At 62.3% G+C, this 56,909-nt stretch carries 56 protein-coding genes (1 of these 56 running past the window's edge); 18 read left to right on the forward strand and 38 right to left on the reverse strand.

Annotated elements, in window-relative coordinates; translation table 11 throughout:
- Positions 1-217: 217 nt before the first annotated feature.
- The 7 genes from AMK05_RS15505 to AMK05_RS15535 all read right to left on the reverse strand — a co-directional run bounded on the left by AMK05_RS15505 (position 218) and on the right by AMK05_RS15535 (position 4,878).
- The gene (locus AMK05_RS15505; protein WP_064841397.1) at positions 218-574 is read right to left on the reverse strand and encodes a hypothetical protein; all 357 of its coding nucleotides are present in this window, start codon (positions 572-574) and stop codon (positions 218-220) included.
- Between the two features lie 142 nt (positions 575-716).
- The gene (locus tag AMK05_RS15510) at positions 717-1,022 is read right to left on the reverse strand and encodes a hypothetical protein (RefSeq protein WP_064839834.1); all 306 of its coding nucleotides are present in this window, start codon (positions 1,020-1,022) and stop codon (positions 717-719) included.
- A 153-nt stretch (positions 1,023-1,175) separates the two neighbouring features.
- A complete protein-coding gene (locus tag AMK05_RS15515; protein WP_064839837.1) occupies positions 1,176-1,598 on the reverse strand; it encodes a secondary thiamine-phosphate synthase enzyme YjbQ in 423 nt (140 codons plus the stop codon).
- Between the two features lie 70 nt (positions 1,599-1,668).
- Positions 1,669-2,022, reverse strand: coding sequence for a DUF1428 domain-containing protein (locus AMK05_RS15520; RefSeq protein ID WP_064839839.1), 354 nt, complete (start codon positions 2,020-2,022; stop codon positions 1,669-1,671).
- Between the two features lie 84 nt (positions 2,023-2,106).
- Entirely contained in the window at positions 2,107-2,706 is a 600-nt protein-coding gene (locus tag AMK05_RS15525) for a DUF922 domain-containing Zn-dependent protease (protein WP_064839841.1), read from the reverse strand.
- 74 nt (positions 2,707-2,780) lie between these two features.
- On the reverse strand, positions 2,781-4,001 hold the full coding sequence (locus tag AMK05_RS15530) for an MFS transporter (RefSeq protein ID WP_064839844.1): 1,221 nt from the start codon (positions 3,999-4,001) through the stop codon (positions 2,781-2,783).
- 157 nt (positions 4,002-4,158) lie between these two features.
- Positions 4,159-4,878: a Crp/Fnr family transcriptional regulator gene (locus tag AMK05_RS15535; RefSeq protein WP_064841398.1), complete on the reverse strand. Its 720-nt coding sequence runs from the start codon at positions 4,876-4,878 to the stop codon at positions 4,159-4,161.
- 129 nt (positions 4,879-5,007) lie between these two features.
- On the opposite strand from AMK05_RS15535, the gene AMK05_RS15540 reads away from it, so the two are divergent.
- The gene (locus tag AMK05_RS15540) at positions 5,008-5,253 is read left to right on the forward strand and encodes a DUF6894 family protein (protein ID WP_064839846.1); all 246 of its coding nucleotides are present in this window, start codon (positions 5,008-5,010) and stop codon (positions 5,251-5,253) included.
- A gap of 138 nt (positions 5,254-5,391) precedes the next feature.
- Here AMK05_RS15540 and AMK05_RS15545 read toward each other — a convergent pair whose 3' ends face one another.
- From AMK05_RS15545 to dnaG, 17 genes are all read right to left on the reverse strand, one after another.
- A complete protein-coding gene (locus AMK05_RS15545) occupies positions 5,392-5,625 on the reverse strand; it encodes a DUF6894 family protein (RefSeq protein WP_064839848.1) in 234 nt (77 codons plus the stop codon).
- Between the two features lie 69 nt (positions 5,626-5,694).
- Positions 5,695-6,093: a DUF427 domain-containing protein gene (locus AMK05_RS15550; RefSeq protein ID WP_064839849.1), complete on the reverse strand. Its 399-nt coding sequence runs from the start codon at positions 6,091-6,093 to the stop codon at positions 5,695-5,697.
- Between the two features lie 82 nt (positions 6,094-6,175).
- The gene (locus AMK05_RS15555) at positions 6,176-6,868 is read right to left on the reverse strand and encodes a B3/B4 domain-containing protein (RefSeq protein WP_064839851.1); all 693 of its coding nucleotides are present in this window, start codon (positions 6,866-6,868) and stop codon (positions 6,176-6,178) included.
- Between the two features lie 3 nt (positions 6,869-6,871).
- Complete coding sequence (locus tag AMK05_RS15560; RefSeq protein WP_064839853.1) at positions 6,872-7,771, reverse strand: DMT family transporter; 900 nt, start codon at positions 7,769-7,771, stop codon at positions 6,872-6,874.
- A 507-nt stretch (positions 7,772-8,278) separates the two neighbouring features.
- Entirely contained in the window at positions 8,279-9,085 is an 807-nt protein-coding gene (locus tag AMK05_RS15565; protein ID WP_064839855.1) for an AraC family transcriptional regulator, read from the reverse strand.
- Between the two features lie 57 nt (positions 9,086-9,142).
- Positions 9,143-9,934, reverse strand: coding sequence for an APH(3')-II family aminoglycoside O-phosphotransferase (locus AMK05_RS15570; protein WP_064839857.1), 792 nt, complete (start codon positions 9,932-9,934; stop codon positions 9,143-9,145).
- Positions 9,935-10,010: 76 nt separating this feature from the next.
- Positions 10,011-10,172 (reverse strand): hypothetical protein, encoded by a 162-nt coding sequence (locus tag AMK05_RS35265; protein ID WP_003593186.1) that lies wholly within the window; start codon positions 10,170-10,172, stop codon positions 10,011-10,013.
- A 91-nt stretch (positions 10,173-10,263) separates the two neighbouring features.
- Positions 10,264-11,361, reverse strand: coding sequence for a DUF930 domain-containing protein (locus AMK05_RS15575; protein WP_064839859.1), 1,098 nt, complete (start codon positions 11,359-11,361; stop codon positions 10,264-10,266).
- 36 nt (positions 11,362-11,397) lie between these two features.
- Positions 11,398-12,129 (reverse strand): DUF930 domain-containing protein, encoded by a 732-nt coding sequence (locus AMK05_RS15580; RefSeq protein ID WP_064839861.1) that lies wholly within the window; start codon positions 12,127-12,129, stop codon positions 11,398-11,400.
- Positions 12,130-12,301: 172 nt separating this feature from the next.
- Positions 12,302-12,595 (reverse strand): GYD domain-containing protein, encoded by a 294-nt coding sequence (locus AMK05_RS15585; protein ID WP_064839863.1) that lies wholly within the window; start codon positions 12,593-12,595, stop codon positions 12,302-12,304.
- A gap of 203 nt (positions 12,596-12,798) precedes the next feature.
- Positions 12,799-14,856: an RNA polymerase sigma factor RpoD gene (rpoD, locus tag AMK05_RS15590; protein WP_049736253.1), complete on the reverse strand. Its 2,058-nt coding sequence runs from the start codon at positions 14,854-14,856 to the stop codon at positions 12,799-12,801.
- 129 nt (positions 14,857-14,985) lie between these two features.
- Positions 14,986-15,153 (reverse strand): hypothetical protein, encoded by a 168-nt coding sequence (locus AMK05_RS35270; protein ID WP_171899793.1) that lies wholly within the window; start codon positions 15,151-15,153, stop codon positions 14,986-14,988.
- Positions 15,154-15,326: 173 nt separating this feature from the next.
- Positions 15,327-15,674: a GFA family protein gene (locus AMK05_RS15595; protein ID WP_064839865.1), complete on the reverse strand. Its 348-nt coding sequence runs from the start codon at positions 15,672-15,674 to the stop codon at positions 15,327-15,329.
- Between the two features lie 10 nt (positions 15,675-15,684).
- The gene (gene tdh / locus AMK05_RS15600; RefSeq protein ID WP_064839867.1) at positions 15,685-16,722 is read right to left on the reverse strand and encodes an L-threonine 3-dehydrogenase; all 1,038 of its coding nucleotides are present in this window, start codon (positions 16,720-16,722) and stop codon (positions 15,685-15,687) included.
- A 177-nt stretch (positions 16,723-16,899) separates the two neighbouring features.
- Positions 16,900-18,087 (reverse strand): glycine C-acetyltransferase, encoded by a 1,188-nt coding sequence (locus AMK05_RS15605; RefSeq protein WP_064839869.1) that lies wholly within the window; start codon positions 18,085-18,087, stop codon positions 16,900-16,902.
- Between the two features lie 97 nt (positions 18,088-18,184).
- A complete protein-coding gene (recQ, locus tag AMK05_RS15610) occupies positions 18,185-20,050 on the reverse strand; it encodes a DNA helicase RecQ (protein ID WP_064839871.1) in 1,866 nt (621 codons plus the stop codon).
- Entirely contained in the window at positions 20,050-22,056 is a 2,007-nt protein-coding gene (gene dnaG / locus AMK05_RS15615; RefSeq protein WP_064839873.1) for a DNA primase, read from the reverse strand. The genes recQ and dnaG overlap by 1 nt, the downstream gene beginning before the upstream one ends.
- A 672-nt stretch (positions 22,057-22,728) precedes the next feature.
- Here dnaG and AMK05_RS15620 point away from each other — a divergent pair.
- Positions 22,729-23,616: a hypothetical protein gene (locus AMK05_RS15620; protein ID WP_064839875.1), complete on the forward strand. Its 888-nt coding sequence runs from the start codon at positions 22,729-22,731 to the stop codon at positions 23,614-23,616.
- 110 nt (positions 23,617-23,726) lie between these two features.
- On the opposite strand, the gene AMK05_RS15625 is transcribed toward AMK05_RS15620, so the two are convergent.
- The gene (locus AMK05_RS15625) at positions 23,727-24,179 is read right to left on the reverse strand and encodes a GatB/YqeY domain-containing protein (RefSeq protein WP_049736298.1); all 453 of its coding nucleotides are present in this window, start codon (positions 24,177-24,179) and stop codon (positions 23,727-23,729) included.
- A 270-nt stretch (positions 24,180-24,449) separates the two neighbouring features.
- Between AMK05_RS15625 and carA the strand changes: the two genes are divergently transcribed.
- Positions 24,450-25,655, forward strand: a complete 1,206-nt coding sequence (gene carA, locus AMK05_RS15630) for a glutamine-hydrolyzing carbamoyl-phosphate synthase small subunit (RefSeq protein ID WP_064841399.1) — start codon at positions 24,450-24,452, stop codon at positions 25,653-25,655.
- A gap of 176 nt (positions 25,656-25,831) precedes the next feature.
- Here the strand turns inward: carA and AMK05_RS15635 are convergent, their stop codons facing one another.
- Positions 25,832-27,538 carry an adenylate/guanylate cyclase domain-containing protein gene (locus AMK05_RS15635; protein WP_064839877.1) on the reverse strand — a complete coding sequence of 569 codons (1,707 nt, stop codon included), beginning with the start codon at positions 27,536-27,538 and terminating at the stop codon, positions 25,832-25,834.
- Positions 27,539-27,862: 324 nt separating this feature from the next.
- Here AMK05_RS15635 and AMK05_RS15640 point away from each other — a divergent pair, with 324 nt between their 5' ends.
- Positions 27,863-28,183, forward strand: a complete 321-nt coding sequence (locus AMK05_RS15640) for an antibiotic biosynthesis monooxygenase family protein (protein ID WP_049736244.1) — start codon at positions 27,863-27,865, stop codon at positions 28,181-28,183.
- A 17-nt stretch (positions 28,184-28,200) separates the two neighbouring features.
- Here the strand turns inward: AMK05_RS15640 and AMK05_RS15645 are convergent, their stop codons facing one another.
- The 4 genes from AMK05_RS15645 to ypfJ form a co-directional block, all read right to left on the reverse strand.
- Positions 28,201-29,604 (reverse strand): MATE family efflux transporter, encoded by a 1,404-nt coding sequence (locus AMK05_RS15645; protein WP_064839880.1) that lies wholly within the window; start codon positions 29,602-29,604, stop codon positions 28,201-28,203.
- Between the two features lie 145 nt (positions 29,605-29,749).
- Positions 29,750-30,994, reverse strand: coding sequence for a TCR/Tet family MFS transporter (locus tag AMK05_RS15650; protein ID WP_064839882.1), 1,245 nt, complete (start codon positions 30,992-30,994; stop codon positions 29,750-29,752).
- Entirely contained in the window at positions 30,987-31,346 is a 360-nt protein-coding gene (locus tag AMK05_RS15655; RefSeq protein WP_064839884.1) for a hypothetical protein, read from the reverse strand. The genes AMK05_RS15650 and AMK05_RS15655 overlap by 8 nt, the downstream gene beginning before the upstream one ends.
- A 132-nt stretch (positions 31,347-31,478) precedes the next feature.
- Positions 31,479-32,399 (reverse strand): KPN_02809 family neutral zinc metallopeptidase, encoded by a 921-nt coding sequence (ypfJ, locus tag AMK05_RS15660; RefSeq protein WP_064839886.1) that lies wholly within the window; start codon positions 32,397-32,399, stop codon positions 31,479-31,481.
- Positions 32,400-32,678: 279 nt separating this feature from the next.
- On the opposite strand from ypfJ, the gene carB reads away from it, so the two are divergent.
- Positions 32,679-36,167 (forward strand): carbamoyl-phosphate synthase large subunit, encoded by a 3,489-nt coding sequence (carB, locus tag AMK05_RS15665; RefSeq protein WP_064839888.1) that lies wholly within the window; start codon positions 32,679-32,681, stop codon positions 36,165-36,167.
- 115 nt (positions 36,168-36,282) lie between these two features.
- Here carB and AMK05_RS15670 read toward each other — a convergent pair whose 3' ends face one another.
- Both AMK05_RS15670 and AMK05_RS15675 read right to left on the reverse strand, forming a co-directional pair.
- Positions 36,283-37,734, reverse strand: coding sequence for a UdgX family uracil-DNA binding protein (locus AMK05_RS15670; protein WP_064841400.1), 1,452 nt, complete (start codon positions 37,732-37,734; stop codon positions 36,283-36,285).
- Complete coding sequence (locus AMK05_RS15675) at positions 37,734-38,966, reverse strand: putative DNA modification/repair radical SAM protein (RefSeq protein WP_064839890.1); 1,233 nt, start codon at positions 38,964-38,966, stop codon at positions 37,734-37,736. Before AMK05_RS15675 ends, AMK05_RS15670 begins: the two co-directional genes overlap by 1 nt.
- Positions 38,967-39,230: 264 nt before the next feature.
- Between AMK05_RS15675 and greA the strand changes: the two genes are divergently transcribed.
- Together greA and AMK05_RS15685 are read left to right on the forward strand one after the other, a co-directional pair.
- Complete coding sequence (greA, locus tag AMK05_RS15680; RefSeq protein WP_049736238.1) at positions 39,231-39,707, forward strand: transcription elongation factor GreA; 477 nt, start codon at positions 39,231-39,233, stop codon at positions 39,705-39,707.
- A gap of 27 nt (positions 39,708-39,734) precedes the next feature.
- Positions 39,735-40,793, forward strand: a complete 1,059-nt coding sequence (locus AMK05_RS15685) for a glycosyltransferase family 4 protein (RefSeq protein ID WP_082935675.1) — start codon at positions 39,735-39,737, stop codon at positions 40,791-40,793.
- Between the two features lie 211 nt (positions 40,794-41,004).
- On the opposite strand, the gene AMK05_RS15690 is transcribed toward AMK05_RS15685, so the two are convergent.
- Positions 41,005-42,339, reverse strand: a complete 1,335-nt coding sequence (locus AMK05_RS15690; protein WP_064839895.1) for a dicarboxylate/amino acid:cation symporter — start codon at positions 42,337-42,339, stop codon at positions 41,005-41,007.
- 222 nt (positions 42,340-42,561) lie between these two features.
- On the opposite strand from AMK05_RS15690, the gene AMK05_RS15695 reads away from it, so the two are divergent.
- Together AMK05_RS15695 and AMK05_RS15700 are read left to right on the forward strand one after the other, a co-directional pair.
- Positions 42,562-44,433, forward strand: coding sequence for a sensor histidine kinase (locus AMK05_RS15695; protein WP_064839897.1), 1,872 nt, complete (start codon positions 42,562-42,564; stop codon positions 44,431-44,433).
- A gap of 4 nt (positions 44,434-44,437) precedes the next feature.
- On the forward strand, positions 44,438-45,787 hold the full coding sequence (locus AMK05_RS15700) for a sigma-54-dependent transcriptional regulator (protein WP_064839900.1): 1,350 nt from the start codon (positions 44,438-44,440) through the stop codon (positions 45,785-45,787).
- A gap of 6 nt (positions 45,788-45,793) precedes the next feature.
- Here the strand turns inward: AMK05_RS15700 and AMK05_RS15705 are convergent, their stop codons facing one another.
- Positions 45,794-46,261, reverse strand: coding sequence for an Lrp/AsnC family transcriptional regulator (locus AMK05_RS15705; RefSeq protein ID WP_003581087.1), 468 nt, complete (start codon positions 46,259-46,261; stop codon positions 45,794-45,796).
- Between the two features lie 231 nt (positions 46,262-46,492).
- Between AMK05_RS15705 and trxB the strand changes: the two genes are divergently transcribed.
- Positions 46,493-47,467, forward strand: a complete 975-nt coding sequence (gene trxB, locus AMK05_RS15710) for a thioredoxin-disulfide reductase (protein WP_064839902.1) — start codon at positions 46,493-46,495, stop codon at positions 47,465-47,467.
- A 22-nt stretch (positions 47,468-47,489) separates the two neighbouring features.
- Positions 47,490-48,386 (forward strand): LysR family transcriptional regulator VtlR, encoded by an 897-nt coding sequence (locus AMK05_RS15715; protein ID WP_003593139.1) that lies wholly within the window; start codon positions 47,490-47,492, stop codon positions 48,384-48,386.
- A gap of 26 nt (positions 48,387-48,412) precedes the next feature.
- Here the strand turns inward: AMK05_RS15715 and AMK05_RS34615 are convergent, their stop codons facing one another.
- A complete protein-coding gene (locus AMK05_RS34615; protein WP_143535260.1) occupies positions 48,413-48,841 on the reverse strand; it encodes a hypothetical protein in 429 nt (142 codons plus the stop codon).
- 97 nt (positions 48,842-48,938) lie between these two features.
- Here AMK05_RS34615 and AMK05_RS15720 point away from each other — a divergent pair, with 97 nt between their 5' ends.
- The 4 genes from AMK05_RS15720 to AMK05_RS15735 all read left to right on the forward strand — a co-directional run bounded on the left by AMK05_RS15720 (position 48,939) and on the right by AMK05_RS15735 (position 52,425).
- The gene (locus tag AMK05_RS15720) at positions 48,939-49,232 is read left to right on the forward strand and encodes an ArsR/SmtB family transcription factor (protein WP_049736231.1); all 294 of its coding nucleotides are present in this window, start codon (positions 48,939-48,941) and stop codon (positions 49,230-49,232) included.
- 1 nt (position 49,233) lies between these two features.
- The gene (locus AMK05_RS15725; RefSeq protein ID WP_064839904.1) at positions 49,234-50,400 is read left to right on the forward strand and encodes an MFS transporter; all 1,167 of its coding nucleotides are present in this window, start codon (positions 49,234-49,236) and stop codon (positions 50,398-50,400) included.
- Positions 50,401-50,425: 25 nt separating this feature from the next.
- Complete coding sequence (locus tag AMK05_RS15730) at positions 50,426-51,550, forward strand: alkene reductase (protein WP_064839906.1); 1,125 nt, start codon at positions 50,426-50,428, stop codon at positions 51,548-51,550.
- 74 nt (positions 51,551-51,624) lie between these two features.
- On the forward strand, positions 51,625-52,425 hold the full coding sequence (locus tag AMK05_RS15735; RefSeq protein WP_064839908.1) for an aminoglycoside phosphotransferase family protein: 801 nt from the start codon (positions 51,625-51,627) through the stop codon (positions 52,423-52,425).
- Here AMK05_RS15735 and AMK05_RS15740 read toward each other — a convergent pair.
- Positions 52,422-53,444 (reverse strand): NAD-dependent epimerase/dehydratase family protein, encoded by a 1,023-nt coding sequence (locus AMK05_RS15740; RefSeq protein ID WP_064839911.1) that lies wholly within the window; start codon positions 53,442-53,444, stop codon positions 52,422-52,424. The two genes, AMK05_RS15735 and AMK05_RS15740, sit on opposite strands and share 4 nt — an antisense overlap.
- A gap of 94 nt (positions 53,445-53,538) precedes the next feature.
- Here AMK05_RS15740 and AMK05_RS15745 point away from each other — a divergent pair, with 94 nt between their 5' ends.
- Both AMK05_RS15745 and AMK05_RS15750 read left to right on the forward strand, forming a co-directional pair.
- Positions 53,539-54,438 (forward strand): LysR family transcriptional regulator, encoded by a 900-nt coding sequence (locus AMK05_RS15745; RefSeq protein WP_064839913.1) that lies wholly within the window; start codon positions 53,539-53,541, stop codon positions 54,436-54,438.
- A 113-nt stretch (positions 54,439-54,551) separates the two neighbouring features.
- Entirely contained in the window at positions 54,552-55,064 is a 513-nt protein-coding gene (locus AMK05_RS15750; RefSeq protein ID WP_064839916.1) for a GrpB family protein, read from the forward strand.
- 2 nt (positions 55,065-55,066) lie between these two features.
- Here AMK05_RS15750 and AMK05_RS15755 read toward each other — a convergent pair whose 3' ends face one another.
- Positions 55,067-55,348: a DUF2188 domain-containing protein gene (locus AMK05_RS15755; RefSeq protein WP_064839918.1), complete on the reverse strand. Its 282-nt coding sequence runs from the start codon at positions 55,346-55,348 to the stop codon at positions 55,067-55,069.
- Between the two features lie 230 nt (positions 55,349-55,578).
- Between AMK05_RS15755 and AMK05_RS15760 the strand changes: the two genes are divergently transcribed.
- Entirely contained in the window at positions 55,579-56,676 is a 1,098-nt protein-coding gene (locus tag AMK05_RS15760; protein ID WP_064839921.1) for a calcium:proton antiporter, read from the forward strand.
- Between the two features lie 56 nt (positions 56,677-56,732).
- Here AMK05_RS15760 and AMK05_RS15765 read toward each other — a convergent pair whose 3' ends face one another.
- Positions 56,733-56,909, reverse strand: partial view of a hypothetical protein gene (locus AMK05_RS15765; RefSeq protein ID WP_064839923.1) — the final stretch only. It continues 684 nt past the right edge of the window; the window shows 177 of its 861 coding nt (coding positions 685-861); its start codon lies beyond the right edge, outside the window — the gene reads right to left on this strand; its stop codon occupies positions 56,733-56,735.

The following is a 56,909-nucleotide window of genomic DNA, read 5'->3' on the forward strand; positions in this document are numbered from 1 at the left end:
GGGTCTGCTGCGCGCAAAAATACCAAAAAACAAAACCGCCCTTGCCGATCCGGGGAGACTGGCAAAGGCGGTTCTGCAGCGCCGCACGTCTTTCAGACGTGCAAAGGACGCTGCAGCACTTTGAATTACTGCATAATTTTATCCTTAGATCGTTTCCGATCTAAGGAATTATGCAGTAGCCGCCGCATCGGGGAGACGGGCGGTATTCTAAATTATATCAGCGACGCAGGGCCGGGCAGCCGCGGACGTTGCCGAAGCTCATCTCGTCGGGGCCGCGGCGTGTCCAGCCCTGGACGATGACGCGGCGGGGCGTGATGTCGACGACGCGGGCGCGGCGGAAGCCGTAATCGCGGGCCATATCTTGGGCCAGACGCGGATCGCAGCCGCGCGGACGGCGGCCCTCGAAGCCCGGACGGTCGTAGCCCGGAGCCGGACGGCGATAATCCCGCGGCGCGTCACGGTCCTGATCGCCGATAATAATATTCAACTGCGCGGCGGCGGGCGCCACCGTGCCGGCAAGGGTGCCGGCGGTCAGCATGACGGCAAGACCCGCCTTTGCCAAAAACTGCATCATCGAAAAACCTTTCGTTTCAAAGTCGGTGCGGCCGAGCCGCCTGGGAATCACCCATACGGATTAGAGAAGAAGCGGCTGAAAGTGTCGCCGTCAAGGCAAAAGCGGCCGGCAGGCGCCGTGTCGGCGCCTGCCGGCGCAGTCCTCAGCGCCGGATCAGCGGGCAGCCGCGGACATTGGCGAAGACCATCCTGTCCCAGCCGCGATGGTCGCGGCCGGAAACGACGACGACGCGCGGCGACATGCGGGTGATCTGGGCTCTGCGCAGACCGAAATCGCGCGCCTTGCGCACGGCATGCATCGGCGAGCAGCCGCGAATCGGCCGGTGATATTGCGCCTCGACGACGAAATTCGTCTGCGGCCCAGCGGCTGCCGCGGTGGTGACCGTGGCCGGGACGGTGCAGAGGGCGAGCAATGCGGCAAGCGAGGCCTTGGCGAGGAAATGTGTCATGAGGCGTCTCCGTCGATTGGTCTTATTTCTACGCATGTCGTTATTGCGCGACATGCTTGGGTTCTCCCTTAGGGATTGCCTCGACAGTAAACGCTGCAAACTGAATGGCGTTCGAACCGACCATTCACTTCTCATTCACAAGGATTAATCCTTTCACGGGCCGAGATGCAGCACTATTTCCCGGCGGTGCGGCCGGTCGCGATGCTCGAAGAGATAGAGGCCCTGCCAGGTGCCGAGCATCAGCCGGCTGCGCGCGACGGGAATGCCGACAGAGACCTGTGTCAGCGCCGCCTTGATATGCGCCGGCATGTCATCCGGCCCTTCGGCCCGATGCACGACCCAGCCCATCGCAGGATCGGAGGCCGGCGGCACGAGGCGGCGGAAGAAGGAAAGAAGATCGGTTTGCACGTCGGGATCGGCATTTTCCTGGATCAGCAGCGAGCAGGAGGTGTGGCGCACGAAGACGGTGAGAAGCCCCTCCTCCCGTCCCGAAGCGCTGACGAAGGCGTCTGCCTGATCGGTGAATTCGTAAAGGCCCTGTCCGCGTGTGGAAAGGGTCAGGATCGTCTGTGGCAAGGCGCTCTCCCGTCTCGGAATCTGATTGCCGCGAGGTGGCGCGTCATAAGAGGCAAGTCAATGCTTGAGGTCAGAGTTTGATCAGCGTTTCGAAGCCGCCATAGATCATCCGCTTGCCGTCGAACGGCATCTGCCATTGGTCGCCCTCGAGCCTCGGATCCGCCATCACCTCGGCGTTGATATCGTCGCGCTCCTGCCGCGACCGGTAGACGATCCAGGCAAACACCACCACCTCATCCTCCTTCGCCTGCACGGCGCGGGGAAAGGAGGTCAGTTCGCCATAGGGCACATCGTCGCCGATGCATTCGACATATTCGAGCGCCCCATACTCCTTCCAGATCGAGCCGGCGAAGTTCGAGAATTTCTTGTAGGCCTCGATATTCTCCTTCGGCACCGCCACGATGAAACCGTCGACATAGGACATGACACCTTCTCCACATTCTCGCGCTGACGGGAGAGATAGGAGCGCGCCCGGGCAGGTCCAGGGATGCGGCGCCGGCAGCGGCAATCAAGGCCCATTGACCAGCTTGAGGATCAGCTGCTGGATATTGCCGCCGTCGCCCATTTCGATCTTGTCGAAGTCGCGGCCGCGCTGGCGTTGCCTGTCGGAAATCTCGCCGAGGCGGCGCGTCAGTTCAACGCGGATCTTCTTGCAATCCGGGTCGTCGGCAACAGTGAGGCCGACGCTCATCACCTCGATTTCCTTGACCATCTCCTTGATGGTCTCGCCATGCACCCGCTCATGCGCCTGCACGCCTGCGATAAAGCTCTCCCAGCTGCTGCCGGCGGCCGGCGGCAGCGCAGCCGAGGGTTTCGGCAGCGTATAGGTGATGATGAGCTTCGGCCGGTTGGTGGTGATGACGCAGGCATTGCCCTGCGTTTCGTATTTGCGGGTCCAGGTCAGCTTGAAGGTCGTATGCGCGATCACCCGGCCGGTGGGCCCGGCCTTCGGGCCCCGCGCCCCGATCGATTCGTAGAGCGCCGCACCGGTCGTTCCGGATATCGAATAGGGCCGCACCTCTTCCACCGCCTGCCAATCGGCCGATGCCACCGCCGGCGCCGAGGCGAAAACCGCCGCCAGCAGATAGGATAAAAAAGTTTTCGTCACGCGCCGCCCCGCCGAATAATGATTTGCGCGGACCCTAACGGGAGCCGCCGCTGGTTTCAACGCACAGACAGGCATCAGCCCTGCAGCGTCTTGACCTTGGTGAGATCGGGAAAGAGCCGCATCCACAGCAACACGACGATTACAGTGCCGAGTCCGCCGACAATGCCGGTGGCGACGGGGCCCAGCGCTGCCGCCATCATGCCGGATTCGAATTCGCCGAGCTGGTTCGAGGTGCCGATGAACAGCGAGTTGACGGCGCTGACACGGCCCCGCATTTCATCCGGCGTCAGCAGCTGCACCAGCGAGCTGCGCACGACGACGCTGACCGTATCCGACGCACCGACGACGAACAGGGCGGCGACGGAAAGCACGATATTGGTGGAGAGCGCAAAAACGATGGTGGCGAGGCCGAACACGGCGACGGCGGCGAGCATCTTGCGCCCGACATTGCTCTCGAGCGGCCGGCGGGCAAGCACGATCGACATGGCGAGCGCGCCGATCGCCGGCGCGGCGCGCAGGAAGCCCAGTCCCCACGGACCGGCATGCAGGATATCGCGGGCAAACATCGGCAGTAGCGCGGTGGCGCCGCCGAGCAGCACCGCGAAGAGATCGAGCGAGATGGTGCCGAGCATCACCGGCCGGCTGCGGATGAAGGAAACGCCGGCAAAGACCGAGGCGAGTGTCACCGGCTCGCGCTTGCCGGGCGCCCATTGCAGGCGGATCGAGATGACGTTGAAGCTGGCGGCGGCAAAAAACAGCGCCGACACGGCGAAAGGCGCCACCGGGTTCAGCCCGTAGAGCAGGCCGCCAAGCGAGGGGCCGATGATCAGCGCTGTCTGCATCAGCGAGGTGGAGGTGGCGACCGCCTTCTGCAGCATCGAGGCCGGCACGATATTCGGCAGCAGCGCCGCCATGGTCGGCCGCTCGAAGGCGACGACGGCGCCAAGCACGGTGACGGCGGCAAGGATGCCTGAAGGCGTCAGCCATTGCTGCCAGGTGGCAACCGCCAACACCAGCGCCGTCACCGCCTCGATCACCTGGCAGATGAGGCCGATGCGCCGCCGGTCGAAGCGGTCGGCGACATGGCCGACGACGAAGGTCAGCGCCGCCATCGGCAGGAACTGGCAGAGGCCGACGAGGCCGAGCGCAAAGGCGCTGTGCGTCTGGTCGTAGATCATCCAGCCCATGGCGATGCCGATCGACTGGAAGGCAAGCGAGGAAAAGACGCGGGAGGCAGCGAAGTTCAGATAGCCGGGGTGGCGAAGAACGCTCCGCGGGCCTTGGGATATGTCCATTGCGATGTCACCGGCCGGCGATGGGAGCGGCGGCCTTCAGGAGGTTTTCGTGAATGTCAAAACGGTGTTCTGCTTCGATGAGCGCTTTGTCAATTGCAACGCGCGGATATGATGTCGCGCCGGCCGGCATCGCGTGTCAGGCCTCGCGTATTGGGCATCAGCGCGGCTCCTTGACGATGTTCAGATAGGCTGGGTCGAATTCGGCGATTTCCTGCAGGCGCTCCCAGTCGACGATGGTGATCGTCCGGTTCTCCCAGGTGAAGACCCCCTCGCGCCTGAGCGCCTGCAGCGTCTTGTTGAGATGGACGACGGAAACGCCGAGCACGTCGGCCATCTCGATCTGCGTCAAGGGAAACTGGAAGCTTTCGCCCCGCGTCCGCTTGACGACCTGCAGCCGCACGAAAAGCTCGCAGACGAGATGGGCGATGTGGGCGCGTTTGGAGCGCCGGCCCATGGCGACGATCCACTCCCGGTGAATGGCGCCGTCCACCAGCGTATCGAGCCAAAGCAGCCGGGTCAGATGCGGCATGCGCTCGGTGATCGCCCTGAGATCGGCATGATCGGCAAAGACGACATGACAGTCCGACAGCGCGACGATACCGTGATCCATCTTCTTGACGGGAAAGGCGTGCAGGTCGACGAAATCGCCGGCGACATGCAGCGCGGTGATCTGGCGGCTGCCATCGGCCATCACCTTGTAGCGTGCCGCAAAACCATCGATGAGCAGCGTGCTGTAGGGCGGCCGGCTGCCTTCGGGGACGATATCCTCTCCGGCAAGGAAGTGCCTGTCCTTGACCAGGATCGAGCGGAGGAGATTTTCCTCTTCCGCCGATAGCACATCGCGCCTTCCGAGGTTGAGCAGCAGGGCTTCAATCACGGGCTTGTCCGCCGATAGCATAAGAGGTGATCATGACGATGCGACCTGTATTTTCTATAAGAATCAATGCCTAGCCTCGGGAACAATTGTCTTCATCTGTAATTTCCCCCTGTGACGACAGGAAAAAACATGGCTCGCTACTTTTTCGATCTGCATAACGGCGAAGGCCCGACACGTGACGAGCACGGCACCGAGCTCCGGTCGCGCGCGGATATTCCCAAAGAGGTGACCCGCATCCTGCTGGATGTGGCCCGTGACGAACTGCCGGCGGGCGATCGCGCCATCATCGCCGTCACCGTTCGAAACGAAAGCGGCGACCCGGTTACGGTTGCCAGCCTCGTCTTCAACAATGAATGGCTCGACGTCCTGCGATAGCGGCCGCCGCGATGCGGCTTTGGCTTTTTGTTTATGCATGTCGCAGCATGCATTAGGACCCGCCTTCATAGCCGGCAATTAAATTTGACATAGTCGCGCCGTTGCTCCGACTGGCAGAGAGGCGGCATGCCGGCACGGCTACTTGGGGATTTCCTCGAGAATCAGCCGGATTTCCGCAAGCGGCCGCCGGCTTTCGTCGAAGAGTTCCACCGACAGCATGTTCAGCGGTTCCGCCGGCAGGCCTTCGGCGGCCATCTCCGCAAGCACGCGCCGCGCCTCGGCTTTTGCGGCCTCGATGGAGGCGAATTCATATCCCGTCTCGGTCGCCCCGACGCCATCACGATCAAGGAGCTGAAAGTAGAATTTCGGCACGGCACATCCCCCGCTAGACCAATTCAACGATCCCGCAGGCAACATGTTCCACCGGAAGACGCAGCGTCGTCAGAAGGTGCCGGCCTCCGGCGAGGCCATTTCCTCGATGGCGTCGACGCGGTCGGGATAGAAGGCGAGATGGTCCTTGATGGTGCTGACGGCGGCATTCGGCGCTTCGTAGGTCCAGACCGCATTCTTCGAGCGCTCGCCGCCGGCAATGATGCTGTAATAGGCGGCGTCCCCCTTATAGGGGCAATGGCTGGCATGGTCGGTGCGCTGAAGCTGCGCCATGTCGACATCCCGACGCGGAATATACTGCACCGGCGGATAGGAGGCCTCGCGCAGCGTCAGCGCATCGTGGCTATCGGCAATCACCTTGCCGCCGAGCGTGACGACGACGCGGCAGGGATTGTGCTCGATGGTGATCGGATGGTCGGGCCCGGGGATCTTGATCGATCGGTCTGACATGCGCTTCGCCTCCAGGAAATATCGATGCCGTGGAGATAGGGCGGGCATGCGGCCGGCCCAAGACCTTACCTGCTGACAGGCGTTAGAATTCGAAACCAGGCGACGCCGGGCTCAGCATCGCCGTTTTCGGCGTCGCCGGCCAGTGAGCTCCAAGCGCATCCGCGAGTGTTGCGATCAGCCTGGCGATATCCTCGCCGGCGGAAGCATGCAGGGCCTCGGCAACGATCAGCACCGAGCGCGTCGTCTGCCGTACTGCCGAAAGTCCGCTCTGCCGGTTCGTCCAGCGCCGCGCATGCGCCCGCTCTGCGCCGTCTGCAAAGATCACCTCGTCCGGGTCCGGATGCTCGATTTCGCCGCCGAAGGTCAGATAGGTCTCGTGGCCACCGGCCCGCCGGACTTCGAGATCGCCTATGATTTTTTCGGTGTCGAAGATGGCGATCGAAATGGCGAAGGCGAGCGAAATCGCATTGCAGAGATCGACGAGCGGATGCAGGCGCGGCAGGCCATGGTCCTGGCGGAAGCGGCGCAGCAGCGCTTCGGAGGCGGAGCGATATTGCGTCGGCTTCAGCCCCATGCGGGAAAAGCCGCGCCGCCACGCCTGGATTTCGGGAAACTCGCTCTCCTGCGCTGCGGCCAGCCGGGCCTCGGCAATAGCGCTGAAGTGCGCAATCGCCGTCTCGACCGCGGCATCCGGATGGATCGCGTCCACATGAAGCGCCCCGGCGCGAAGCTCCGGAAACGCTTGCCATATCGCATCGGCATGACGGAACTGCATGGCCTATCTCCCTCCGGATATAGTCATCGCCGCCCGGCTGCCGGCAGCAGCAAGCCCGAGCGCGGCCGCCAAGACGCAGGCGATGCCGGCGACCTGGTTGAGCCCGATCGGTTCGCCGAGGATCAGGAAAGCCAGCATGACGGCGGAAACCGGGGCGACCGCGGTAAAGAGCGCGGCCTCCGTGCCGCTCACCCTCGCCGCCCCCGCATACCAGAGCAGGAAGCCGGCGACCGTCGGCACCAGCGCATAATAGGCGACGGCAACGGCGGCGCGTGGGGATATATCCCGTGCGAAAGGCACCTCGAACACCGCCGGGATGACGGCGACGACAAAGCCGATCCCGGCCATCAGCGTCGACTGGGCAAGCGGCGGAATGTCCGTCTTCAGCCTCTTGTTCAGCAGGATGAACAGCCCCTCGCAGATAACGGCGCAGAAGATCAGCCCATTGCCGGCGAGCGACCCGCCGGCCGCACCGGGCGTGACGGCGATCGAAAGCACGCCCGCCGTCGCCAGCGCCACGGCAACAAGCAAAGCAGGCTTCGGCCTTTCGCGAAGCAGCAGAATGGAAATGGCAGCCGACACCACCGGCAGCGTGCCGATAACCACGCCGGCATCGGCCGCAGAGGTCAGGCCGAGGCCGGAAATCAGCAGCGTCGTATAACCAACGCTGCCGGCGCCGGCCTGAATGACGAGGATCAGCCGGTCATGCCGGGAAAGCTTCGGCAGCCGCACGCCGGTCGCGCGCATCAGCACCAGCAAGACGGTAAAAGCCAGCGCGAAGCGCAATGCCGTGGCGGTAAACGGCGGCAGACCGGAGGCGATGAGCTTGCTGGCGATGACGGTGCTTCCGACCGTCAGCATGGCCAGCGCCAGATAGAGATAACCTTGAACCTGCCTCGACATTCGGCGCCTCCTGTTGGACGCGCCGAGAAAACAGCAGGGAGTTCTCGCGGTCTTGAACGAAATTGCAGGGTATAAACAAAGAACCAAAGCGCGGCGGGTGGGTCGGCTCTCACGGCTGCGGGGCACAAGGATGATGCCGGAGAGAGGGTGCGGCATCCTCCAATCTCCCTCATCCTGAGGCGCGCAGGCCAAAGGCCGGAGCCTCGAAGGACACGCTCGGCGCTGCGCCTTGCATCCATCAACCGCCAGCGCACCCGCCTCGTCCTTCGAGGCCCCTGCGGGGCACCTCAGGATGAGGCTCTCTTGGGCGTCGAGCCCAAATCCTCTCCTGTTTTCGATGAAGGTGAGGAGCAGCCATTTCGCCCGCTTATCAGAAGCACGGCACCCACGATCAGCCCTTATCCTGAGGTGTGCAGGCCGCAGGCCGGAGCCTCGAAGGACGAGGGCGGGTGGCTGGCCTGGGTCATGGATCGGATTCCGCCCGCGTGACGAAGCGACCGGCACCGCTCAGAGAAAGGCGCCGGCATAGAGCCGCGGAGAAAGACCGTATTTGCGGACGAAGACGCGTGTCATGTGGCTCTGGTCGGCAAAGCCGCTGGCGAAGGCCGCCTCCGCAAGCGGCATGCCCTGAGCGATCAGCCGCCGGGCGATATGGATGCGGGCCTGGACGAGATAGGCATGCGGCGTCAGTCCCGTCGCCCGGGCAAAACCGCGCAGCACCTGGAAGCGGCTGAGCTTGCTTTCCCGCGAGAGATCGGCGAGCGAGACGGCGGCAAGCGGATCGTCGTCGATCAGATCCCGGGCCGCGCGGATCGACGCCGGCACCGGCGGCCGCTCGTCGCTGCCGCCGCGCTCACGCATGACATCGGCGACAAGCTGCAGCAGCAGTTGCTCGCGCAGCATCCTATCCGTCTTGGCCTCGGTCACCGCGCCAAACAACGTTTCGAAGCGGGCGGCGATCGCCCTGTTGCGGATGACCGGATGCGGGATTTCCGATCGCCCTGCCCCGCCGTTGCTCACCTCTCGCGCCAGGCCGGCGACGATCTCCGGATCGAAATAGAGAATGCGCCACGACCGCGCTTCGCCGATCGGCGCGCCGTCATGCACCTCGTTCGGATTGACCGTGATGATATCGCCGGCCGCAGCCTCCACCATGCCGCGGCCGCTCAGCGATTTCTGCGCCCCGGATGAGACGAGGCCGATGCCGAACTGCTCATGCGTGTGCCGGGAAAAACTGTGACGCGTTTCCGCTTCCACCGCTTCGACGCCAGCCAGAAGAGAGCGCAGCATCCTGAACTGGTTTTTCGCCGTCATCCGCCCGCAGCTCCGATCGCCGGCCACTCTGCCAGTCGGATGGAGATGGGGCAATGGCTAGAAAAACTCGTCGAGCAGTTGGAAATAATGGAGCCTCGCCGGATCCGGCCTCGTCAGCCCGTAACGATCGAGGAAGGGCCGCACCAGCGGCTCACCGAAATTATAGGCGATGCTGCGGCAGGCGAGCGCGATATCCTGATAGCGGTCGGCGACGCCGAGACGGCTGCAATCGATATAGCCGGAGAACCCCTCTGCCGCAGCGACGAAATTCGGCAGGCAGGCATCGCCATGGGTGACGACAAGATCCTCGCGGCCCGGCCTTCTGTTTTCGAGTTCGGCAAACAGCGCCTCGGCACTTTTGCCAAGCCGCGTCTCGTCGAAATCGGTCTCGTCGACGATGCCGGCCTGCATCCGCGCTTTGGCCGCGGCAATGCGGTTCTCCAGCCGGTGGTCGAAGGGGCAGGATGCGATCGGCAGGCGATGCAGATCGAGAAGCGCCGCCGCCAGCAATTCCACCCGCACCAGCGGCGTCAAGGTCGATGCGCTGGCGAGATCGGCGCCCGGCAGGGCGCTGATCAGCAGCCGGTTGCGCCCGCCGCCGCTTTCCCGCGCAATGACCTCGGGACAGGGCAGACCGGAGCCTTTGAGCCAGTCAAGCCTCGCTGCTTCGTCGGCAAGCTCGCCGAACGGCCCCGCCTCCTCGACCTTCAGATAAAGCGTCGGCAATCCGCCCGCTTCCAGCCGGAAGACGCTCGCGGCCGAACGGCCGAGCGCGTCACGCTCGAACCGGTAATTGGCAAGACGCGCATCAAGTGTACGCGCCGGGAGCGATTGATCCTGCTGGGACATCTGGGCGCCTCGTTCCGACGGCGGGGAAACGTATTCCGATTGCAGGAAGTTATGCGGCAGACCGCACGCCTCCACGTCAATGAACGGTTTCGGCGGGCGCGGCTTCGAGAAGGATTTCGAACGCCTCTTCCAGAGCCGCCACCAGAATATCGGTCAGCTCGTCGCCCTTGTGTTCCAGGAACAGCGCGCTCACGGCTTCATCCTGACGCTCAAGAAAATGCTCGATCTCGTTCGACATATCATTGTCCTCTTCACCGTAACATCACGGCCATGAGGAGAGGCTAGATGCGGTTCCTTGCGTGTGGCTGGTTGGTATCGAGTCTCCAAATTCAATTCCCAGGAAGCCCCCGACTTTTCCATTGGCTGCGCGGAATGGCTCCGCTGACATCAAAAGCAAAAGAGACAACCTTCATAGCGTCCTCATCCACCTCACAACGAAAGTGTACGTCGTACCAGCCCTCAGCTGTGCGGAAGGCGGCTCGGAGATCCAGAACGGTGCCGCTTGATAAACCCTGACTAGGGACAATAATTGGCTGAAAGCTTGGCGAAGAGTGGATCAACTGTTGCTGGAGTTCGCTCCTGCAAAGCTGGGCAACACGTTTACTGCGCGGCACTCCATTCATCGCGATTTTCGCCACGGGATCGTCATCAGCAGCCTGCGAAAACAAGGTTTTTGCCTTCACGAGATCATCCTTTGCTGCGTCCATTTTCGTCGACTCTGGAGGCTTCCGTTCGGGCGGCTTGACTGCCTCGATATCGGTTTGAGCTTCACCCGGCGCTTCAGCAAGAGGCGCATTGCGCTCGGCAGAAATTTCGGCCGTCGCGACCTCGGGAAGTTGTACATCGTCAGGAACCGGCCTTGCCGGAGGCGTTTCGGTCTCCGGCTTTTCTGCAGAGGCCTCCGCAGGCGCCTGTTCCGGCTTTGCGCCGTGCTGGAGCGCCGTCGTCGCGGGTTTTACCTCGCCTTGCGAAGAATTCCCCGAGGTGGATTTTTTCGGTCCGCTGTCCCTGTCGCCGAACTCGAAAACAGGATTCAGACTCGGCATGGGGGCCGCAGGCTTTACTTGCTCTGACGGCTTATTTTCGGCGGCGCGCGGCGGAGGCGGTGGCGGCGGTTGCTTCTTCGTCTGTTCCGGCGGCTTCGGCTCCGGTGGCTTTTCCTTGGGCTTTTCCTCCGGCTTCTTCTCCTCCGGCGGCGGAACGAGTTCGACCTTCACGCTCTCGTCTTCGGCAGGCTTCGGCTCGATCTTCGGCAGCCCGAAGATCAGAAGCGCGACAAGGGGGACATGCAGAAGCACGGACGCACCGATGCCCCAGCGGATTTCAGGCCGCTGTTTTCCCGTTTCGTGCTGCGTTTCCGCCGGTGCCACGTCTTCTTCTGTCACAGCAGCGATGTGGCCTTTAAAACCGGCAGCATCAAGCCACAAAAGAAAAAAACCACGTGATCGCCGCAGCGATGGGCGTCATTGGTCGGCGGCCCCGTCATCGGCCACTAGATCATGCGCCTGCCATTCAGCCTGCGGAATGGCATCGCCGACGAGGAAGGCGAAGGAGGTGACCTTGCCGGAGCCGGCATCGAGCCCGCATTTGAACTGGATGTTGTACCATGCCCTGTTGCTGCGCAACGCGCCGCCCCTCACCTCGACGCTGTTGCCGCTGATTTTCTCCGGCGCCATGGCATAGGGGGCGAGCAGATCGGGCCGCATATCCGGCCGCGCCCGGCGGACCTGCTCCAGCGCCTCGAGGTCGCAAAGCTGCAGATTGCGCTCGCTGCCGGCAAGGCCGCGCAGCGCTTCGCGAGCGCGCCGGCTGCGCGGATCGGCCAGCACCTTGTCGGAAAACAGCCGGCTTGCCGCGACGAATTCGGTGGGCTTCGGCGCCGGCGGCGCGGTCGGCGTCACGGACGGCATTGCCGCAGCCGGCGCATTGTTGGCAACCGGCCTTTCGGCTTGCGGCGCTGCGGCTTCGGCTTTTGCCGGCGCCGGCGATGGCGCCCTGACCGGCTCGGGCCTTGTCAGCGGCCCCACCGGCTGCGGAACGATCTCCACCGAGAGACCGTCATCGGGCAATAGCATCGGCGGCTCGGCCTTCGGCCACAGCAGCAGGAGAAGGAGGATCGCCGCGGCATGCAGGCCAAAGGACACAGCAGCCCCGCGCCCGATTCCCCCATCCCATTTGCCTGCCGCCAGTTCCATCGGTCAGGAAGCGGCTGTCGCGCGATCGGCGGAGATCATGAAAAGCGCTTTCATCATGGAGCTTGCCGAAAATCGGGCCGGGAGCCCTGCCGCGGAAATTGAAGCACGGCGCGAACACTGCCAGCACAGCCGAAGCCATGCAACAGGTAAATTACGCAATCTATAATTGCATTCAGCCGAGCGAACCGATGAGATCCCGATAGGCCGCTTCCGGAAAGGCCTTCAGCGTCTCGGTCCGGACATTGCCGCCCATGGCGAGCGACAGCGTAAAATGCGCCATCACCGCGTCATCGGGCGCCTCGCAGACGGCAACCATGTCATGCCCGCCCATCGTCAGAAAGAACTGGTTGAACGAGCCGCCGACACCGGCGAGCAGTTTCTTCGCCGCGTCCAGCCTCTTTGTCGAGTCGCGAACATTGCGGATGCCCTGATCCGTCCAATCGATCAAAAGGATGTAAGTGGTCATGTCGCACCTCCTGACGGAGGATCGGCCGACAGGTACACATCGACCTCGCTCGCGCGTCGCGATCGATCCCTTCCCCCGTGGGCCGGATTATAGTCCTGTCACCAGGGAGGGACAAGAAAGCCGCCGCGATCATTGGTACTAATTACAGCAAAGCAAAAGCCGGGCGCAGGGCCCGGCTTTTCCAATCAGAACGGCGTCGAAACTCAGCTGTCGAGGAACGAGCGCAGCTTCCGGGAGCGGCTCGGATGCTTCAGCTTGCGCAGCGCCTTCGCCTCGATCTGGCGGATACGTTCGCGGGTGACCGAGAACTGCTGGCCAACCTCTTCGAGCGTATGGTCGGTGTTCATGCCGATGCCGAAGCGCATGCGCAGGACACGTTCCTCGCGCGGCGTCAGCGAGGCGAGAACCCGGGTCGTCGTCTCGCGCAGGTTCGCCTGGATGGCCGCGTCGATCGGCAGCAGGGCGTTCTTGTCCTCGATGAAATCGCCGAGATGCGAATCCTCTTCGTCGCCCACCGGGGTTTCGAGCGAGATCGGCTCCTTGGCGATCTTCAGGACCTTGCGGACCTTTTCGAGCGGCATGGCGAGCTTTTCGGCCAGTTCTTCCGGCGTCGGCTCGCGGCCGATTTCATGCAGCATCTGGCGCGAGGTACGGACGATCTTGTTGATCGTCTCGATCATGTGCACCGGAATGCGGATCGTGCGGGCCTGGTCGGCGATCGAACGGGTGATCGCCTGACGGATCCACCATGTCGCATAGGTCGAGAACTTGTAGCCGCGGCGGTATTCGAACTTGTCGACCGCCTTCATCAGGCCGATATTGCCTTCCTGAATGAGGTCCAGGAATTGCAGGCCGCGGTTCGTGTATTTCTTGGCAATCGAGATGACGAGGCGAAGGTTCGCTTCGACCATCTCCTTCTTGGCGATACGCGCTTCGCGCTCGCCCTTCTGCACCATGTGCACGATGCGGCGGAATTCCGAAATCGAAATGCCGGTCTCGGTCGCCAGATTCTGGATCTCCTGGCGGATATCGCGGATCGTCGTGTTTTCGCCGCGGGCAAATTCCTTCCAGCCGCGGGCAGCCAGATTGCCGATCGACTTCATCCAGTTCGGGTCGAGCTCGGCGCCCTGATACTGTTCCAGGAAGCTATCGCGCTTGACGCCGTAGGATTCGGCCAGGCGCAGCAGACGGCCCTCGTTGGAAACGAGGCGCTTGTTGATGTCGTAAAGCTGCTCGACCAGGGCGTCGATGCGGTTCTGGTTCAAGGACAGCGATTTGACCGCCTTGATCAGTTCGTCCTTGAGCTCCTTGTAGCGGCGCTCTTGGGCTGAAGACAGCGTGCCGGATGCCGACAGGCGCTGCTCGACCTGCTGGTCCTGCAGCTTGCGCAGCTTCTTGTAGGTCTCGGCGATCGTATCCAGCGTCTCCATCACCTGCGGGCGAAGCTCGGCTTCCATCGCCGCCAGCGAGAGGTTGGATTCGTCCTCGTCCTCTTCCTCCTCCTCGGGAGGCAGTCCCTCGCCGCCGACATCGGTGATGTCGTCGTCGCCGGAACGGGCGCGGCGGGTCTTTTCCTTTTCCTCGGCAGCCTTGCGGTCAGCCTCGATCTTCTCGGGGCTCTGGAACTGCGGCGCGGCCTTGGCTTCAGGGCCGGAATAGGTGGTTTCGAGATCGATGATCTCACGCAGCAGCGTCGTGCCTTCGTTGAGTTCGTCGCGCCAGATGATGATCGCCTGGAAGGTCAGCGGGCTCTCGCAGAGGCCAGCGATCATCGTTTCGCGGCCGGCCTCGATGCGCTTGGCGATGGCGATTTCGCCCTCGCGGGAGAGCAGCTCCACCGAGCCCATTTCGCGCAGATACATGCGCACCGGGTCATCGGTACGGTCAGTCGGTTCTTTCTTCTTGGCGGTTGCGAGCGCGGTGCCGCTCGAAGGCGCGAGTTCGCCACCTTCGCTCTCCTCGTCGCCGCCGGCGTCGTCGTCATCGCCGCCGCTGGAAGCACCGGCTTCCTCGGCCTCTTCATCTTCGATGACGTTGATGCCCATGTCCGACAGCATCGACATCGTGTCTTCGATCTGCTCGGACGTCACTTCTTCGGACGGCAGGACCGCGTTGAGCTCGTCCATCGTCACATAGCCGCGCTTCTTGGCGGCCTTGATCATCTTCTTGACCGCGTCGTCGGAAAGATCGAGAAGAGGGCCGTCGCTTGCGCCGTCGCGTTCGACTTCCGCGTCTTCGTTCTCTTTGACCTTGGTTGCCATTTATATCGTCGCCTTCCTGACGCTATCCAATCTCGCTACGGTGAATGGGCCGTCTCAGGGCCTGACGCGTCGCTCGCGCCGCCCTCGAATCACCTTTGCCCACCTAACGGGATGACATTTAAAGCCTGATTAACCACGATCGCCGGCACCGGACAGCAAAGCTTTTTTTGCTTTTGGATTTCCGGCCATGGTTGCGCGATCCGCCTTGACCCAGTTCACCGTTTCAACAAGTCGAACGGTGATTCCCACATTTTTTGTTCTCGTCAAGCTTTTCCAGAAAAAAAGCTCACGAATCATCGGAAAAAGCCTTATCCACAGGCTTTGAACCGCGGCAGCGATTGCGAAGCCTTATTTAAGATGCGGCGAACAAAAGACAAGGGCAGCAAGGATTTTGCCCTCAGCGCCGGTTGTTCGCGCCATTTTTGCAGTCCTATCGTTGTGGTGTTCGCCTCTGTCCGGACGAATATTGGCTACTTTGCCTCGCCATCATAGGCCGTCACCTTCAACGCGCCGAGATCGACCGCGGGAATGCAGCGCAGATTGACCGAGGCCATGGCCGCGCCATTCGGGCCGACCCCTTCGCCGAACGGCGCAATGCCGCAATTGGCGCAGAAGTGATGCCGGATCACATGCCGGTTGAAAGTATAGGTCGAGAGATCCTTTTCGGGCGTCTTCAGCACCAGCTTGTCGCGCGGCACGAAGGCCAGAAGCCCGCCCCGCCGGCGGCAGAGCGAACAGTTGCAGTCCAGCGCTTCGGTGAATTCGCCTTCGACCTCGTAGGCGACCTTGCCGCAATGGCAGCTTCCTTCATAGAGCATGTCTTCCTCCTCACATCCAATCCATCACGACCTTGCCCGAATTGCCCGAGCGCATCGCCTCGAAGCCGTCGCGAAACTCGTCGATCCCGATGCGGTGAGTGATAATCGGCGCAAGGTCAAGGCCGCCCTGGACGAAGGCGATCATCTTGTACCAGGTCTCGAACATCTCGCGGCCATAGATGCCCTTGAGATTGAGCATCTTGAAGATCACCTTGTTCCAGTCGATCTCGAAACCGGCCGGCGCGATGCCGAGAATGGCGATCTTGCCGCCATTGTTCATCTTGTCGATCATGTCGCGGAAGGCGGGTGCTGCCCCCGACATCTCGAGCCCGACGTCGAAACCCTCCGTCATGCCGATCGTCTTCATCACGTCGGCCAGATTTTCGCGCGACGCGTCGACGACATGATCGATCCCCAGTTTGCGCGCCAGGTCCAGCCGGTGCGGGTTGATATCGGTGATGACGACCTTGCGGGCGCCCGACCGTTTGGCGACGAGTGCCCCCATGATGCCGATCGGCCCGGCGCCGGTGACCAGCACGTCCTCGCCGACGAGATCGAAGGAGAGTGCGGTGTGCACGGCATTGCCGAACGGATCGAAGATCGCGGCGATCTCATCGGAAATATCTTCCGGGATCGCCACGACATTGCTTTCGGGGATGCAGACGAACTCGGCGAACGAACCCGGCCGGTTGACGCCGACGCCCAGCGTGTTGCGGCAGAGATGCCCCCTGCCCGCCCGGCAGTTGCGGCACTTGCCGCAGACGATATGGCCCTCGCCGGAAACCCGCTCGCCGACATGATAGCGGGTGACCGCCGAACCGATCTCGGCGATCTCGCCGGAGAATTCATGACCGACGACCATCGGCACCGGAATAGTCTTCTGCGCCCACTGGTCCCAGTTCCAGATATGGACGTCGGTGCCGCAGATCGCCGATTTCTTCACCCGGATCAGCACATCGTTCGGCCCGACCTCCGGCACCGGCACATTCTCCATCCAGAGCCCAACTTCGGCTTTCGATTTGACCAGCGCCTTCATCATGTTCGACATATCTGTATCCCTTGGTCAGTGCCTGTTTCGGCCCCTCATCCGCCTGCCGGCACCTTCTCCCCGCAGGCGGGGCGAAGGGGACAAGCGGCGACCTCTCCGTCCCCACCATCCTCTCGCAGGGCACGTCCCCTCGCCCCGTTTACGGGGAGAGGGTTAGGGTGAGGGGCAGCCTCATTCTCAAATCACACCCAGTTCCCGCCCCGCTTCCGCAAAGGCCGCAATCGCCCGCTCGACATCCGCCCTGGAATGCGCTGCCGACATCTGCGTGCGGATGCGGGCCTGGCCTTTCGGCACCACCGGGAAAGAAAAGCCGATCACGTAAATGCCCTTCTTCAGCATCAACCCCGCCATGTCCTGGGCAAGCTTGGCATCGCCGAGCATGACCGGGATGATCGGATGGCCTTCGCCGGCGAGCGTGAAGCCAAGCTTCGTCATCTCGGTTCGGAAGAGATCGGCATTGTCGGAAAGGCGCTTGCGCAAGGCATCGCCATTTTCGATCAGGTCGAACACTTTCAGCGAGGCGGCGGCAATGACCGGCGCCAGCGTGTTCGAGAACAGATAGGGCCGCGAGCGCTGACGCAGCCATTCGATGACCTCGGCTTTCGCCGAAGTATAACCGCCCGAGGCGCCGCCGAGCGCCTTGCCGAGCGTGCCGGTGATGATGTCGATCCGCCCCTCGACGCCGCAATGTTCGGGCGAGCCGCGGCCGTGCCTGCCGACGAAGCCGACCGCATGGCTGTCATCAACCATGACCATGGCGCCATATTTCTCGGCGAGATCGCAGACGCCGCCCAAATTGGCGATGATGCCGTCCATCGAGAAGACGCCGTCGGTGGCGATCAGCTTGAAACGGCTGCCTTCGGCTTTCTTCAATTCCTCTTCCAGCGCCGCCATGTCGTTGTTGGCGTAGCGGAAGCGTTTGGCCTTCGAAAGCCTGACACCGTCGATGATCGAGGCGTGATTCAGCGCATCCGAGATGATCGCATCCTCTTCGGAAAGCAGCGTTTCGAACAGACCGCCATTGGCATCGAAACAGGAGGAATAGAGGATCGTGTCTTCCATGCCGAGGAAGGAGGAGATGCGCGCTTCGAGCTGCTTATGCTCTTCCTGCGTGCCGCAGATGAAACGCACCGAGGCCATGCCGTAGCCATAGCGGTCGAGCGCCTGCTTGCCGGCCTCGGCCAGTTCCTCGTTGTCGGCAAGGCCGAGATAATTGTTGGCGCAGAAATTCAGCACCCGCTCGCCGGTCGAAATGGCAATTTCGCCTGCCTGCTTGGAGCTGATCACTCGCTCGGATTTATAGAGGCCGGCATCCTTCAGCGCCGAAATTTCGGCACTGAGATGGGAGAGAAATGGCGAGGTCATGCGCGGCCCTTCCTGATGTTTTTTATAGCTTCCGGGTTAGCATATCGCCATCGGCTTGTCTTGTTCAGCGCTGGGCCGAAGACATCGGTCGGCCCGCTCAGCCGTCCTGGGCCAGGATGATCTCCAGGAACGCATCGCCATAACGCTCGAGCTTCGCCTGGCCGACGCCCGATATGGCAAGCAGCTCCTTGCGGCTCCTTGGCTTCTCCGTGGCAAAGGCGATCAGCGTCGTATCGGGGAAGACGACATAGGGCGGCACGCCGAGCGATTTGGCAATCGCCATGCGCTCGGCCCGCAGCGCCTCGAACAGAGCGCCGTCGGAGCCCGACAGTCCCGATTTGCGCTCGCTGCGCTCCGCCTTCTTCGTGCGCCGTTCGGAGGCCGGCCGGTCCTTGCGGAAGAACACCTGCCGCTCGTGCTTGAAGACAGCGCGCGCCTCCGGCTCCAGCTTCAGTGCCCCGTAAGCCTCGTGATCGACCCGGACCAGCCCCATGGCAAGCAGCTGGCGGTAGACGGATTGCCAGGTGCGCGATGGAATATCCTTGCCGGCGCCGAAAACAGGCATATCGGCATGGCCGAAACGCTCGGTCTTTTCGTTGACATTGCCGACGAGCACATCGATGACGTGGCCCGCACCGAAACGTTCGCCGGTGCGATAGATCGCGGCGAGCGCCTTGATCGCCGCCTCCGTGCCCTCCCAGGTCTCGACCGGCTTCAGGCAGGTGTCGCAATTGCCGCATTGTCCGGCATGCGCCTCGCCGAAATGCGCAAGAATCGCCTGGCGGCGGCAGGAAGCGGTCTCGCAGATCGCCAGCAAGGCGTTGAGCTTGGCGCGCTCGACCCGCTTGATCTCAGCGGCGGCACCGCCCTCGTCGATCATCCGGCCGCGCTGGATGACATCGGCCATGCCGTAGGCCATCCAGACCTCGGACGGCAGACCGTCGCGGCCGGCGCGCCCCGTCTCCTGGTAATAGGCCTCAACGGAACCCGGCAGGTCGAGATGGGCGACATACCGCACATTCGGTTTGTCGATGCCCATGCCGAAGGCGACGGTGGCGACGAGGCAGAGGTTCTCCTCTTTCAAAAAGGCATCCTGATTGGCGTCGCGAACCGCCCTGTCCATGCCGGCATGGTAGGCAAGCGCACGCACGCCCTGGCCGTTCAGCCATTCTGCCGTATCCTCGACCTTGGCGCGCGACAGGCAATAGACGATGCCGCTGTTTCCCTTGTGGCCGGACAGGAAGCGCAACAGCTGCTGACGCGGCTGGTCGCGCTCGACAATTTCGTAAGCAATGTTCGGACGGTCGAAGCTGGTGGTGAAGATCCGGGCAGCGTCGAGCCCCAGCCGCTCGATGATGTCGTCGCGCGTATGCGGATCGGCCGTCGCCGTCAGCGCCACGCGCGGCACGCCCGGATATTGCTCGCCCAGCTGGCCGAGCGCGCGATATTCCGGCCGGAAATCATGGCCCCATTGTGAGACGCAATGAGCCTCGTCGATGGCAAACAGCGCGATCTTCTCGTTGGCGATCAGCTCGCGAAAACCATCAGTGAGGATGCGCTCGGGCGTCACGTAGAGAAGGTCGAGCCGGCCCGCCGAAAGCGCGCGGCGGACCTCGACGAACTCCTCGCGCGACAGCGACGAATTGAGCGCGGCCGCCCGGATGCCGAGCTGCTTCATCGCCTCCACCTGATCGCGCATCAGCGCAATCAGCGGCGAAACGACAATGCCGACGCCGTCACGGCAGAGTGCCGGGATCTGGAAGCACAGCGATTTGCCCGCGCCTGTCGGAAAGAGCACCACGGCATCGCCGCCTGACACCACATGCTCGACCACCTGCTGCTGCTTGCCGCGGAAAGAGGAATAGCCGTAGACCTGCTTGAGAATATCGAGCGGCGCTCGGCCGGCGGAAAACAACGCATCGGAGGCGGAAAAGCCCGGTTCGTTCCGTTCGGTCTGCGGCATCAGTGGTTCGCCGCCCCTTTGACGCGGCCGGAGAGCACGCCGAAGCCGTCGATGATTGCCTCCTGGTTCTCAAGCCGCACACCTTCGAAATGCACTTCCTGTTGCGCCCGCATCAGCTGAACGATCGCCTCGCCGTCGCCGGCTTCGGTCGCCAGCGCAATCTCGCGTTCGAGTTCCATTTTCTGCCGGCGCAGTGCCTTTGCCCGTTTGTGGAAGGCGAGCGCCTGGCGATACCCCTCACGCGCATCCTCCATCGCCGCCTCCTCGGTCGCCGTCCAGAGTCTGGCATTGCGCACCTGCTGGTCGAGGCTCTTGATCAGCGGACCGAAGCCCTCGAATTCCAACCTTTCGGTCAGATATTCGCGCGTCAGATGCGGGCCGGCGACGGCAGCCGCTGCCCCAAGCACAGCCGACCAGAGCTGCTTCAACTCTCGGCTGTCATAATCGATCGCGGCGATCTCGTCATAATCGTCGATCATCAGCGACGGATGATTGACGATGGTGAGCGCCAGCACGCTTTCGCGCAGCGCCGTATTGTCCCGGTGGCCGCGCACCGGGCCTGAGCGGGCGAGCCGGTCGGAAATAAGGCTGGGGCTTTTCGGCCCTGCCTTACCCGCATTGTCGCGGCCCGCCCGGTAATTGCCATTGCCATTGAAGCCGCGGCGCTCGCCATTGTTGCGGTTCTGGAACTGAGGCTGGAAGAAGGCGTTCAGCCGGTCGCGAATATCCTGCTGGTAGTGACGGCGCACATTCTCGTCGGCGATGACGGCGACCAGCTGCTTCAGCCGCGCCTCGAGTTCGGCGCGTGCCTCGGGCGTGTCGAACTTGCCGGTATTGATCTCACGGCTCCACAGCATCTCCGACAGCGGCTTTGCCTGGCTCATCACCTTGTCGAAGGGCGCGCGGCCGTCATCGCGCACCAGATCATCCGGGTCCTTGCCATCCGGCAGAAGCGCAAAGCGGACGGAACGGCCGGGCTTCAGATGCGGCAGCGCCAGTTCGGCGGCGCGATTGGCGGCGCGGATGCCGGCGCCGTCACCGTCGAAGCAGAGCACCGGCTGCGGCACCATCTTCCAAAGCAGCTCGAGCTGGTTTTCGGTGAGCGCCGTGCCGAGCGGCGCGACGGCATTCTCGATGCCCGCCTGATAGAGCGCGATCACATCCATATAGCCTTCGACGGCGATGATGGTGCCGCTGGCATTGTCGTCCTGCTGATCGCTACGGCCCGGCCCCTGGATGGCGCGGCGGGCGCGGGCGAAATTATAAAGGACGTTGCCCTTGTGAAAGAGTTCCGTCTCGTTGGAGTTCAGATATTTCGCCGGCGCATCCGATGACATGGCGCGGCCGCCGAAGGCGATCACCTTCTCCCGCGACGAGAGGATCGGGAACATGATGCGGTCGCGGAAACGATCATAGGAAACCGGCACGTTTTCATGAACGACCAGGCCGCAGGCCTCGATCTGTTCTTTCAGCACGCCCTTGCCGGCCAGAAATTCCTTCAGCGCATTGCGGCTGTCAGGGGCATAGCCGAGACGGAAGGTTTCGATGGTGCGCCCGGTCAGCCCGCGGTCGCGCAGATAGGCGCGCGCCCTCGCCCCATTCGCCGTCTGCAATTGATCCTGGAAAAATTGTGTCGCCATCTCCATGACGTCGATCAGCGAGCCGCGTTCCTTCTCGCGCTTCTCCATCACAGGATCGGCAAGCGGCATCGGAACGCCGGCCATATCGGCGATCTGCTGCACCGCCTCGGGAAAGCTCAAGCCCTCCAGCTCGGTAAGGAAGCGGAAATGGTCGCCCGTGACGCCGCAGCCGAAGCAGTGATAGCGGCCCTTCCGGTCCTCGCAGTGGAAGCTCGGCGATTTCTCGCCGTGGAACGGGCAGCAGGCCCAGTAATCGCCACGTGACACGTTGGTCTTGCGCTTATCCCAACTGACACGGCGCGCAATCACGTTCGAAATCGGAACGCGGTCGCGAATATCATCGAGAAAGGTGTTGGAAAAACGCATTTATACCTCTTGGCCAGCCTCCATATAAGCTGCTTTGCCGCTCCACGCCACGAAACTTGTCATGAAAACCCGCTATTCACAGGCAAGTGCACCCGTCCCCGGTCGCGTCGGTTATCCAATCAAAAACGCGTTATCGCCCCCTGCGACAGGGTGCGACATTATTGCCGTTCAAGCGCTGAAATTCAACCGCGGCAATTGTCTCGGCAAGAGTGGCGATCTCTAATTTCGCCAGATTTAATCATTTTAAAACAGGCGCTTATCTGACGCATCGATGGCGCAGCTTTATCCCGGCGCTGCCATCCTAGCCTTCGCTTCGAAGCCTCCAAAAACGACGTTTTCGGCAATCATTATTTTTTTGTAATTTGAATAAGCCGCCGCCCCGCAATAGGTTCGATCTCAACAAAGCGATCCCCGAGCGAAGCACCATCCCTACCCCCGGCGCCGCTTCGCAAGGGTGCCTTTGCAAATACCCTCCGGCTTGGGCCTCGGCCCTGCGTTTGCCGGCGGAAGCAAAGAGCAAGAAGGCAGGAGCGCCCCCAGCTCCTGCCTTCTTAAATTTTAGCTTCCCCTGATACAAATTCCCTTTTGAAATTAACTGATTATTGACAAAACCGTTGACAGGCGACGCTTGCGTGAAAGAAGTATGCGCCGAACTCCCTGGACGCCCTCCACATGGCCTTTACCGCTGAAACTCTTGCAGCAGACGATCGATTTCTCGCTGCGATCCTGCATTGCGCCGATCAGATGCTTTCGATCTATCGTGAGAGCCCGCGCATCGCCTCGATTTTCGCCGCGCAGCAGCGCTGGCTGATGGCCCATGCCGGCTTTGCGCTTCATTACGGCGATCCCGACGACGGCAGGAGCGGCCTTTATTCCGGCCGCTTCATCGATTTCGCGGTCAGGAACGACATCGCCAGCCGCAATACGGCGGCGGCCTTCATGCAGGAAATGCTGGCCTATCGTTTCCTGCGGCCGGTTCCCGGGCCTGACAAGCGCACGCGCTATCTGGAGCCCACGGAAACCGCCGAGCAGCATTTCACCCGATGGCTCCTCGCCCATCTGATGATCCTCGACAGCCTCGACGGCGGTCAACGCGCCGGCAAGGTCACCGCCGATGCCTCGGCGATGATGGCCGCGATCCAGCCGCGGATCGCCAAGGCGATCATCGGCAGCGAACGGGTGCGCAACCCTGGCCCCACCTTCAATCTCTTCAACTGGGCAAATACCGGCGGTCTGGTAATGGACTACCTGATCTCGCGCCTGCCGGAATTTCCCCGGGGGGCCGAACGCGTCGCGGTCGGCCCCCTGTCGCTCAGGGAAATCCGCGAACAGTTCATGATCTCCAACACGCACCTGAAGCGGCTGCTGACGCAGGCAGCGGCCATGGAGAGCGTCGGCTGGACAGGCCCCTCCCGCAAGGGCGATTTCTGGCTGTCGCGCCGTTTCATTCTCGAATACTGGAATTATCAGGCGGCGAAATTCGCCATCATCGATGCCGCGGCCGAAGCGGTGCTCGGGCCTGCGGTCCTGGACGAACCGCAGGCAAGACGCGTCGTCTGAGCCGGCTTAAAGCGCGTCGCGATTTTCCAGATTCGCTCCTTGCGCTTTAACCCTTTATTTTGATGCATGTCGTTGTCCCGGAACCGCTGCACACTTCCGGGCGACATGCATTAGCTCAGCAGTTCCTTGACGGTCGCCGACGCCTTGGCGAAATCCATCTGGCCGGCATAACGCTCCTTGAGCGCGGCCATCACCTTGCCCATGTCCTTGGCGCCGGCAGCACCGGTCTCGGCGATGATCGCCGACACATTGGCGCGCACTTCGCTGTCCGAAAGCTGCTTCGGCATGAAATCTTGAATGACGGTGATTTCGGCACGCTCCTTGGCGGCGAGCTCCGGCCGCGAGTTCTCCTCGTAGATCTTTGCCGATTCGTCGCGCTGCTTCACCATCTTGGCGAGGATCTGCAGGATCTCGTCGTCGCTCGCCTGCTCCTTGCCGGTGCCGCGATTGGCGATATCGCGATCTTTGACCGCGGCCTGAATCAGCCGGACGGTGGAAAGCCGCTCCGCATTCTTGGCCTTCATCGCCTCTTTCAGCTGGGTGGCGAGTTGATCGCGCAGCATGGTCTTCACTCCTGTTTTGATGCCGCTTCATAAACCACGCTGATGCGGCGGATCAAATAAATTGCGCGGTCGCCGCGATAAAGCGCAGGAAAACGGCGGCAATCCCGGTTACAAAGATTGACGCTCAGCGATTGCGTGGCTATTTACCGCCACCTGCACCAAAATTCGTGATCAGGCCTGAAGCGCGCGGCATAGCCGTGCCCACACGCCTGCGAGATCAAATGGCGACGAGCGCGGCAACGCGCACCGACCGCCGGAAACGGGATGAAGATGACCGCGACAGCACCCTGGACAATCGAAAAGCCGACCGCCCTGCTCGTTCTTGCCGACGGCACGGTCATCGAAGGCAGGGGCATCGGCGCCACCGGCAAGGTCCAGGCCGAAGTGGTCTTCAACACGGCGCTAACCGGCTACGAGGAAATCCTGACCGACCCCTCCTATCTCGGCCAGATCGTCACCTTCACTTTTCCCCATATCGGCAATATCGGCACCAACGATGAAGACATCGAGGATCTGACGCCTGCCGCCCGCCACGGCGCCGTCGGCGTCATCTTCAAGGCCGACATCACCGAGCCTTCGAACTACCGCGCCGCCAAGCATCTCGACCAATGGCTGAAGGCGCGCGGCGTCATCGGTCTCTGCGGTATCGACACGCGAGCCCTGACCGCCTGGATCCGTGAGAACGGCGCCCCGAACGCGGTGATCGCCCACGATCCGAACGGCGTCTTCGACATCGAAGCGCTGAAGGCCGAAGCCAAGGCCTGGAGCGGCCTCGAAGGCCTCGACCTTGCCAAGATCGCCTCCTCCGGCCAGTCCTCGCAATGGACCGAGACGCCGTGGGTCTGGAACGAAGGGTACGGCGAACTCGCCGCGGCGGACGCCAAATACCACGTCGTCTGCCTCGACTACGGCGTCAAGCGCAACATTCTGCGGCTGTTTGCCGGTCTCGACTGCAAGGTCACCGTCGTGCCGGCCGCAACGAGCGCCGAAGACGTGCTCGCCATGCAGCCGGACGGCATCTTCCTGTCGAACGGCCCCGGCGATCCGGCCGCAACCGGCGAATATGCGGTGCCTGTGATCAAGACGCTCGTTAAGACCGATATCCCGGTCTTCGGCATCTGCCTCGGCCATCAGATGCTGGGTCTCGCCCTCGGCGCCAAGACCGAGAAGATGCATCAGGGCCATCACGGCGCCAACCACCCGGTCAAGGATCATACGACCGGCAAGGTCGAGATCGTCTCGATGAACCACGGCTTCGCGGTCGACTCGAAGTCGCTGCCCGACGGCGTTGAAGAGACTCATATTTCGCTTTTCGACGGTACCAATTGCGGCCTGCGCGTGCTCGGCAAGCAGATCTTCTCCGTTCAGCACCATCCGGAAGCCTCGCCCGGCCCGCAAGACAGCCACTATCTCTTCCGCCGCTTCATCAACATGGTGCGCGAAAAGAAGGGCGAACCGGCGCTCGCCGAACGCTGATTTCAAGAACTGCCGATTTCGCAAAGGCCCGCCAAACCGGCAGCCGAGACTCGGGCGGGTTGACGCGTTTTGTCGAGCGTCTGAAGAAGCTTGGCACTGCGATCCAGACCGTCGTTTCGCGCAGCGCATTCCGTTGATCAAGTCCTCGAACGCGCCGGGATTGTTCCCACCCGCTGTCACATCTCCGGCAGGCCGGCCTTTCGAAAGCCGTCGACAAAGTGGTCTCGTACGGAGCCATCGCGCAGCGGCTGGGAGCTCAGCCAATGGCCGATCGTGAAATGGGGGTGGGCGATCAGGAACAATTCTGCTTCTCGCCGTGCCTCCTCACTGTGGCCCAACTGCGCAAGCGTAGCAGCCAGGAATTTGCGTGAGTTGGTACGATAGGTGTCTTCCCTGCGGAGCGTAGCGCTTGCCGCCTCATAGTCACGCGCGGCGTATTGCGCCTGTCCAAGATGACAAAGATACCAGCAGGCTGGACGGGGATTGAGCCGCAGAGCTTTTTCGATCTGCGCCAGTCCGTCGGCAACCCTGCCGTCCAGCACTGAGATGTCCGACATGGCGGCCCAGGTGTCGGCGTGGTTGGGGTCCAGCTCCAGGGCCTTGGCGAAGGCGGCCTCCGATTCCTCCCATCGCCGCTCATAGGCCAAAATGGTCCCCAGGACGTAACGGCAGCCGGCATCGTTGGGATCGAGCTCGACCGCCTTCTGCGCTGATGTCGTCGCCATCTCCCGGTTGGGATCTTCGGGCTCGCCGAAATGAGTCCAGGCCAGCCACCGGTTATAGGCGAGCAGCCCGAGCGCCTCGGCATATGATGGCTCGAGCTTGAGCGCGCGCTGGAGCAGCATATAGGCCTCACGCTCGGTTTGCGGCGACTCTTCCGTCAGGAGGCGGGCGCGCACACACAGATCGTACGCCTCAAAGTTCTTCGGCCGATTGCGCGGCGTCGGGATGGTCAGCCGGCCGACGAGGGCTTCAACAATCTTGGCGTTGACTTCATCCTGTAATTCGAAAACATCTTCCAGCGTCCTGTCGAACCTCTCTGCCCACAAGTGCTGGCCGCCAAGCGCGTCGACCAATTGAGCATTGATGCGGACACGGCCCATTGCGCGTCTGGCGCTCCCCTCCAGGACGTAGCGGACGCCGAGTTCCTGGGCGACCCGCCGTACGTCGACCGGCTTGCCCTTGTAGCCGTAGACGGAATTGCGCGCGATGACGAACAGGCCAACCGTACGGGAAAGGTCGGTGATCAGGTCTTCGGTCAAGCCGTCGACGAAAGGCGCGTCCGCTTCATTCCCACTCATATTCGTGAACGGCAATACGGCGATCGAGGGACGGTCGGGCAGCGGCAATATGCTCCGCAGCGCATCCGGCCAATGCCACACGTGGACTGGGCGAGTGAGGTTCTTCAGGTAGCGTTCGCCTGCGTCGAAGAACCGGTCGCCGATCTTGCCGATGATCTCGCCGTGAACGCCGGCTGAAATGCAGATACCTCCCGGCGCGGCCTGCGTCTCGAGGCGCGCCGCGACATTGACGCCGTCGCCGAGGACGTCTGAACCGTCGTCAATGACATCTCCCAGATTGACGCCTATACGCAAAAGCAGGCGTTGATCTCCGGAAGCGTCGACAGCAGTGGTGGGCCGTTGCATTTCCAACGCTGCTTCGACCGCGTCCACCGCGCTAGCGAATTCGATCAGGAAGCCGTCGCCCACGACCTTGAAGATGCGACCGTTGTGGCGCATCACGGCCGGCTCGATAACGCCAGAACGGAGTTCCCTGAGGTTATCAAGCGTCGCGACTTCATCAGCCTCCATCAGGCGTGAATATCCCACCACATCGGCAACGACGATGGCGGCAAGGCGACGCTGAAGAGATTGATCCGTCATGTGAGGACAAGCCCAACGACCGACTTCATAAGTTATTGCTCAACCGCGGGTGAGTCAACAAATGGTTAAGAGGTGATGTCCAGGCGATCTCCACCTCCCTTGAGCCGTCATCCTTCTTTGTGACCGACTGCGTCGAGGTTGACGATCCAGTTGTCGAAAACCACGACATAGGAAGCAATGCCGTCACTCTGGAACACGACGGCTTCAGGAAGCGGTCGCCCGGCAATTCCAAGTTAGTGACCGGACGTCTTCGCTACCATATTGACCTCAACCATAGTTGAGGAATTACAAACGCCCGAAGACATCTGATGCAGGGGAAAATGGATGAGCGGAGCTTTCTTTCGTGTCGACAAATTCGTCGTGCCGGCTGCGGCACGCGAGGAATTTCTCGTCAAGGTGATGATGACCCACAAGCTGCTGGAAGCGCAGGAAGGTTTCATCGATCACAGGGTATTGGAGCAGGTCGCCGGTCCCGGCGAATTCAATTTCGTCACCATTGCCGAATGGGAAAATACCGAGGTCGTCGAACGTGCGCGGATAGCCGTGGCGGCCGCCCATAAGGCCGCAAATTTCGATCCGCAGGAAATGTTCGCACGTCTCGGCATTCGAGCCGATATCGCCAGTTACAAGCCTGTCGCGGCCTGAGGGCAAAGACGGCCGGCTCAGGCGCCTGAAGTCGCTCCTTCCCGGCGAAGCAGAAGATAAAACCGCCAGCAGAGCATGACGGCGGCCGCCGCCAGCCCGACGAGGAAACCGAACCAGATGCCGATGCCGCCGAAGCCCAGCGGGAAGGCGAAGGCCCAGGCGAGGAAGAAGCCGATCGGCCAATAGGCAATCAACGCCATGATCATCGGCACCCGCGCGTCTTTCAGACCGCGCAGCAATCCGTTGGCGACCACCTGCAGCCCATCGACCAGCTGGAAAAGCCCGGCGACGACGATCAGTGGTCCGGCATAGGCAAGCACCGCTGACGCCTCAGGCGAGTTGACGTCAAGGAACCAGCTGCCGAGGAATTGCGGCATGGTGGCAAAGAGCACCGAGCCGACCGCCGAAATGGCGCAGGCAAGGATCAGCACCATGATCGACGCCCGCACCAGCCCATCGTAATCGCCCTGCCCGTGCGCGACGCCGACGCGCACCGTCGCTGCCTGGCTGAGGCCGAGCGGGATCATGAAGGCGATCGAGGCCCATTGCAGGGCGATGCCGTGAGCGGCGAGCTCGATGGTGCCGATATAGCCCATCAGGAGCGATGCCACCGTGAACAGGCTGACCTCGGCAAGCACGGTGACGCTGATCGGAAAACCGAGCCGGAGAACCTCAAGCAGCGCATGCCAATCAGGCTTCCAGAACCGCACGAAGATCTCGTAGCGGCGTGTCTCCTCCCGCTTCTGGACGAAGGCAAGAATGAAGAGAAAGCCGGCCGTCTGCACGACGACTGAAACGATCGCAGCACCCTCGAGCCCCATCGCCGGAAAGCCGAAATGGCCGAGCACCAAGGCATAGGCGAAGATCGCGTTCAGCACCAGCGTGGCGATGGTGACGTTGAGTATGATGCCCGCCTTGCCGATGGCGCTGACCAAGGCCCGCATGACATTGAAAAGCAGCGCCGGCAGCACGCCGAACTGGCCGATCATGATGTAGCCATGGGCGAGCTTGGCCACCTCCGGCTTCTGTTGCGCGAAGAGAAGGATCTGCTCCGAATTGAAGAAGGCGGGCTGCATGATGACCCAATATGCGATCACTACCCAGAGACCCATGCGCAGCGCCCGGCGCACCGAGACGACGTCACCGCGGCCATAGGCCTGCGCCACCATCGGAATGACGGCGATGGCAAAACCGGAGCCGAAGATCAGGATCGTGAACAGGAACTGCGCCGAAAGCACCATCGCCGCCAGATGCTCGGCGCCGAGGCGACCGACGATCATCACGTCGGTGGTGTTGATGCCGAGCTGGGCGAGCTGCGCGCCGATCAACGGAATGCCGAGCGCCAGCGTTGCACGGAAATGTGCGCCCCAACGATTATCGGTTGTCGGCGCAAGCCTGCGCGCGTCGATCGGCGTGTCCATGACACCTGGTCCTGTGATTGAAATATGCGCCGCCGCACAATTTGCGGAGAAATATCATCGGGATTTAGAGGAAAGCCCCGCAAAGAACTACCCCAAAACAGGCAGATGATGAAAAATTCATCATCGCATCACCATTTCTGATTGATCAGCCCGCCACCTCAAGCGCCTCGGCCGGCTGACGGACCCGGACCCGCACGAGGAACACGCCGGCGGCTACCAGGATGAACAGGGCGGCGGTCAGATAGGGCGCGCCGGCAAAAGTGACAGGCGCTTCGGGCCGGGTGAAATAGCTGAACAACTGCGTGAAGATGAGCGGCCCGACGATGGTGGTGATGCTACTCAGACTGGTCAGCGCCCCCTGCAACTCGCCCTGCGCCGAGGGCGGCACCTTGCCGGCGGCAATGCTGCGCAGCGGCGGATCGGCGACGTTTTCCATGACGGTCGCGACGATGACGACATAGACCACCCAGCCCTCCCAGGCGAAGGCATAGCCGGTAAGCCCTGCGGCCGAAAAACAGAGGCCAAGAAGCGCTGTCTTCCATTCGCCGAGCAGAGGCACGATACGCGGCAGGACCAGTCCCATCACCAGCGCCGCGCCGATGCCGTAAATGCCGAGCGACAGGCCGATCTGCCCCTCGCTCCACCCGTAGCGATAGGTCGAGACGAAGGACCAGACGGAGGGATAGACGGCATGCGCCAGGAAGAACAGGAACATGACGAGGCTGACCCAGCCGATGCCCGGATAATGGCGCATCTGCCGCAGCGCGCCGAGCGGATTGGCGCGCTTCCACTCGAAGCGGCGGCGATTCCTAGCCTCCAGCGTTTCCGGCAGCAGGAAGCAGGCGGCGATGAAATTGACGAGCGAGAGTGCTGCTGCGCCGAGAAACGGCACACGCGGGCCGAATTCGCCGAGGAAGCCGCCGATGACCGGACCGATGGTGAAGCCGACGCCGAAGGCGATGCCGATCAGCCCGAAATTCTTCGCCCGGTTCTCCTCGGTGCTGATATCGGCGATATAGGCCGAGCAGGTGGCGAAGCTGCCGCCACTGATGCCGGCAAGCACACGGCCGACAAACAGCATCCAGAAGCTGGTGGCGATGCCGCAGATGAAATTGTCGATCGCGAATGTCAGCACCGACAGCAGAAGGATCGGCCGGCGGCCGAACCGGTCGGAGAGGTTTCCGAGTAGCGGCGCGAACAGGAATTGCATGCCGGCATAGACCAGCATCAGCCAGCCGCCGTCGATCGCCGCATCGCTGACGCCGCCGCCGGTCAGCTGCTCCAGATAGGCCGGCAGCACCGGCATGATGATGGCAATGCCGATAATGTCGAGGAAGAGGATGATGAAGACCAGGAAAAGGCCGCGGCGGACGAATTTGGGGTCAAGCATGAGGCATCTCTACAGCGGTTGGTTCTGAAAAGACGATCTCGTCGCCGAGAAAGTGACATAGCTCAGAAAAGAAACCGAAACAATCCGTGAACATTTCAAAGTTTTTGATAATGCAGAACGGGAAGTTCATGAGAGGGATCAACCGGAGAGCGCGGCGTGTGATTGTGGGAATGAGGAGAGCAAGGGCATTGCCACGATTCCCTTCTCCCCAGCGGGGGTCCGAAGGACGGGTCGAGACCCGCGGCTCGACCCCGGTCAGTGCCGGCAGGCAGATGAGGGGGTGAGCGACAGAGCCGCGAATGCGCTGCGCGCAAGCGAAGGGCAACAATGAATGTTGTGCCGTGCGGCCCATCCGACCCTTCGGGCCACCGACCGGGGTTGAGCCACGGGTCTCAACCCGTCCTTCGGACCCCCGCTGGGGAGAAGAGGGGAGAAAACAGCATCAGGCGTTTTCGGGGCCGTCACGAAGAAGAATGTTTGGCCCTCAAACCGGCCCCGAAAACGTATCGCAAGCCGACAGCTGGCCGCTGTCGAAGCCGCGCTTGAACCATCTGACGCGCTGTTGCGAGGTGCCGTGGTTGAAACTTTCGGGCACGACGTAACCCTGCGACCGTTTCTGCAGCGTATCGTCGCCGATCTGCTGGGCGGCATTCAGAGCTTCCTCAAGGTCGCCCGACTCCAGCAGGCCCTTCTGCTGGGTAAATTTGCCCCAGATGCCGGCGAAGCAATCGGCCTGCAGCTCGACGCGCACCGACATCTTGTTGGCCTCCTCCTCGCTCATGCGCTGGCGGGCCTGGTTGAACTTCGGCAGGATGCCGAGCAGGTTCTGCACGTGGTGGCCGACCTCGTGGGCGACGACATAAGCCTCGGCGAAATCGCCCGACGCACCGAACCGGTCGGAAAGCTCCTGGAAGAAAGCCGTGTCGAGATAGACCTTATGATCTTCAGGGCAGTAGAACGGACCGGTCGCGGCAGAGGCAAAGCCGCAGGCCGACTGCGTCTGGTCTGAGAACAGCACCAGGCGAGGCTCCTCGTAATCCCTGCCCTGCGCCTGGAAGATGCCCGTCCAAGTATCCTCGGTTTCGGCAAGCACGGTGCGCATGAAAGCGGTCATCTCGTCATTGGCGGGCGTGCGGGTGCCTTGCGACTGGCTCTGCTCGTAGCCTGGACCGCTCGACATGCCGCCGCCTTCGAGCACCTGTAGCAGATCGACGCCCATCATCTTGAAGATGAAATAGATAACGACGAGGAAGATGATCGTGCCGATGCTCAAGCCGCCGCCGGCACGGCGAACGCCGCCGCCGGAGGGAAAGTTAAAGCCGCCGCCGCGGCCGAAACCGCCGCTGCTCGGATCGCCGCGGCGATCCTCGACGTTGTCGGACTGACGCCGGCCTCTCCATTCCATCTTCGTTCTCCCCGGCAATGCCCGTGATTGCACTTCAGGAATCTATATATCCGTCGACGGCCGGAATTCCAGCGCGTTCATCGGGGGGTAGTCGCTCCTGACGAAATAGTCTTCCGCACCATGTTGGATTCCTGTCGATTCCGCGATTTATGGGGTTCCGTTTGCAAATACATTTGCCTATAAGCCGCTTCTAGCCTGAAAAGACCTCAATGCGCGACCCGACCCGGTGATCTCCCACCCTGGCCGGCTTTTTGCGCAGCCAGATAGTGGATATCGCCCATGCCGAAGCGCCAAGACATCAAATCGATCCTCATCATCGGCGCAGGACCGATCGTCATTGGCCAGGCATGCGAGTTCGATTATTCCGGCACCCAGGCCTGCAAGGCACTGAGGGAGGAAGGCTACCGCGTCATCCTCGTCAATTCCAACCCGGCGACGATCATGACCGATCCAGGCCTTGCCGACGCCACTTACGTCGAGCCGATCACCCCGGAGGTCGTCGCCAAGATCATCGCCAAGGAGCGCCCGGATGCGCTGCTGCCGACCATGGGCGGCCAGACGGCGCTAAATACCGCGCTTTCGCTGAAGCGCATGGGCGTGCTCGACCGCTACAATGTCGAGATGATCGGCGCCAAGCCGGCCGCCATCGACATGGCCGAAGACCGGGCGCTGTTCCGCGAGGCGATGGCCCGCATCGGATTGGAAACGCCGCGCTCGATGCTGGCGAATGCCACCGACATCAAGGACCTCGACCGCAAGACGCACGAAGCCGAGCGCAGCAAGCTGCGCGAGAGCCTCTCCGGCCCGGACCTCGACAAGGCGCTGGATGAACTGGAAAACCAGTGGAACCTCGGCGAGAGCGATCGCAAGCAGCGCTACATGAACCACGCCGTGGCGATTGCCGCTCAGGCGCTCGATCATGTCGGCCTGCCGGCGATCATCCGCCCGTCCTTCACGTTGGGCGGCACCGGCGGCGGCATCGCCTACAACCGCTCGGAATTCTTCGAAATCGTCGGCGGCGGCCTCGATGCCTCGCCGACGACCGAAGTGCTGATCGAAGAATCGGTGCTCGGCTGGAAGGAGTATGAGATGGAGGTCGTCCGCGACACGGCGGACAACTGCATCATCATCTGCTCGATCGAAAACATCGATCCGATGGGCGTCCACACCGGCGATTCGATCACCGTCGCCCCGGCGCTGACGCTGACCGACAAGGAATACCAGATCATGCGCAACGCCTCGATCGCAGTGCTGCGCGAGATCGGGGTCGAGACCGGCGGCTCGAACGTCCAGTTCGCCGTCAATCCGAAGGACGGCCGCCTGGTCGTCATCGAAATGAACCCGCGCGTCTCGCGCTCTTCGGCGCTCGCTTCCAAGGCCACCGGTTTCCCGATCGCCAAGGTCGCCGCCAAACTCGCCATCGGTTATACGCTCGACGAGTTGGACAACGACATCACCGGCGGCGCAACGCCTGCCTCCTTCGAACCGTCGATCGACTATGTCGTCACCAAGATCCCGCGTTTCGCCTTCGAGAAATTCCCCGGCGCCTCGCCGGTGCTGACGACCGCGATGAAATCCGTCGGCGAAGTGATGGCGATCGGCCGCACCTTCGCCGAATCGCTGCAGAAGGCGCTGCGCGGCCTCGAAACCGGCCTGACCGGCCTCGACGAAATCGAGATCCCCGATTCCGAAGAAGGCGAATCCAGCCACAACGCCATCCGCGCCGCGATCGGCACGCCGACCCCGGATCGCCTGCGCATGGTTGCCCAGGCGCTGCGTATGGGTCTCAGCATCGAAGAGGTGCATGAGGGCTGCAAGATCGATCCGTGGTTCATCGCCGAACTCAAGAACATCATCGACATGGAGGCCCGCATCCGCGAGCATGGCTTGCCTGAAGATGCGGCCAACCTGCGCATGCTGAAGGCGATGGGCTTTTCCGACGCCCGTCTGGCGACGCTCGCCGGCAAGCGCCCCAAGCAGGTCGCTGAACTCCGCAACGGCCTGAACGTCCGCCCGGTCTTCAAGCGCATCGATACCTGTGCGGCCGAATTCGCCTCGCCGACCGCCTATATGTATTCGACCTACGAGACCCCCTTCGTCGGCGCCGCTCGCTCGGAAGCCGAAGTATCCGACCGCAAGAAGGTCGTCATCCTCGGCGGCGGCCCGAACCGCATCGGCCAAGGCATCGAGTTCGATTATTGCTGCTGCCATGCCGCCTTCGCGCTGAAGGATGCGGGTTACGAAGCCATCATGATCAACTGCAACCCGGAAACCGTCTCGACCGACTACGACACGTCGGATCGCCTGTATTTCGAGCCGCTGACGGCCGAGGACGTGATCGAGATCCTGCGCGCCGAGCAGGAAAAGGGCGAAGTCGTCGGCGTCATCGTCCAGTTCGGCGGCCAGACGCCGCTGAAGCTTGCCGAGGCGCTCGAAAAGAACGGCATCCCGATCCTCGGCACCGCGCCCGACATGATCGACCTCGCCGAGGACCGCGACCGCTTCCAGAAGCTGCTGATGAAGCTCGATCTCAACCAGCCGAACAACGGCATCGCCTATTCGGTCGAGCAGGCCCGCCTGGTCGCCGCCGAGATCGGCTTCCCGCTGGTCGTGCGCCCGTCTTACGTTCTCGGCGGCCGCGCCATGCAGATCCTGCATTCGGAGGGCCAGCTGCAGACCTATCTGCTCGACACGGTTCCGGAACTGGTGCCCGAAGATATCAAGCAGCGTTATCCCAACGACAAGACCGGCCAGATCAACACCCTTCTCGGCAAGAACCCGCTGCTCTTCGACAGCTACCTCAGCCACGCCATCGAAGTCGATGTCGACTGCCTCTCTGATGGAACCGACGTCTACGTCGCCGGCATCATGGAGCATATCGAAGAAGCCGGCATTCATTCAGGTGACAGTGCCTGCTCGCTGCCGCCGCGTTCGCTGCCCGTCGACCTGCTCGACGAACTCGAGCGCCAGGCAAAGGCGATGGCCAAGGCGCTCAATGTCGGCGGCCTGATGAACGTCCAGTTCGCCATCAAGGACGGCATCGTCTACGTTCTCGAAGTCAATCCGCGCGCCTCGCGCACCGTGCCCTTCGTCGCCAAGACCATCGGCGCGCCGATCGCCAAGATCGCCGCCCGTGTCATGGCCGGCGAAAAACTCGATGCGACCTTTGCCGCCTACGGCCAGAAGCCCGATCCACGCAAGCTCACGCATATCGCCGTCAAGGAAGCCGTCTTCCCCTTCGCTCGCTTCCCCGGCGTCGACACCCTGCTCGGCCCGGAAATGCGCTCGACCGGCGAAGTCATCGGCCTCGATACCGATTTCGCGCTGGCCTTCGCCAAGTCGCAGCTGGGCGCCGGCGTCGAACTGCCGCGTGACGGCACGGTCTTCGTCTCCGTGCGCGACGAGGACAAGGTGCGCGTGCTGCCGGCGATCCGCATTCTCGTCGAACAGGGCTTCAAGGTGCTGGCAACCGGTGGCACCGCCCGCTTCCTCGGCGAAAACGGCATCACCGCCACCAAGATCAACAAGGTGCTCGAAGGCCGTCCGCATATCGAGGACGCCATCCGCAACCGCCAGGTCCAGCTCGTCATCAACACCACCGACGGCAACAAGGCGATCTCGGATTCGAAATCGCTGCGCCGCGCGACGCTGATGCAGAAGGTGCCCTACTACACGACGATGGCCGGCGCCGAAGCCGCCGCCCAGGCGATCAAGGCGCTGAAGGCCGGCAATCTCGAAGTGCGGCCGCTGCAGAGCTACTTCGCCTGAGGTTGAAGCAATTCCAGCAAATCTGCGCCCGCGGTTTTGCGTCCGGAATTGCGCAAAAAACAAAGAACAGCGTCACCGCTCGATGAGCGGTGACGGGACTTAAAGCGGAATCACTTTATCCGGCTGACGTCATAAGCCGATGAATCTCCAACATATCCTGACGAAAGCGCGCCATCTCCTCCACCTTCAGCCGCTCGTCGGGAATGCGCAGAAGATAGGAGGGATGCACCGTCACGAAGAGCGTGCGCCCCCCTTCGATCGCCATCGCCGTTCCCCTGACGTCCTGCAGGCGCTCTTTCATATCGGTCAGCGCCGCAAGCGCCGTCGCCCCCATGGCGACGATCAGCTTCGGCTTGATGAGTGTCAGCTCCTGATCCAGCCACCAGCGGCAATGTTTGACCTCGCCCATATTGGGCTTCTGGTGAATGCGCCGCTTGCCGCGCGGCTCGTATTTGAAATGCTTGACTGAGTTGGTGACGTAGACCATCGAACGGTCGATGCCCGCCTCCGCAATGACCTGATCGAAAAGCTTGCCGGCCGGACCGACGAAAGGGCGTCCTGCAATATCCTCCTGATCGCCCGGCTGCTCGCCGACGAACATCACCGCCGCATCGCGCGGCCCCTCCCCGAACACGGTTTGCGTGGCCTTGGCGTGAAGCGGACAGCGGGTGCAGGCGGCAGCCTCGGCGCGCAGGGCTTCCAGCGTGCCGGCCGGCGCTTCGGGTTCTGTGGGAAGGTTGCGCGCCGCCTGCTGCAGCCGGTCGTGAAAGGGCAGCGATTGCGTTGCCTCCCTTGCCGCCATCTCCCGCACCTTGCTTTCGGCCGATGCGATCAGACCCGGAATGAGATCGGCCTCCGGGAGGTTCTTCCAGTATTTTTTCGGCATTTCCGCCTGCATCGCCTTCAGCTTCAGCCGCGCCGGATTGAAGATGCTCGCATAATAGGTGCGCCAGAGATCGTCGGTGGCATCGGTGAGATTGGGCTTCTCGCACGGCGCGTCGTTCATCGTCAGCCTTTCGCCATCCCAGGCCGCCGAGCCCTTGGGCGTGGCGATCAGCCAGTCCATGTCGGTAAAGCGCCTCTGGAAAAAAGGCGCGGTACGCCGGACAATATGATGGTCCGGCTCGAACCAGGCGATGAATTTTCGCCGTCCCGAGGAAACCGCGCCGACCTCCTTGAAGCGGACGAAAGCCGTCATCTTGTGGGCGTCGCGATGCACATTTTTTGCCATCAGCCGGGCCCGCACGACATCCTCGTCGGAGGCCACCTCAAGCAGTTGCCGGTCCAGCTGCAGCCGCCAGAGCAGCCGGTAAAGCAGCGAGAAGCGCGCCGGGTCGCAATGGCAAAGCACGGTCTCCGCAAGCTCGATAAAGGCCGGCGGCACCGTCATCGGCTTGCGTGTCACAGGCGCCGGCGGCATGGCGTCGCGTTGGAATGCAAGATCGGCCTCCGCGCTTTTTTCCCGCCAGTCGATCTCCTCGGGCAATATGCCGGCGGCCGCGAAGGCGCGCGCGGCATCACGCCATTCGGCAAGGTCGCCCCGTCCTGCAAGCACGACCCGGCGCATCATAGCAACGACAATTGTTCAGGCTTCGGCTCGAACATGGCGCGAAGGTCCGGGCGGTCGATCAGCCGGCGCGGCGACCAGCCTTCCGCCGAGATGAAGGACTGTACCTTCTTGATAGAAATGCCGAGCCGCGAGAGATCGTCGAGCCGCAGGCGGCGAAAACGGCGGGCCGAAACGATCGATTTGACGGTTTTGGTGCCGAGACCGGGCACGCGCAGCAAGCGTTCCCGCTCGGCTTTGTTGATGTCGACCGGAAATTCGGCGCGGTTGGCGAGCGCCCAGGCAAGCTTCGGGTCGAGGTTCAGATCGAGCATCCCGTCCGTCTGGCTGGCGGTGATCTCGTCGATGCCGAAACCATAGAACCGATAGAGCCAGTCGGCCTGATAGAGCCGGTGTTCACGCATCAGCGGCGGCTTGATCAGCGGCAGGTTTTTCGACGAATCCGGGATCGGGCTAAAGGCGGAATAATAAACGCGCCTCAGGCCGTAGCTGCTGTAAAGCCGGCCGCTGGTCGCAAGGATCGTCGCATCACTCGCGCCGTCGGCGCCGACAATCATCTGCGTGCTCTGGCCGGCCGGCACGAAGCGCTGACGCTTCTTCGTGCGCAGCGTCGGCTCGCCTGCGGCCTCGATCTTCAGCCTCAGATCGCCCATCGATCGGCGGATATTGGCAGGCTTCTTTTCCGGCGCGAAACGGCTGATGCCGTTATCCGTCGGCAACTCGATATTGAGCGACAGGCGGTCGGCAAACAGCCCCGCCTCCTCGATCAGCCGCGGCGACGCCTCGGGGATCGATTTCAGATGGATATAACCGCGAAAATTATGCGTCACGCGCAATTCGCGGACAATGCGGACCATCTCTTCCATCGTGTAATCGGAAGAGCGGATAATGCCCGAGGACAGGAACAGCCCCTCGATATAGTTGCGCCGGTAGAATTCCAGCGTCAGCCAGATGACTTCCTCGGGCGTGAAGCGCGCCCGTTCGACATTGCTTGACGAACGATTGACGCAATAGGCACAGTCATAGATGCAGAAATTCGTCAGCAGTATTTTCAGAAGCGAAATGCACCGCCCGTCCGGCGCATAGGCATGACAGATGCCGGATCCCTCGGTCGAACCGAGCCCGCCGCTTGTTCCCGAATCGCGTTTCACCGTGCCGCTGGAGGCGCAGGAAGCGTCATATTTGGCGGCGTCTGAAAGGATTGCCAAGCGTTCTGTTAGCGACTTCTTCATTAGTGTGTTCACTATATGTTCTAACGCGCAAAGTCAACCACGGTCATCCCGCCTTGGCCGCGTTTTCGGCGGGACACTGGCTGTCGGGGCGGCTTGCATTTCATTCATGCGAATTTTCTGGAAATCGGCCTTGGCGATCTGCTATAAGCACTTAACTAGGATTGTGGCACGGTTCCGAAGCTCCCCTTCGGGACCTGTTTTCTTTTGTGTGTGCTGGACTGCGTCAAGCAGGGCTGGCGGATACAGGGAGTGAAGGACAGAAAAATGGTTGATAAGGTACCGATGACACAGGGTGGTTTCGTCAAGCTGCAGGAAGAGCTGCGCTGGCGTCAGCAGGAGGAGCGCCCGCGAATCATCGAGGCGATCGCCGAAGCCCGTGCTCATGGCGACCTTTCCGAAAACGCCGAATATCACGCCGCCAAGGAAGCCCAGAGCCACAATGAAGGCCGCATCAGCGAGCTGGAAGACCTGACGGCGCGCGCGGAGGTCATCGACCTCACCAAGATGTCGGGCGACAAGATCAAGTTCGGCGCCAAGGTGAAGCTCGTCGACGAGGACACCGAGGAAGAAAAGACCTACCAGATTGTCGGCGACCAGGAAGCCGACGTCAAAGCCGGCCGCATCTCCATTTCCTCTCCGATTGCGCGCGCGCTGATCGGCAAGGAAGTCGGCGATTCCATCGAGGTCAACGCGCCGGGCGGCTCCAAGGCCTACGAAATCCTCCAGGTTTCCTGGGGCTGATCGCCCGCCACAGACGAGACCCATCCCTTGCCTGATATGCGTGACGTCGAGATCATCGCGCCCAATTTCAAGCGCCGGCTCTCCGGCGTCACGTCGACCATCGTCCAGCTCATCCCCTGCCAGATCCGGCTCGGCGTCAGGATCGCAACCCTCGGCCCCGGCCTGCCGGAAGACCTGCCGAAGCTGCGATGGTCGCAGCTCCTTGGTCTCTGGCGCCCGCCGGCCCGCCGGCGCCGGCGTGTCTGGCACGCCCGCCGCAACAATGAGATGGCGGTCGGCATCCTGCTTCGCCATCTCCTGCGTATGCCGCTGAAGCTGGTCTTCACCTCGGCCGCGCAACGCCGCCACACCGCCTACACGAAATGGCTGATCCGCCGCATGGATGCGGTGATCGCAACCAGCGACCGGTCCGGCTCCTTCCTCGAGGTACCGCACGCCGTCATCCAGCACGGCGTCGATCTCTCCCTGTTCCACCCGCCGGAAACGGCGGAAGACGGTATTGCTGCGACCGGCCTGCCCGGCCGCCACCTCGTCGGCTGTTTCGGCCGCGTGCGCCATCAGAAGGGCACCGATCTCTTCGTCCGGGCGATGATCGAACTCTTGCCGCAGCACCCCGAATGGACGGCCGTCGTCTCCGGCCGGGTAACGGCGGAGCACACGGCCTTCGCAGACAAGCTCAAGGCCGATGTCGCGGCGGCTGGCCTCGGCGACCGTATCCTCTTCCTCGGCGAAGTGCCCGATATCAAGGTCTGGTATCGCCGCCTGACGCTTTACGTCGCCCCTTCCCGCAACGAGGGTTTCGGGCTGACGCCGCTCGAAGCCATGGCGTCGCGGACGGCGGTGGTGGCATCGGACGCCGGCGCCTATGCCGAACTGATCGCCGAAGGCGAGACCGGCTCGGTCGTCGTCGCCACCGATGGCGAAGCACTGACACGGGCGATCGCGCCCTATATCGCCGATCCCGGTCTGGCGATCGCGCATGGCGAGAATGCCCTGCGCCACGTCAGGGCGAATTTTGCCCTGGAGAAGGAAGCAACCGCCATCGGCGCCATTTACGACCGTCTTCTTAGCGACAACCGCGGCTGAGCGGAGCGAGAAGCGGCCTGTTGAAAAGGACAGCCACCCCCTCCTCCGTCATGCTCGGGCTTGTCCCGAGCATCTGCCTCCGGTCGATAGGGCAGCAGATCCTCGGCACAAGGCCGAGGATGACGTCGAGTAGAGAACGGGATCTATTGACAAGCGAACGGCCCGCCGGATGACGGGCCGTTGCAAATATCCGCGACTAGCGAGTGGCTGATTATTCCGCCGGCTGAAGTCCGCCGGCCGGAGCCGTCTCTTCTGCCTGGCCGCCCAAGGCTCTGGCAAGCTGCGCCGTATCCAGTTCGTTTTCCCAGCGCGCCACGACGATCGTCGCCACGGCATTACCGACGAGGTTGGTCAGCGCCCGGCATTCCGACATGAAGCGGTCGATGCCGAGGATGAGCGCCATGCCGGCAACCGGCACGGAAGGCACGACGGAAAGCGTGGCGGCAAGGGTGATGAAGCCGGCGCCGGTGATACCGGCGGCACCCTTGGAGCTCAGCATCGCCACCAACAGCAGCAGGATCTGGTCACCCCAGGAGAGATTGATGCCGGTTGCCTGGGCGATGAACAGCGCCGCCAGCGTCATATAGATGTTGGTGCCGTCGAGATTGAAGGAATAGCCCGTGGGGATGACGAGACCGACGACCGAGCGCTTGCAGCCGGCCTTCTCCATCTTGTTCATCAGGCCCGGAAGGGCGGCCTCCGACGACGACGTGCCGAGCACCAGCAGCAGCTCTTCCTTGATGTAGCGCAGCAGCGCCACGATCGAGAAGCCGTTATAGCGGGCGACGGCGCCGAGAACGACGAGAACGAAGAGCAGCGAGGTGATGTAGAAGGTGCCGATCAGCATGGCGAGATTGGCGATCGAGCCGATGCCGTACTTGCCGATCGTGAAGGCCATGGCGCCGAAGGCGCCGATCGGGGCGGCCTTCATCAGGATGGCGACGAGCTTGAAGACCGGAGCCGTCAAGGCGTTGAGGAAATTGACGACCTGCTCGCCCTTTTCGCCGACCATGGCGAGCGCGACCCCGAAGAGCACCGAGAAGAACAGCACCTGCAGAATGTCGCCATCGGCAAAAGCGCCGACGATCGTCGACGGAATGATATTGGTGAGGAAGCCGACGATGCTCTGCTCATGCGCCTTGGTGGCAAAACTGGCGACGGCGGCAGGATCCAGCGATGCCGGATCGATGTTCATGCCGGCGCCGGGCTGGACGACATTGGCGACGACCATGCCGATGACGAGCGCCAATGTCGAGAAGGTGAGGAAGTACAACATTGCCTTGCCGGCGACGCGGCCGACCTTCTTCAGGTCGCTCATGCCGGCAATGCCGGTCGCCACCGTCAGGAAGATGACCGGGGCGATGATCATCTTGACGAGCTTGATGAAGGCATCGCCGAGCGGCTTCAACTGGGCGCCGAGTTCGGGATAGAAATGGCCGAGAAGGATACCCGCGGCGATAGCGGCGAGAACCTGAACGTAAAGATGGGAATAAAAGGGCTTCTTGCCCTTGCTCTCTGCGACTGCATCGAATGGTGCTGCGATCATGATGTCCTCCTTAAGGCTCGTCCGAACAACTCCGGCCTCCCGAGCCGTTCGCTTCAATCCAACAGCTCAGCCGTTGTTGCCTTCTCCTTCGCAATCACCGTGCCAGTTTGACGTCATCGAATTAAGCAATTGATTTCACATAGTAAAAAAATCTTAGCTCATTGCCGGCTCGTTAAGAAATGCGGAAGTCCGCACAAATCCCTTTGCAACCAGTGCAGAAAAATGCACAAATCCGCCATGTCCCTGTCCCTGTCATCGCTGTGGCCTTCCCTGCCTCTGCGGCACCGCATCCGCCGGATGTGGTGGGCCTATGCGGTGATCGCCCTTGTCGCCGTCGCCGCAAGCCTGTGGGCAAGCGGCGAGATCGGTCGCCGCCAGGCCGAGACGGCCCTCGAAGAGCAGGCCCGCACCGATGCCAGGCTGAATGCGGCATTGCTGCGCACGGTTCTCGAAAAATACCGGGCGCTGCCCTTCGTGCTGTCGCAGGACACGGCACTCGCCGCAGCGCTGACAGGAAACGATGCCGCCACGTTCGGTGAGCTCAGCCGGAAGCTGGAAACGCTGGCGGCGGGCACGAAGGCTGCCGTCATCTATGTCATCGACAAGGACGGCATGGCGGTTGCGGCCAGCAACTGGCGCGAACCGACGAGCTTCGTCGGCAACGACTATCGTTTCCGGGAATATTTCCAGGGCGCGGTCGCTGCAGGACAAGCCGAGCGCTTCGCGCTCGGCACCGTCAGCAAGAAACCCGGGCTCTATATCTCCGAGCGGATCACCGGCAGCAATGGGCTGCTCGGCGTCGTCGTGGTCAAGGTGGAGTTCGACGACGTCGAGGCCGACTGGAATGCGAGCGACGCACCGTCCTACGTCACTGACGACCGCGGCATCGTCCTCATCACCAGCATTCCCTCCTGGCGGTTCATGACCATCGGCCGGATCGCCGAAGACCGGCTGACGGCGATCCGCGAGAGCCTGCAATTCGGCGATGCGCCGCTTCAGCCGCTGCCGCTCGATACCGTCCGCAGCCTTGGCGACAGGCTCGACGTCGTAGAGATCGTCATGCCGGGCGGCGCCGGAAAAACCAGATTTCTCGATGTCGGGATGCCGGTTCCAGCCACCGCCTGGCGTTTGCAGCACCTCGTGACGCTCGGACCATCCGTGGACGCTGGCGTTCGCGAAGCCCGCATGCTGGCATTGCTCACGCTCTTGCCGCTGCTGGCGGGCGCGGCCTTCCTGCTGCGCCGCCGCCAGACGGTCACCCTGAAGATTTTCAGGGAACAGCAGGCGCGGGAGGAGCTGGAACGGCGCGTTGCCGAACGGACGCTCGATCTCAGCCAGGCGCGCGACCGGCTGCAGGCCGAGATCATCGGCCACCGGAATACGGAGCAGAAGCTGCAGGCGGTGCAGCAGGATCTGGTGCAGGCCAACCGGCTGGCGATCCTCGGTCAGGTTGCCGCCGGCGTCGCCCATGAGATCAACCAGCCGGTGGCGACCATCCGTGCCTATGCCGACAATGCCCGCACCTTTCTCGACCGCGGTCAGACCGCTCCTGCCGGAGAAAATCTCGAAAACATCGCGGCGCTGACGGAGCGCATCGGTTCGATCACCGACGAGCTGAAGACCTTCGCCCGCAAGGGCCGCGGCGGCGCCGAACCGACCGGCTTGAAGGACGTGATCGAGGGCGCCGTGATGCTGTTGCGCAGCCGCTTTGCCGGCCGCATGGACACGCTCGACATCGACCTGCCGCCGGCCGACCTGCAGGTCATGGGCAACAGGATCCGCCTCGAACAGGTGCTGATCAACTTGCTTCAGAACGCGCTTGAAGCCGTGGCGCCGAAGGCCGACGAGGCGCGCGTCGAGGTCAGGACGTCAAGCGAAGGGGACATGGTGGCGCTGACGGTCGCCGACAACGGCCCCGGCATTTCGCCGGAGATCCGCAAGGGCCTGTTCACGCCGTTCAACACCTCTAAGGAAAGCGGCCTCGGCCTCGGGCTGGTCATCTCCAAGGATATCGTCGGCGATTACGGCGGCCGGATGGAGGTCGACAGCGACGGCAGCGGAACCCGGTTCGTCGTGCATTTGAGGAAGGCTTGAGATCATGACCACAGTGATGCCGGTTGCGCTGATCGACGACGATAAGGATTTGCGCCGCGCCACCGCCCAGACGCTCGAGCTCGCCGGATTTTCCGTTTCCGCCTATGATGGTGCGAAGGCCGCTCTGGCCGACCTGCCCGCCGACTTTGCCGGCCCCGTCGTGACCGATATCCGCATGCCGGAGATCGACGGATTGCAGCTGTTTGCCACGCTGAAGAGCATGGACGCCGACCTGCCGGTGATCCTGATGACCGGCCATGGCGATATTCCGATGGCCGTGCAGGCGATCCAGAACGGCGCCTATGATTTCATCGCCAAACCGTTTGCGGCCGACCGGCTGGTTCAAAGCGTGCGTCGCGCCGGCGAGAAGCGGCGGCTTATCCTGGAAAACCGCATGCTGCGCAAAGCGGCCGAGGATGCGCAGGAGAATTCGCCACTGATCGGCCAGACGCCGGTCATGGAAAATTTGCGGAAGATTCTGCGCCACATCGCCGATACCGATGTCGACGTGCTCGTGGCCGGCGAAACCGGCAGCGGCAAGGAAGTCGTGGCCCAGATCCTGCATCAGTGGAGCCACCGCCGGAAGGGCAATTTCGTGGCGCTGAACTGCGGGGCGCTACCCGAAACCGTCATCGAAAGCGAGCTGTTCGGCCACGAGGCCGGCGCCTTTACCGGCGCCCAAAAACGCCGCACCGGCCGCATTGAACATGCAAGCGGTGGCACGCTTTTCCTTGACGAGATCGAGAGCATGCCGGTCGCCACCCAGGTCAAGATGCTGCGGGTGCTGGAAATGCGCGAAATCACCCCGCTCGGCACCAATGAGGTGCGCCCGGTCGATCTCCGCGTCGTCGCGGCCGCCAAGATCGACCTCGGCGATCCCGAGCTGCGCGGCGATTTTCGCGAGGATCTCTATTACCGGCTGAATGTAGTGACGATCTCCATTCCGCCGCTGAGGGAGCGCCGCGACGATATTCCGCTGCTGTTTTCCCACTTCGCCGCCCGCGCCGCCGAGCGCTTCCGCAGAGAGGTGCCGGAGCTGTCGCCCGGGATGCGCCGCCACTTTGCCTCGCACGCATGGCCGGGCAATGTCCGCGAGCTCTCGCACTATGCCGAGCGTGTGGTGCTGGGCGTCGAAGGCGGCGCAGCCGCACCCGTCCCTGCCCAGCCGACCGGCGGCGGCACCCTGCCCGAACGGCTGGAACGCTACGAGGCGGAGATCATCCGCGAGGCGCTCACAGCCAATGACGGCGACGTGCGCAGCACCATTGAGGCGCTCGGCATTCCGAGAAAGACGTTTTACGACAAGCTCCAGCGCCACGGCATCAACCGCGGCGGCTATACCGCACGCAAATAGACGGTTTCAGACTTCCACCAGTCCCAGCTTCTTCACCTGCCGGATCGTCAGCATGGTGCGCACGGTATCGACATGTTCGTTGGCGGTCAGCACCTCGATGACGAAATCCTGGAAGTGGGTGAGATTTTCAGCCACGCAATGCAGCAGGAAATCGCTGTCGCCGGAGACCATCCAGGCCTGCCGCACCAGCGGCCATTCGGTGGTGGCGGCGGCAAAGGCCTTGAGATTGCCTTCCGACTGATGCTTGAGGCCGACCATGCAGAAAGCGACGAGATCGAAGCCCAGCCTCGGGCTGTTCAGCATCGCATGGTAGCCCTCGATGATGCCGGCTTCCTCGAGCTTGCGCACCCGGCGCAGGCAGGGCGGCGCCGAAATGCCGACGCGATCGGCAAGCTCCACATTGGTCATGCGGCCATCGGCCTGCAATTCCCGGAGGATCTTTATATCGATGACGTCGAGTTCGGCGCGACCCACATCATTGCCTTTCTTTAATTCTCCGCGGGGAGCTTCTATATAAAGCGGCGGAATACGCAAGAATGTTTCACGCCGATGACGGATTCTTGCACATCCGGGTGATTTGCCTTGTTGGTAACGCAAGGCTGCCCTTGAATAAAAGCATTGGACGTTCATAAATGGCGCAGGGACCGCGAAACGGCCGCAATCGCCACTTAGCCGCCGCCCTCCCGCCAGTCGAAAGGAAATGACATGCCCGCCCGCCACACGAAGGTGCTCATCATCGGTTCCGGACCCGCAGGCTATACCGCCGCGGTCTATGCCGCGCGCGCCATGCTGAAGCCGGTTCTGATCGCCGGCCTCGAACAGGGCGGCCAGCTGATGATCACCACCGATGTCGAGAACTATCCGGGCTTTGCCGATCCGATCCAGGGCCCCTGGCTGATGGAACAGATGCTGCAGCAGGCAAAACATGTCGGCGCCGAGATCGTCAACGACCTGGTGACCGAAGTCGACATGAACCAGCGTCCCTTCGTCGCCCGCACCGACAGCGGCCAGGTCTGGACCGCTGACACGCTGATCATCGCCACCGGCGCCAAGGCCAAATGGCTCGGCATCGAGAGCGAGCAGCATTTCCAGGGCTTCGGCGTTTCGGCCTGCGCCACCTGCGACGGCTTCTTCTATCGCAACAAGGATGTGATCGTGGTCGGCGGCGGCAACAGCGCCGTCGAGGAGGCGCTCTACCTCTCCAACATCGCCAAGTCGGTGACATTGGTCCACCGCCGCGACTTCTTCCGGGCCGAGAAGATCCTGCAGGAACGCTTGTTCTCCAAGGAGAACGTCAAGGTACTGTGGAACACCGAAGTGGCCGAAATCACCGGCACGCCGGCCAAGCCCCCGATGCCGCAATCCGTCACCGGCGCGCGGCTGCGCGACACCAGGACCGGTGTGATCACCGAGATGCCGATCGACGGCGTCTTCGTCGCCATCGGCCATGCGCCGGCAACCGAACTTTTCAAGGACAAGCTGAAGCTGAAGGACAACGGCTATCTCTGGACCGCGCCGGATTCGACCGCGACCAGCCTCGAAGGGGTCTATGCCGCCGGCGACGTGACCGACGATACGTTCCGCCAGGCGATCACCGCCGCCGGCCTGGGATGCATGGCGGCACTGGAAGCCGAGCGCTATCTGACGAGCCACGTGCCCGTCGCCGTGGCAGCGGAGTAGGATCGGCATGAGGGGTGGGGGAATGCCATTGGATTGGGACAAGCTGCGTATTTTTCACGCAGCTGCCGAGGCGGGTTCGTTCACGCATGCGGCGGATAAGCTGCATCTGTCCCAATCCGCCATCAGCCGCCAGGTCAGCGCGCTGGAGCAGGATGTCGGCACCAAGCTGTTTCACCGCCATGCGCGCGGCCTGATCCTGACGGAACAGGGCGAGCTGCTCTACCGCACCGCCCACGACGTGCTGCTGAAGCTCGAAACCGTGAAGATGCAGCTCACCGAGACCAACGAGACACCGTCCGGCAAGCTGCGCGTGACGACGACGGTCGGTCTCGGCCAGGGCTGGCTCACCGACAAGATCCAGGAATTCCTGCAGCTTTATCCCGATGTGCAGATCCAGCTGATCCTCGACAACGAGGAAGTGGATGTGAACATGCGCCATGCCGACTGCGCCATCCGCCTGCGCCAGCCGCAGCAATCCGACCTCATCCAGCGCAAGCTCTTCACCGTGCACATGCACGTCTATGCTGCGCCCTCCTACATCAACCGCCACGGTGAGCCGCAGAAGATCGAGGATCTCGACAATCACCGCATCATCACCTTCGGCGAGCCGGCGCCGAGCTATTTGCTCGACGTCAACTGGCTCGAGGTGGCAGGCCGCTCGTCGGATAACAAGCGCATCCCGCATCTGCAGATCAACAGCCAGACCTCGATCAAGCGCGCCGCCCTGCTCGGCATTGGCGTCGCCTGCCTGCCGGATTACATCGTCGGCCGCGATCCCGGCCTGATCCAGCTGGCGATCAATGCCGACGTCCCCTCCTTCGACACCTATTTCTGCTATCCCGATGAGATCAAGAACGCCGCCAAGCTGAAGGCTTTCCGTGATTTCATCGTCAGCAAGGCCAGAAACTGGAATTTTTGAGCCAGATTTATGGAATGATTTCCATACTATGCGGACAGCGCATAACTGGCATGCACAAATAAGGGTTGCCGTTTGCCCATTAAACCACCATATCGCACATAGCTGATGCACATGGTGGCTTTTCCTCCCAGTTCCACCGCATTAGCTGTTCCCCTCTGGAGGTTTTTGACCTTCACACTTATAAGGGCCCTGGTTTTCCAGTGGCCCTCTTTTTTTGCCTTGGCTCTCCGGGAAATGCCGCACCGCAAAAAAATTGTGCGGCGCATAGCAGGCATGCACAAAAAAGCATTGAAACCTGCCCAAGGAAGCACCATATCTCTCTCAGCTGATGCATCTTGTGGTTTCTCTCCCAGTACCACCGCATTAGCTGTTCCCCTCTGGAGGTTTTTGACCTTCACAATTACAAGGGCCCTGGTTTTCCGGTGGCCCTCTTTTTTTGCCCAAATTTTGCTCACCTGACAAAACTCGCCGCCTCACGCCTCCGTGATTTGCATATCGGCGCCTGACGATCAATATATCGATAAATAACGATTTATAATTCGGCGAACAACGATGGACAAAGACGAGATTATCAAGGCGCTCGCCCATCCCACCCGGATGGACATTCTGACCTGGCTGAAAAATCCCGAGCAGCATTTCCCCTCGCAGGAGCATCCCTTCGAAATGGGCGTCTGCGCCAGCCAGTTCGAGCGTTGCGGCCTGTCGCAGTCGACGGTCTCGGCCCATTTGGGAACGCTGCATCGCGCCGGCCTCGTCACCACCAAACGCGTCGGACAGTGGATCTTCTACAAGCGCAACGAAGAAACGATCGCTGCCTTCCTGAAGCAACTGACGCAGGATCTTTGAAATGCCCCTCGCCCTTCTCGTCCTCGCCTTGAGCTCGTTTGCGATAGGCACCACGGAATTCGTCATCATGGGTCTGCTGCCCGAGGTCGCCGCCGATCTCTCGGTGACGATCCCGCAGGCCGGGTGGCTGGTCACCGGTTATGCGCTGGCGGTCGCGATCGGCGCCCCGGTGATGGCTATTTCCACCGCGAAGCTGAAGCGCCGCACCGCCCTGATCGCGCTGATGGCCTTCTTCATCGCCGGCAACCTGCTTTGCGCTCTGGCAAGCGGCTACTGGGTGCTGATGATCGCCCGTATCGTTACCGCGCTTTGCCACGGCGCCTTCTTCGGCATCGGTTCGGTCGTCGCCGCCGGCCTGGTCGCCGAAGACCGCAAGGCCCGCGCCGTCGCCCTGATGTTTACCGGCCTGACGCTTGCCAATGTTCTCGGCGTGCCGCTCGGCACCGCGATCGGCCAGGCCTATGGCTGGCGCGCCACCTTCGGGATCGTCACCGTCATCGGCGTCGTCACTATCGCAGGCCTGATCGCCATCCTGCCCAGGGATAAGCAGCAGGAAAACGGCAGTATTCTGCGCGAAATCGCAGCGCTCAAAAATGGCGGTCTGTGGCTGGCGCTTTCCACCACCGTCTTCTTCGCCGCCTCGATGTTCGCGCTCTTCACCTATATCGCGCCGCTGCTGCGCGACGTCACCGGCGTTTCGCCGGAAGGCGTCACCTGGACGCTATTCCTGATCGGCCTCGGGCTGACCATCGGCAATCTCCTCGGCGGCAAACTGGCCGACTGGCGGCTTGGCGCGACGCTTGCCGGCGTCTTCGCCGCGATCGCCCTCACCTCGATTGCCTTCAGTTACACCAGCCACTTCTTCATCCCGGCTGAAATCACGCTCTTTCTCTGGGCACTGGCAAGTTTTGCCGCCGTGCCGGCGCTGCAGGTCGGCGTCGTCGGCTTCGGCAAGGACGCTCCGAACCTGGTTTCAACCATCAATATCGGCGCCTTCAACACCGGCAATGCGCTCGGCGCCTGGGTCGGCGGCCTCGTCATCGATGCCGGCTTCGATCTTACCCGCGTTCCGCTCGCCGCAGCCTTGATGGCCCTGATCGGCCTCGGCGCGACTGGACTCACCTATCTCTCTGCCCGGGGCCGGGCCGCACTTGCCCCCGCCGAGTGATCCCCCCGCAAAAGAAAGGACCATCATGGCCAAGCTTTTCGAACCCACAAAGGTCGGCGACATCACTGTCAAAAACCGCATCGTCATGGCGCCGCTCACCCGCAACCGCTCGCCGGGCGCCATCCCCAATGACCTCAATGTCGAATATTACCGCCAGCGCGCCACGGCTGGCCTGATCATCACCGAAGCGACCGCGATCACCCATCAGGGCCAAGGCTATGCCGACGTGCCCGGCCTTTATAGCAAAGAGGCTCTCGACGGCTGGAAGCGCGTGACCGACGCCGTTCACGCTGGCGGCGGCAAGATCGTCGTCCAGATGTGGCATGTCGGCCGCATCTCGCACACGACGCTGCAGCCGAACGGCAACAAGCCGGTCTCCTCCACCGACCGCGTCGCCAAGGCCAAGACCTATCTGGTCGATGGCGACGGCAGCGGCAGCTTTGCCGACACCTCCGAACCGCGCGCGCTCGAAACCGCCGAAATCCCCGGCATCGTCGAGGATTACCGCAAGGCCGCTCGTGCGGCGATCGACGCCGGCTTCGATGGCGTTGAGATCCATGGCGCCAACGGCTACCTACTCGACCAGTTCATCCGCGACGGCGTCAACGATCGCACCGACCAATATGGCGGCTCGATCGAAAACCGCACGCGGCTGGCCTTCGAGGTCGTCGATGCCGTGGTGAAGGAAATCGGCGCAGGCCGCACCGCGATCCGCATCTCGCCGGTAACGCCGTCGGGTGAAAGCTACGATTCCAATCCGCAAGCGACCTTCACCCACGTCGTCGAAGGCCTGGCAATATACGCTCTCGCCTATATCCATGTCATCGAAGGCCAGACCGGCGGCGACCGCGACTATCGCCAGGGCGACAATCCTTCCTTCGATTATAAGGCGCTGCGCCAGGCTTATGAAAAGGCCGGCGGCAAGGCCGACTGGATGGTCAATAACGGTTATGACCGCGATCTGGCGATCGACGCCGTCGAAAGCGGCCGCGCCGACCTCGTCGCCTTCGGCAAACCTTTCATCGCCAATCCCGATCTCGTCGGACGGCTGGCGAACAACCTGCCGCTCAACACGCCCGACCAGGCGACCTTCTATGGCGGCACCGCCAGGGGTTATGTCGATTACCCCGCCCTCGAAAAGGTCGCCTGAACCGATCCACGCCAACGTGAATCCCGCCGAAAGGCGGGATTTCCATTTTTGATATGTCTCTGTAGGGTGCCATCATGTTCGCTCCCCATCTTAATCGCTGGTCGCTGATAGCAGACGGCGAGCCTATCATCACCCATTCAAGCCGCCTGCTGCCCGTGCTCTGGCAGGAGAGGCCCGCCATGCTGAAAGTGGCGACCGATATCGACGAACGATACGGGGCGCTGCTGATGCAGTGGTGGGACGGCGACGGCGCGGCCCATGTCTATGCTCATGAAGACGACGCGGTGCTCCTGGAACGGGCGACGGGAAAACGCTCGCTGCTTGCCATGGCGATGAACGGCGAGGACGATGAGGCGAGCCGCATCCTCTGCCGGACGGCGGCACGGCTGCATGCGCCGCGCGAAAAACCGCTGCCCGATCCCGTGCCCCTCACCCGCTGGTTCCGCGATCTGGAGCCGGCAGCCCAAAACCATGGCGGCACGCTGGCCGATTGCTCGGCGATTGCCGACGCCCTGCTCGCCGATCCGCGCGACCTCACCGTCCTGCATGGCGATATTCATCACGAGAACATTCTAGATTTCGAGGCGCGCGGCTGGCTGGCGATCGATCCGAAGCGGCTCCATGGCGAACGCGGCTTCGATTTCGCCAATATCTTCGCCAATGAAGAACTGCCTGTCATCACCGATCCGGCCCGTTTCCGCCGCCAGCTCGCTGTCGTTTCGGCAGAGGCTCGGCTGGAGCCGAAGCGGCTGCTGCAATGGATCGCCGCCTATTCCGGCCTATCCGCCGCCTGGTTCCTCGGCGACCCCAACATCGAGCAGGCAGAAAAGGCCCTGACGGTCGCCCGGATCGCGTTGGCAGAACTCGAGACTTAACCCGCATTCTCAGGCGAAGGCATAATCAGGGCCGTCGCCGTGTCATGATGCGGTTCCGGCAGGCAGCCGAGAGCCACAAGCGAAGCTCTGACGGCCTCGTCGATCGGCGTTTGCGGCTCCTGGCCAAGTTCGGCTATCAACCTGGTGTTCCGCATCCTGAGCGGCACCTTCCAGAGATAGCGCATCTCCTTGATCTCGCGCATGATCGGAACGAACGGCGCGGCGAGCGGTACGATCCACCAGGGAAAACGGCCGATCCTCGCCTTACCGCCGGCAACACGCCTGATCGCTTCGGCCATCTGCATACCGTCGGCATCCCAGAACCCCTCCATATGGTAGAGGGCAAAGAGCGGCAGCCGATCGGCCCGCTCAATGAGCTGGGCCATGGTTTCCGCCATATCGGGCAGATAGGCCCACTGGTGGCCGATGCCGCGCTGCCCCGGATTCTTGATCGTGCCGACCGGCTTGCCGGGCGTGACGAAACCCGATGAAAACCAACTGTTTCCAGTCGTGCCCGGGCCGAAGAAATCTCCGGCCCGGACGATGATCGCGCCAACACCGGCTTGCGATGCCGCTTCCAGCCGCTTCTCCATCTCGACGCGAATTGCCCCTTTCTTCGTCAGCGGATGCTGCGGGCTTTCCTCCGCCGGCGCCGGCAGGGCATCGGGACCGAAATTGTAGACGTTTCCAGGCAGTACGATGCGTGCGCCGACGGCGCGGGCAGCGGCGATGGTATTGTCCAACATCGGCAGCACCAGCGTTTCCCAATTGCGGTAGCCGGGCGGATTGACGGCATGCACGATCAGACTGACGCCATCGGCCGCCCTCAACACGTCACCGGCATTCATCGCATCGCCCTGCACCCATTCGAAAGCCGGCTCGCGCCTCGACGCCTTGGCGGCTTCACGGTTGAGCGCCCGGATGCGCCAGCCGCGCGCAAGCAGCTTGCGGGCAACCGCGCCGCCAATACCGCCGGTAGCGCCGAGAACAAGCACCGTCGTCTTCATTTCGCTGCTCATGACAACCATCTCCTTCGACTGAATAGAAGGACAATGCCACCGGGCCGGAATAAACAAAATTGACGAAATACATTCAGCTGCTATACAAAAATATATGAGAACCGAACCGAGTTGGGATTTCTACCGCAGTTTCCTGACCGTGCTCCAGCAAGGATCGCTTTCGGCCGCCGCCCGCGAGTTGGGGCTGACGCAGCCGACCATAGGCCGTCATGTCGACGCACTGGAAACGGCAATCGGCGCCGAGCTCTTCACCCGATCCCCGAACGGGCTGCTGCCGACCGACGCCGCCTTGGCACTGAAGCCCTATGCCGAGACGCTGGCGGCGACCGCCGCCGCCCTTTTGCGCACCGCATCCGGTGAGCGCGAGCGCGTCGCCGGAACCGTCAGGGTCAGCGCCAGCGAGGTGATCGCCGTCGAAGTGCTGCCGGGGATTCTCGGACCGCTGCAGGAGACCTATCCCGAACTCCAGATCGAGCTCTCGTCTTCCGATGCGATCGAGGATTTGGTGAACCGCGAGGCCGATATCGCCGTGCGCATGGCCGAGCCGCAGCAAGGCGCGCTCGTCGTACGCCGCATCGGCGATATCCCGCTCGGTTTCCACGCCCATCGCCGCTACCTCGAACGATACGGCATTCCGCAAAGCCTGGCTGATCTCGCAAACCACCGGCTCATCGGCTTCGACCGGCAGACGGCCTATGTCCGCATGGTAACAAAACGCTATGAAGTGCCGGGCGTCGACTTCTCCTACAGGACCGACAGCAATCTCGCCCAGCTTTCGGCGATCCGCGCCGGCGTCGGCATCGGTCTCTGCCAGATCGGGCTCGCACGTGATAATCCCGATCTGGTTCACCTCCTGCCGGATGCGTTCAAGATCCCGCTCGGCACGTGGGTTGCGATGCATGAGAGCCTGAAGACCTCGCCGCGCTGCCGCGCCACCTTCGACGCACTGGTCAAGGGGCTTCAGGACTATCACCGATATTCGATCGGCACTTAACCTCTCGAAATCCAGATTCGATTTTCGCAGAGAATCATGCGCAACCTTCAACCGAAAAGAGCATTCAAACTGCGTCCTATCTGATGGGCCGCGCTTTTAGCGGATGAAGACAAATGACCCACGACCCGGTTGAACTCGTGCCCTACGATCCGCAGTGGCCGCAGGCCTTCCGGCGCATCCGCGACAGGTTGCTCGTCTTGCTGCCGCAGGCGCTCTCCATCGATCACCTCGGCAGCACGTCCATATCAGGCATGACCGCCAAGCCGCTCATCGACATCGACGTCGTTCTTCCCGGCCTCGGGCATATCGAGGATGCCACGCGCGTACTTCTGACCGAAGACTACGAACCGCGCGGCAATCGTTATGACGACGAGGTCTGGGCGTTTTTATCGAGAGGGTCGGTGCCGCGGCAGCGGGTCTATCTCTGCCCGGCCGGCAATGGCACGCATCGAAACAGGCTGGCTTTCCGGGATTATCTCATCGCGCATCCAGACGCAGCGGCCGAATATGCCGCGCTCAAACGCAGGCTGGCAGCCGAATTCAGGATGGATGGCAACCGCTATACCGCCGAGAAGCGCGGTTTCGTCGACGCGATTGTCGCGCGGGCTTTGGCAAACGATGGTTGACTTCAAATGCCTTGCGAGGCTCCAGCCGCACGGTCCTTCCACTGACCATCCACCACCTCGGTTTCCGGCCGGTCGCCGCCTTCGGCATATTCTTCATGCCACTTGCCGTTTTCATCCTGCCAACTGATCTCGGCGGAATCGCCGCCGACCTGCTGTTCGGCCGCAACGATGCGCGCAGCTTCGAGCGCCTCGGCATGGGTCGGGAATGCTTCGGAGTAGACGCCTCCAAGCCTGTAGGCCCAACCGCCGTCATGCGGCACGACTTCGTAGACCACCTTGATCATGCATCCGTCTCCTCATCTTCTTTTGCGCATTCGCACGCTTCCGGACAGGATCCGGATCATCGCGGCCGCTTGACGAGAATTCGAGGACGCCGCGATCTGCTTTCCGGCCCCGATGGCGTTCAGTATTCCATTAAACGTCAAAGACTGCAAATGGCACTGGATAGCAACCTGCTTGATATGCGAAATCAGTGACTTAGATAAAACGCATGAATCAGGACGGGAGCTAGGACGTGGGGATTGCGTCACGCTTGAAAGAAGAGAAGTTTCTGGTCGCCGCGCTTGCCGTTGCGGCGGTCGCCTATGTCTTGGAACATGCCGTGATCGAGATGGGACGTGGTGTCGCGCTCATCGCCGCCGCCGCCTTGGTCGGCACCATCGTTCTCGCCTCGATCCGTGTCGCCCATCATGCCGAACTGCTCGCCGTCAAGGTCGGCGATCCCTATGGCACGATGATCCTGACGCTGTCGGCCGTCGCCGTCGAGGTCATCATCCTCGCCATCATGATGAGCGGAGAGAGTTCGCCGACACTGGTGCGCGACACGATCTATTCCGCCCTGATGCTCGATATCAACGGCATTCTGGGTCTCGCCGCCCTGCTCGGCGGCCTCAAGCACGGCGAACAGCCTTACAACGACAATTCGGGCAAGACCTACGGCGTGATGATCCTGACCGCCATGGGCATCTCGATGATCGTTCCGGAATTCGTGCCCAGCGATAAATGGCACTATTATTCCGCCTTCACCATTGTCGCAATGATTGCGCTCTACGGCCTCTTCCTGCGCATGCAGGTCGGCCAGCACAGCTATTTCTTCAGCTACAGCTACCCGCGCTCCGAACGGATGAAGGAGAGTCCGGACGAACATGGCTCCAACGAGCCGGCCGCAATCTCGATCGCCACCATTCTCGTCGGCGTCGTCATCATCGGCCTGCTGGCCGAGTTCATGGCCGCCTTCATGACCGAGGGCCTGCGCGACAGCGGCGCGCCGATCGCCGTGACCGCCGTCATCGTCGCGGCGATTTCAGCCGCTCCCGAGATCCTGACCGCCTTGAGGGCAGCGCTCAGAAACCACATGCAGGCGACCGTCAACATCGCTATGGGCGCCTCGCTCTCCACCGTGATCCTGACGGTGCCGGTGATGGAGGCGATCGCGCTCTATACCGGCCAGCCCTTCATCATGGCGATGACCCCGGTGCAGACGGTGATGGTGACGATCACGCTGATTGCCGCGGCGATCAACCTCAACGACGGTGAGACCAACGCCATCGAAGGTATGACGCATTTCATCCTCTTTGCCACCTTCGTCATGCTGACGGCGCTGGGCCTTTGAAGACGGCGCACCGCAGCGCGCACTCAGCCGTCGCACCTTTGGGGCAGGTGCGTCGGTCAATCCTTGGATTTTTCCAGGAAACGTTCTTTACGGGTTTTCGGCTTGAATCGCCGGAAGAAATTTTCGATGGCGCGGATGGATTTGGTGACGGACATCAGCCTGTCGATCTGGCTGTTCGCATTGTGAAGCCGCTCGGACAGGACTTCGGCCGCCGTCATCGCGATCTCGATCGG

Source organism: Rhizobium sp. N324 (assembly GCF_001664485.1).
In the GTDB taxonomy this organism is placed as follows: domain Bacteria; phylum Pseudomonadota; class Alphaproteobacteria; order Rhizobiales; family Rhizobiaceae; genus Rhizobium.

Coding starts and splice junctions, on each gene's coding strand:
- AMK05_RS15505 (WP_064841397.1), bottom strand. CDS start 574: ATGATGCAGTTTTTGGCAAAGGCGGGTCTTGCCGTCATGCTGACCGCC.
- AMK05_RS15510 (WP_064839834.1), bottom strand. CDS start 1,022: ATGACACATTTCCTCGCCAAGGCCTCGCTTGCCGCATTGCTCGCCCTC.
- AMK05_RS15520 (WP_064839839.1), bottom strand. CDS start 2,022: ATGTCCTATGTCGACGGTTTCATCGTGGCGGTGCCGAAGGAGAATATC.
- AMK05_RS15530 (WP_064839844.1), bottom strand. CDS start 4,001: ATGGACATATCCCAAGGCCCGCGGAGCGTTCTTCGCCACCCCGGCTAT.
- AMK05_RS15540 (WP_064839846.1), top strand. CDS start 5,008: ATGGCTCGCTACTTTTTCGATCTGCATAACGGCGAAGGCCCGACACGT.
- AMK05_RS15550 (WP_064839849.1), bottom strand. CDS start 6,093: ATGTCAGACCGATCGATCAAGATCCCCGGGCCCGACCATCCGATCACC.
- AMK05_RS15555 (WP_064839851.1), bottom strand. CDS start 6,868: ATGCAGTTCCGTCATGCCGATGCGATATGGCAAGCGTTTCCGGAGCTT.
- AMK05_RS15560 (WP_064839853.1), bottom strand. CDS start 7,771: ATGTCGAGGCAGGTTCAAGGTTATCTCTATCTGGCGCTGGCCATGCTG.
- AMK05_RS15565 (WP_064839855.1), bottom strand. CDS start 9,085: ATGACGGCGAAAAACCAGTTCAGGATGCTGCGCTCTCTTCTGGCTGGC.
- AMK05_RS15570 (WP_064839857.1), bottom strand. CDS start 9,934: ATGTCCCAGCAGGATCAATCGCTCCCGGCGCGTACACTTGATGCGCGT.
- AMK05_RS35265 (WP_003593186.1), bottom strand. CDS start 10,172: ATGTCGAACGAGATCGAGCATTTTCTTGAGCGTCAGGATGAAGCCGTG.
- AMK05_RS15580 (WP_064839861.1), bottom strand. CDS start 12,129: ATGGAACTGGCGGCAGGCAAATGGGATGGGGGAATCGGGCGCGGGGCT.
- AMK05_RS15585 (WP_064839863.1), bottom strand. CDS start 12,595: ATGACCACTTACATCCTTTTGATCGATTGGACGGATCAGGGCATCCGC.
- rpoD (WP_049736253.1), bottom strand. CDS start 14,856: ATGGCAACCAAGGTCAAAGAGAACGAAGACGCGGAAGTCGAACGCGAC.
- AMK05_RS35270 (WP_171899793.1), bottom strand. CDS start 15,153: ATGATTCGTGAGCTTTTTTTCTGGAAAAGCTTGACGAGAACAAAAAAT.
- AMK05_RS15595 (WP_064839865.1), bottom strand. CDS start 15,674: ATGCTCTATGAAGGAAGCTGCCATTGCGGCAAGGTCGCCTACGAGGTC.
- tdh (WP_064839867.1), bottom strand. CDS start 16,722: ATGTCGAACATGATGAAGGCGCTGGTCAAATCGAAAGCCGAAGTTGGG.
- AMK05_RS15605 (WP_064839869.1), bottom strand. CDS start 18,087: ATGACCTCGCCATTTCTCTCCCATCTCAGTGCCGAAATTTCGGCGCTG.
- recQ (WP_064839871.1), bottom strand. CDS start 20,050: ATGCCGCAGACCGAACGGAACGAACCGGGCTTTTCCGCCTCCGATGCG.
- dnaG (WP_064839873.1), bottom strand. CDS start 22,056: ATGCGTTTTTCCAACACCTTTCTCGATGATATTCGCGACCGCGTTCCG.
- AMK05_RS15620 (WP_064839875.1), top strand. CDS start 22,729: ATGGCCTTTACCGCTGAAACTCTTGCAGCAGACGATCGATTTCTCGCT.
- AMK05_RS15625 (WP_049736298.1), bottom strand. CDS start 24,179: ATGCTGCGCGATCAACTCGCCACCCAGCTGAAAGAGGCGATGAAGGCC.
- carA (WP_064841399.1), top strand. CDS start 24,450: ATGACCGCGACAGCACCCTGGACAATCGAAAAGCCGACCGCCCTGCTC.
- AMK05_RS15635 (WP_064839877.1), bottom strand. CDS start 27,538: ATGACGGATCAATCTCTTCAGCGTCGCCTTGCCGCCATCGTCGTTGCC.
- AMK05_RS15640 (WP_049736244.1), top strand. CDS start 27,863: ATGAGCGGAGCTTTCTTTCGTGTCGACAAATTCGTCGTGCCGGCTGCG.
- AMK05_RS15645 (WP_064839880.1), bottom strand. CDS start 29,604: ATGGACACGCCGATCGACGCGCGCAGGCTTGCGCCGACAACCGATAAT.
- AMK05_RS15650 (WP_064839882.1), bottom strand. CDS start 30,994: ATGCTTGACCCCAAATTCGTCCGCCGCGGCCTTTTCCTGGTCTTCATC.
- AMK05_RS15655 (WP_064839884.1), bottom strand. CDS start 31,346: ATGGGCCGCACGGCACAACATTCATTGTTGCCCTTCGCTTGCGCGCAG.
- ypfJ (WP_064839886.1), bottom strand. CDS start 32,399: ATGGAATGGAGAGGCCGGCGTCAGTCCGACAACGTCGAGGATCGCCGC.
- carB (WP_064839888.1), top strand. CDS start 32,679: ATGCCGAAGCGCCAAGACATCAAATCGATCCTCATCATCGGCGCAGGA.
- AMK05_RS15670 (WP_064841400.1), bottom strand. CDS start 37,734: ATGCGCCGGGTCGTGCTTGCAGGACGGGGCGACCTTGCCGAATGGCGT.
- AMK05_RS15675 (WP_064839890.1), bottom strand. CDS start 38,966: ATGAAGAAGTCGCTAACAGAACGCTTGGCAATCCTTTCAGACGCCGCC.
- greA (WP_049736238.1), top strand. CDS start 39,231: ATGGTTGATAAGGTACCGATGACACAGGGTGGTTTCGTCAAGCTGCAG.
- AMK05_RS15690 (WP_064839895.1), bottom strand. CDS start 42,339: ATGATCGCAGCACCATTCGATGCAGTCGCAGAGAGCAAGGGCAAGAAG.
- AMK05_RS15695 (WP_064839897.1), top strand. CDS start 42,562: ATGCACAAATCCGCCATGTCCCTGTCCCTGTCATCGCTGTGGCCTTCC.
- AMK05_RS15700 (WP_064839900.1), top strand. CDS start 44,438: ATGACCACAGTGATGCCGGTTGCGCTGATCGACGACGATAAGGATTTG.
- trxB (WP_064839902.1), top strand. CDS start 46,493: ATGCCCGCCCGCCACACGAAGGTGCTCATCATCGGTTCCGGACCCGCA.
- AMK05_RS15715 (WP_003593139.1), top strand. CDS start 47,490: ATGCCATTGGATTGGGACAAGCTGCGTATTTTTCACGCAGCTGCCGAG.
- AMK05_RS15720 (WP_049736231.1), top strand. CDS start 48,939: ATGGACAAAGACGAGATTATCAAGGCGCTCGCCCATCCCACCCGGATG.
- AMK05_RS15725 (WP_064839904.1), top strand. CDS start 49,234: ATGCCCCTCGCCCTTCTCGTCCTCGCCTTGAGCTCGTTTGCGATAGGC.
- AMK05_RS15730 (WP_064839906.1), top strand. CDS start 50,426: ATGGCCAAGCTTTTCGAACCCACAAAGGTCGGCGACATCACTGTCAAA.
- AMK05_RS15735 (WP_064839908.1), top strand. CDS start 51,625: ATGTTCGCTCCCCATCTTAATCGCTGGTCGCTGATAGCAGACGGCGAG.
- AMK05_RS15740 (WP_064839911.1), bottom strand. CDS start 53,444: ATGAGCAGCGAAATGAAGACGACGGTGCTTGTTCTCGGCGCTACCGGC.
- AMK05_RS15745 (WP_064839913.1), top strand. CDS start 53,539: ATGAGAACCGAACCGAGTTGGGATTTCTACCGCAGTTTCCTGACCGTG.
- AMK05_RS15750 (WP_064839916.1), top strand. CDS start 54,552: ATGACCCACGACCCGGTTGAACTCGTGCCCTACGATCCGCAGTGGCCG.
- AMK05_RS15755 (WP_064839918.1), bottom strand. CDS start 55,348: ATGATCAAGGTGGTCTACGAAGTCGTGCCGCATGACGGCGGTTGGGCC.